Source organism: Streptomyces sp. UC4497 (genome assembly GCF_054871485.1).
The window spans coordinates 55,263-98,765 of sequence record NZ_JBTYHB010000032.1 but is presented as its reverse complement, the minus strand read 5'-3'; the positions used below and the strand labels follow the sequence as shown (position 1 = coordinate 98,765).

Below are 43,503 nucleotides of genomic sequence, written 5' to 3'. Positions count from 1 at the left end.
GGGAGGGCGTTTCTGTACACCCCGCCCCCGCCGCCGCCGCACCCGGGCGCCTGGCCCCGGCCGGCGGGGGGGGGGCCGCGCCCCGGGGGGGGGGGTTGGGGGGGGGGGGGGGGGGGGCGGCGGGCCCCGCCCCCCCCCCGACCGGGAGACGCTACTGCTGGTCGAGGACGCCGGGGGTGTCGTGCAGGACGACGCTCTGCCCAAGCTCGACGCGTCCCATGTGGAAGCCGTTCACCGGTGCGGTCATGTCGGCCGTACCGAAGGAGATCCCGAACAGCAGCTTGAGCTCCTTGGGTACGTCCAGGAACTCGCGGACGGTGTCGGCGTACTGACCGAGCATGGTCTGCGGAATGCCGCCGAGGCGCCGGGCCGTCAGGGAGAGCAGGAAGTTCTGGGCGTACATGCCGATGTCACCGCCCACCCGGACCCCGTCACCGAACTCCGGCATGAAGAGGAAAGCGGCGTGCGGGGCGCCGAAGAACTCCAGGTTCTCGCGGGCGTGCGCCTGCCTTGCCGGCTGGTCCGAGCGGGATATTCCCACGGTCTGGTAGACGGTCGCGGCGTGCTCGTGTGCGCGGTCGATGTAGGCGCCCTCGCCGAAGTCGGCGTAGCTGAAGGAGAAGTCGGGGGAGAACCGCTCCTCCTCGTCGGCCTTGAGCAGTTCCTTGCTCAGCGCGTCGCGCGCCGCACCCGAGACGACGTGCACCGTCCACGGCTGGGTGTTGCAGTTCGACGGTGCGGCCTGGGCGTCTTCCAGAATGCCGCGGATCTCCGACGGGGAGATCGGGGTGGGCAGGAACTTCCGGACGGAGTACCGGGAGCGCAGGACGTCGGTGATGGGCGAAGGTGTGGCGGTGGCGGGCAAAGCAATTCCTTTCCGGTGTGGTCCGTGGCGGTGACCACACGTGAGTCTCACGGGGCGTTTGCAGGGGAGGGGGAGGGCGGGAGAGGGGACCGGATGCGGGCCGCACCGTTTGCTTTCACGGGGGTACGCCCCGTGCCCCGGGGCGTCGGCATCGGCGCCCTGACGGTTTGTCGCTTGGACCCGTGTGAGGAGAGCGCCGCCGCGGAAACGTCCGGCGGCGCAGGCGGGCGACTGCGGGGGAGAGGTGGCCGGCGGCGGCCTACCCCTCGTTGCCGTCCTGTTCGCGGTACCCGCTTTCGATGAGCGCGCGCAGGCGGTCGAGCGCCTGTTCATCGGCAGCGCCGTTGCCCTTGATCCAGGCGACGGAGACGGCCGAGAGGAACAGGTCGTAGCCCTTCACCGACGGGCGTGCGTGCCCCACGCGCTGCGCCGCCCGTACGTACTCATCGGTGGTGGTGATGAGGTCGTCACAGGGAAGGGTGAGCGGGTTGCCCGGCTCCTGCTCCCGGGCCGCGGCCATGAGAGGTTCCGGCAGCCCGCTGAAGGCGCTGAAGTACTCCTCCATCGCCCGCAGCCACTGCCGCAATGCCTCGGAGGCGTCGTCGAGTTGCGCGATGTCCGCACGGCGCGCCACCAGTTCCTCGGAACGCGTCAGCAGCACGGCCGCGAGCAGTGCCTCGCGGGTCGGGAAGTGCCGATACAGCGTGGCGGGCCCGACCCCGGCCTCCTTGGCCACCCCCTCCAGTGAGGCGCCGACACCGTCCCTCAGGAAGTGACGCTGCGCCGCCTCCAGCAGGGCCGCCCGGTTGCGCTGGACGTCCGCGCGGGGTTTGCGACCTTGCTGTCCCTCGACGCCCATACGTCCTCCTGCCTCATGCGATCCTGCGGCCCTACGGCGAAACGGAGGGTGACTCCGTTGAGACCGAGCCTAAAACGGAGGCGGCATCCGGTCAACTCCGTCGCAGGGTGGGGTCCGCGATCTCGGATGGGGCGTTGACGGAACCCGGGGTGCTTCGAGGCGGTCATGCGGGCTGCCGGATGACGGCCCGGATGCGGTGTCGGCAGAGATGCGCGCGGATCGCGCCCGGTCGGCGAGGACGAGTGCCGGTCGAGTCCGCGGCCTCCCAAGTCCCGTGATCAACTCTTGCAGTACCGCGGGTAGTTGGCCCGGTCGCGGCTTGGGCGGTGGTCTCGGCGGCGCCGGTGAGTAGACCCGTCTGGTCGACGATGCGGCGGCCGGACCCGCCCACTGTGAACGCCAGGGGCCGTACGCTGTAGCCGGTCACGACCACCGCGGTCACGGCTTGAGGCGGATCGTCCTGGCCGCTCTTCAAGGAGACGGCACTGAGGAGAATCATCGTGCGGCGGTCCCTACGGTCCACCCTGTCGGCGCTCGCCCGGACCGCGTTCCGCTGGTGTGCTGTCGACAAGGGCTCGGCGCTTGCCGCTTCTTTCGAAGAGAGCTGGGCCGGAACGCCGGATGTGGCGGAGATGCGCACCACCAAGAACAACACGCTGCCGTTCCTTGGCACGTCCACCGGCACTCTGACTGTCGAGGAAGGCACGTCGGCCGAGCGCGTGGCGCAGTTGGCAGGTGAGCTGCGGAAGTACCTCGTTCGGCGCGGCAAGGTCACCGGCCGGATCACGGCGAACGACATCACCTTCACCGTCGTCGCGGACGAGGGGCGCACGGGCGAGGTCCTGGCGCTCTGGCGGTCGCTGACGGCCGATGAGCAGGTGAAGCGCGCCGACATCCATGATGCGCCGTGGAGAGAGGCCACCGTCCGTTGGCGGATCGAGGTCACCGTGGTCGATGCCACCGGGGCGTTGACGGTGTTCAAGGACATGTTGACCGAGGGCGGCCGGCACCGGCCGCTCACCGGTGTGACGGTCTTGAGGGTCACCGGGCCGGGACTCTTTGTGGAGACCGACTTCCACGACGCCTTCCCTGCCGAGGCGATCGCCGCGTACGAGGCGGTTCTCGCTCAGCACTCCGTCGCCGGCGCGGCCCTGCGACGCGACGCCGTGTCCGGATCCGCCGCGACCATCGTCGTGGCAGACAGCGCTGACGTGGCCCATGCCGGAGAACTCGCCAGGAGCGCGGCGCCGAACCTCGGTGCCGCGGTCGAGGTGAGGGGCAGCACCCGTACATGAACGCGTCGGCCCGCAGGTGCGGGGGAGATTGTCAGTGGCGTGCCGTACAACGGTTCATATGGACAGGGAACTCGAAGCTCGCATCAACGAGATAGTGGGGCTGACCGGCGTCGACGCCGAAGGCGGCCCGAGCGTTGCGGAGCAGGCGGTGGTTCAAGAACGTACGCGTAGAACGCGGGTGCGCGCCTGCCAGGGCAAGAGCGAGTTTCTTGACCGTGAGAGTGCTGAGCTGCGGTTGAAGGAGATCCGTGAGCGTCCGAGGCACTCTGACGGGGTTCCGCAGCGGGTGTACGAATGCCCGCAGTGCGGGCGTTGGCACCTCTCCTCGCGCGCGGAGTGGACGGCGAAGCCGCCGAAGAAGCCGGCGCCCGAGCAGTCGGCCCCGTCGAAGGCCTCGTACCGCAAGCGCCGCGCTCGGGCCTTGCTGCGCGGTCGGGAGGCGCTCGTGGCGGCGCACATCGCGGAGGCCAGGGAGCAGCACGGAAGAGGCCCGTCGTGGGGCTACCTGCGTGAGCGCTTCGACTGGACCGCGGCGGAGCTCGCCGGTGTTCTCGAGTACCTCGCCCAACGCGGGGTGGTCACCTACACCGATACTCCGTACAGCCTGGAGCTCGGTGCTACGCCGTCGGAGGATTTGCCGCCCACGTCGACCGGCCTGTCCGCGCAAGATCAGCGGGAGGCTGTCGCCTGGGTCTCCACGTACGACCGGCGTGCCGGCGCGAACCCGACTGCTCGTCAGCTGCGGAGTGCCTTCCACTGGAGCGACGAAGAGTACCTGGGGCACCTGAGGAGCCTGGTCGATCTTGGCCTGCTGCGGTACGTCCCCGCGGACGGGACCGTGCATGTCGGGCAGGCCGCTCCTCGCGCATGGGCCGAGCGGTCGGACGGGTGAGCGGGCGATCCCGCCTACAGGTCGTCATCGGTGGGCGATCAGGGTGGGCCGAGCCGGTGGTCGAGCGCGGCACCGACGACGGGGCAGTTCTTGCGGATGACGTCGAGGAAGGCGTTCAGTGCCGGTGACTTGTCCCGGGCGCTGAAGGACAGGACCAGGTCGGGCAGCGGCGTGCGCGGGGTCACCTCGCAGAACCACGTGCCCCGCCGCGCGGCCGTCAGCATGCGAGAGGGGCCGAGGCCGACGCCCACCCCGCAGGCGGCGAGGCCGATGATGGTGTGGATGTCCCTCGCGACGGTCGCGCCTTCGAGCGCCGGGGAGTCCTTGCCCAACAGAGTCCGCAGCCCCCTGGCGACGGCGGGCTCGTCCTCTCCCGGTGCCACGATCAGCGGCTGACGCCGCAGCCGGTCCACGTCCACCGACGACTGGCCCGCGTACGGGTGCGTGCTGCTCACGACCGCGACCAGGTGGTCCTGCCCGATCGGGACCGACACCAACTGCTCGGCCCCGACGCCCGCTGGCCGGCCGAGGCCGATCGCCACGTCCAGTTCGCCGGCGACGAGCGCGGCTGTGCTGCGCCTGGTCGCCATCTCGTGCAGTTCCAGCCGCACGTCGGGCCGTTCGCGGCCGAACCGGCCGAGGACGTCCGGCAGGGGTTCGAGCAGAGCCGAGGCGATGAACCCCAGGCGCAGTCGTCCGGTCTCGCCGCGCGCTGCCCTGGCCGCGTCGACCGTGGCCGCTGTGATCTCGTCGAGCGCCTTGCGCGCCCGGGAGAGGAAGGCCGCGCCCGCGGCCGTCGGGAACACGCCCTGTCGGGTGCGATCGAACAGGCGGGCGCCCACTTCGCGTTCGAGGTCGGCGATCTGTTTGGACAGCGGAGGCTGCGCGATGCCCAGCGCACCGGCCGCCCGGCCGAAGTGTGCGTGCTCGGCGAGGGTCAGTGCGTACCGCAGGTGCCGCGCCTCCACGTCAGCCTCCCGGCCATATCTCGCATGTATCGTCGGCCAGCTTGTCAGATCTTTCGCTGGATGATCGGATCTGGGCCGCGTGGAATGCGCTCATGATTGCTTCTTCCTCCACCGACACCGACACCCGCACCGGTGCTGGCACCGTCTTCGTCTTCGTGCACGGCGCCTGGCACAGCTCCGGACAGTGGGCGGCGACGCAGCGCGCACTCGCCGGACACGGTGCCGCGAGCATGGCCGTCGACCTGCCGGGGCACGGCTTCGACGCGCCACTGCCCAGTGGATACCTCAAGGCGGGGCAGCCGGGCCTGCTGACCGAGAAGTCCGCGCTCGCCGGTGTGACGATGGAGGACTGCGCCAAGGCCGTACTGGACACGCTGCGCCAGGCCCGCCGCTACCGTCGTGTCGTGCTCGTCGCGCACAGCGCGGGCGGCGGCCCCGCGTCACTGGCCGCCGAGCGGGCACCTGAACTCGTCGACGAGATCGTCTACCTCTCGGCCTTCGTGCCGGCCGGGCGGCCGCGGTTCTTCGACTATCTCGGCTCGCCCGAGAACGCCACGGCGCGGGGCCAGAGTCTCAACCTCGGCGACCCCGGGGAACTGGGCGCCGTGCGGATCAACCCGCTCTCCCAGGACCCCACTTACGTCGAGGAACTGCGGCAGGCCCACTACCACGACACACCCCTGGACCGCTTCGACCGCTGGCGCTCGGCACTGAGCCCCGACCTGCCGCTGGCGATCCCCTCCACACCGGTCGCGGTGACAGCGCAACGTTGGGGGCGCATCCCGCGGACCTTCCTGCGTTGCGCGGACGACCGCGGGCTGCCGACGGCCACACAGGACCTGATGATCGCGGAAGCCGACCGGGCCATGCCCGGCAACCCGTTCACTGTGCGCACCCTCCCGGGCAGCCACAGCCCGTTCGCCGCCCGCCCCCGCGAACTCGCCGCGGCTCTGCTGCCGTGAGCGGCGAACGCCTCGTCCTGCCGGTGGTCCTCAGCGCCACCTTCGTACAGCTGCTCAACGCCGCGAGAACCTGTGGCCCGGCATGAGCCCGTTCCGCCCGGGCCCCGGCACGGCCGTGGCTGTGGGACACACCTCTCAGCCACGTCGAGGTCAGCTGGTGAGGCGGATGGCGCGCAGGGCTTCCTGAGGATCCAGGAAGGCGAGCACCCGGCCCGCGGCCACCGGGGGCGCTCTTGCGGATGCTCGCCGTGAATTCGCCCTTCCACACCGTGCGGCCGTCGGCGGAACGCAGGACGCGGACCGTTTGCCGGTGCTGGAACAGTCGGGCGGTGCGGGTGTGCCGGACCATCGTGTAGGCGCCTGCGGAGGCGATGTCGAGGTCCGCACCGCCCTCGGTCCGCCAGCGTTCCGTACCGTCGTCGGCGTCGAGACAGACGACGCCGTCGGGTGTGGGAAGGACGAAGCCGTCGGGCGTGGACACAGGGTCCGGATCGCGGTCCGCGGAGGCGGTGGCACCCTTGAAGGTCCACTTCTGTTTGCCGGTGCGGACGTCGACGACCGTGGGTCTGCTGCGCTCGCCCTTGAAGCGGGGGAGCAGGAGGGTGGTGCCGGCGAGCGGGGCCGCCGGGGGATCCTCCTCCTCGAGGCCGTCGCTGCCGGGGACGGTCGTGACCTTGGACAGGGGGATGCGCCACTTTTCCCGTCCCGTGCGGGCACCGAGCAGGACGAGATCGATGCGCTTCTTCTCGACCTTGTCGTGGAAAAGGACGGCATCACCCGTGCGCCGCGGTGCGCTGATGTGCTGCCCCAGCTCGGTGTACAGGTTCATGCCGGGCCGGTCCCACAACTGCTTTCCGGTCGGCCCGTCGAGTGCCGTCGAGCCCACCAGGGCCAGGTCTCCGATCGCCGTGATGGGGCCCGAATCGTCCACCTCTTGGGCCCAGCGTTCCTTGCCCGTACGTGTGTCGAAGGCGGTGACCGTCTGCCGGTCGGGGTCGCCGCTGCCGAAGAGCACCAGTCCGCTGCGGTCGAGGACGTGCAGGTCGTAGTCGTCCTTGTCGTACAGTTCCCGCTTCCAGCGGGGCCTGCCGGTGGCACCGTCGAGGACATACAGCATCGCGATCCGGTCCCGGGGCAGCTGCACCAACGCGAGCACGGTGTCGCCGTCGTCGACCGCGGCCGCCTGCGAGGCTCCGGCCAGGGGCCACTCGAGGCCCAGGTCCCGCTTCCACAGATGCTTGCCGCCTACGAGGTCGAACGCCTGGATCGCCGCGCCGTCGTGGGCTGGAACGAAGCAGCGGGTGCCGGACCGGATGGGCTGGTCCCAGCCCCCTCGGCGCGAGCCGAGGCCGTGCGACCAGGCGAACGCGTCGTGTCCGGGGTCGGCGGTGAGATAGACGCCCGCCGAAATGCCGACCGTGGCCACCGCGGCGAATCCGGCACCGCCCAGCAGAAGCCCACGGCGGCTCAACTCCGGGCGGCCGCTCGCCGCCGGGGTGCTGAGCCGCGTGGCCGTGACGGTGGCGGCGGCCTCAAGGGGTATGGCGGCGGGTCCGGCCTCCGGCTCGACCACGGTGGGCGGGTGTCCGGGGCGCGGGGCCGGCAGCGGTGTCGCGGGCGCGGCCTGCCCCTCGAGTTCGCGCAGCACGTCGCCGAGTTCGGTGGCCGAGCCGTACCGGCCCCCGGGGTCCTTCGCCAGCAGGCGCAGAATCAACGAGTCCCAGGCGGGGGAGAGGTCCGGCGCGACGCTGCTGGGCACCGGCGGCGCGTCATGGAGGTGCGCCGTCAGCAATCCGAGGGCGTCGGGTGCGGTGAACGGCAGCCTGCCGGTGCGCAGTTCGAACAGGACGCAGCCCAGCGCGTACAGGTCGCTGCTCTGCTCCGGGTAGCCGCGGGCCTGTTCGGGCGCCATGTAGGCGGCCGTCCCGATGACCAGTCCCGTGCGGGTCAGCCGGCCGTCGGTGGCCGAGGCGTCGGCGGCCCGGGCGATCCCGAAGTCGAGGACCTTGACCCGGCCCGATGCCGTGACGAAGAGATTGGCGGGCTTGATGTCACGGTGGAGCACACCGGCGGCGTGCGCCTCCGCGAGCGCCTCGCAGACCTGCGCGCCCCACCGTGCCGCCTGCGCCCCGCCGACCGGGCCCCGGCTGACGGCGGCCTCCAGGCCCTCGCCCCGCAGCAGCTCCATGACCAGGAACGGTGTGCTGCCCTCGGCAGTGACGGCCGTGCCGACGTCGTGCACGGTCACGATGTGCGGATGCTGCAGCGCGGCGGTGATCCGCGCCTCGCGCAGAAACCGGGCGCGCGCCTCGTCGGCGGTACTGCCGCCACCCGCGAGCATCGAGATCACCTTGACGGCGACCGGACGCCCCAGGACCTCGTCGCGGGCCTCCCACACTTCCCCCATCCCGCCCTGGCCCAGAGGCCCGACGAGCCGGTACCGGCCGGCCAGCATGCGATCCGCCACGCCTCAAGTCCCCCAGATTGCACCGCGGTTCCAGCAAAGTGATCGCAGCGTAGCCCCCTGGCGCGGGGCGTGTGTACGGCCAGGTGCAGTGCTCACCTCGGCACCTGCGCATCAGCGCGGCCCCGGGGCTCCTCACCGCGGGTATCTGGTCACGGATGGAACTTCCACCCGCCTTCTGAAATGACGTCCACCTTGCCGTCCCTGACGAGGACGGCCGTCTCGTCGTCGATGAAGTAGATCGGGAAGTCCGCCCGCGCGGCGATGCGTTCCGCCCAGGCGTCGTCCCGATCCGGGAAGTCCGGTGAGTTCAGGTGGGGCTTGAGGTACCAGTCGAAAAGGCCGAACGGCGGCTCCACGGTCGTCGCGCCGAGTGCGTGGAGGTCCGCGGTGTCCCCGATGACGTCGGCGGAGTGCCCGGTGAGATGACGGCTGAAGATCATTGATCCGGCGCTGAACCCCACATAGACCCGGCTCTCCAGCGCCTCCAGGAAGGCGTCGGCCAGGCCGTTGCCCGTGATGCTGCGCGCGAGGTGGTAATGGTTGCCGCCCGCAACGTAGATGACGTCGGCGTGGAGCAGCCGGTCGAGCACCAGCTGCCGGGGCAGGCCGTTCAGCTCCAGGATGTCGAACTCCTGCCAGCCGAGGGCGTACAGCCGGTTCAGGTCCGCGACGGACCACCCGTGGTCCCCGGACTCGGCGACGGACGCCGTGGGAACGTACACGACGTTCGCCGTTCCGAACGGCTTGCCCAGCATGTCCCGCAGCGCTTCCCGCTGCGTCTCGTTACGCAGGCCTGCCGCCGTCAACAGAAGGTTCATCGGGCGAGCCAAGCACGGCTCACGCGGACGGCGCAACGAAGGTCCTGTTCGCTTCCGGGGCGGTGGCGGAGGAGGATGGAGAGGACGGAGCCGGCCGGTGAGAAGCCAGACCTGACCGACGGGCCGAGTGAGAGAGGAGGTGTGACGTCATGTCGCAGTTCATGGACGTCCACCACGGAATGAAGGGCCTCACGGCCGACGATCTGATGAAGGCGCACCAGGCGGATCTCGCGATCGAAAAGGAAGAAGGCGTCCACTTCGAGAAGGCTTGGGCGGACCCGGATTCCGGCACGGTCTACTGCCTGTCCGAGGCTCCCTCGGCGGAGGCGGTCCAGCGCATCCACGAGCGGGCCGGCCACAAGGCCGACGAGATCCACGCGGTCCCGCTGACCGCGTGATCCCACGGGGCGCGGACGGGGTGCGCACACCTATCCGCGTGTTGCGTCCCTGGTCGCGAAGGCGGCCGGGGTGAGGCCGGTGCGGTCGCGGAAGAAACGGCCGAAGTTCGCGGCATCGGAGAATCCGAGGTGGGCGGCCACGGTCCGGGCGTCCCACCGCCGATTTTGTCGACTTCGGGGCAAGGATGGTGTGTGCCGCCGCGACCACCCCGTGAGGAGGACGACGCCCCATGACCATGAACAGACCGACCGTGCACAAGAGCGCCGTCGACTGCGCCGAGGCGCTCGGGGAACTCGTCACCGATTCCTACCGGCTGGTCGTCGCCCGGCTGCCCAGGGTCGAGCGGCCCGTCGGCCCGCACACCTACGGCATCACCGCGTACGGCATCCCCGCGCGGGCGGCCTCGTGAGCGCGGCGGGTGACCGGCTCCAGGACGCCGCCCGCCGGGCGGCCCTGGCCCTGCCCGGCGTCAGCCACGGATACCCCTTCACACCCGCACTGGACGTGTACAAGGTCGCGGGCAAGGTGTTCCTCATCGTCACCGACGACCCGGACGAGCAGATCGTCACGGTCAAGTGCGAACCGGAGCGCGCCCGCGCGCACGTGCACGCCCACGCGTCGATCGCACCGGGCCGCTACCTCGACAAACGCCACTGGATCTCGGTCGGTCCCGGCCCCGGCATCACCGAGCGACTGGTCACGGAGACGGTCGAGGACTCCTATGACCTGGTCGTCGAGCGGCTGCCGGGGCGCGACCGCCCCCGTGCCCGATGAGCACCGCGAGCGCGCCCGCGGGCTGCTGAGCCCGCGGCTGTCAGTGCCGCGTGCAAGGCTTGTTATGCCCGCCCGTACTCCTCCGCCCGCAACCCGAGAGACCGATGGAACCGACCCTGCCGCTGTTCGACGAGGAGCCCACCCGGCCGCTCGCCGACCGCCTGCGCCCCACCCGGCTGGACGAGGTCGTCGGACAGGACCACCTCCTGGCCCCGGACGCCCCACTGGGCCGCATGGTCGCCCAGCAGCGTCTCGGCTCCGCCATCCTGTGGGGGCCGCCCGGCGTCGGGAAGACGACCATCGCCCGGCTCCTCGCGGACGCCGCCAACCTGGCCTTCGAGCCGGTGTCGGCCACCTTCTCCGGCGTCGCCGAGCTGCGGAAGGTCTTCGCCGCGGCGCGCAGCCGGCGCACCATCGGCCAGAGCACCCTGCTGTTCGTCGACGAGATCCACCGCTTCAACCGCGCCCAGCAGGACAGTTTCCTGCCCTACGTCGAGGACGGCACGGTTGTCCTGATCGGTGCCACCACGGAGAACCCCAGCTTCGAACTCAACGGCGCCCTCCTCTCCCGGACCCAGGTCCTCGTCCTCAAACGCCTCGACGAAGCCGCACTGTCCACGCTCCTCGACCGCGCCGAGCACCTCACCGGCCACCGACTGCCCCTGGACGACGATGCCCGCCACGCCCTGATCGCCATGGCCGACGGCGACGGCCGCTACCTCCTCAACATGGCCGAACAGCTCCACGCCCTCCCCGAGACCGAGACCGGGACCGGGACCGAGGCCGGGACTTTGCTGGACACCGCCGCGCTCGCCCACCACATCCAGCAGCGCGCCCCGCTGTACGACAAGGCGCAGGAGGGCCACTACAACCTGATCTCCGCGCTGCACAAGTCGATGCGCGGCTCCGACCCGGACGCGGCCCTGTACTGGCTCGCCCGCATGCTCGACGGCGGCGAGGACCCCCTGTTCGTGGCCCGCCGCCTGGTCCGCTTCGCAAGCGAGGACATCGGTATCGCCGATCCGCACGCCCTCCAGCAGACGCTCGCCGCCTGGGACGTGTACGAGCGACTCGGTTCCCCCGAGGGCGAGTTGGCGATCGCCCAGGCCGTCGTCTACCTCGCCACCGCCCCCAAGTCCATCGCCGTCTACCGCGGCTTCAACGCCGCACACCGCGCCGCCCGGCGCACCGGTTCCCTCATGCCGCCCGCCCACATCCTCAACGCCCCGACCCGGCTGATGAAGAACCTCGGCTACGGCAAGGGCTACCAGTACGACCCCGACACCACGGACGGCTTCTCCGGAGCCGACTACTTCCCCGACGACATGGACCGCGAGACGTACTACGAGCCCACCCGCAACGGCTACGAAGCCCAGATCAACGAACGCCTGCGCCACTGGGCCGCCCTGCGCAGCCAACGCCGAAACCCCGAAGGCTGACGCCCGTTTCCACTCGTCGCCGCCGACCGCCGACACGCAGAGGCACGAAACGGACGGCTCTCGTCACACCGGTTCGGCGTCGGTCAGCGGGATGCTGGAGACCGTGAACGGCAGCACCTCCGGCGGCAGGCCCGCGATCCAGCGGTTGTACTGGCTGTTGACCACGATGATCCGGCCTCGGGCGATCGATGCCGAGCTGGGGTGGTGGAAGCCGCCGGGCGGGATGATGCGGGCGGTGTAGCGGCCCGCGGTCAGGTCGGCGGACATCTGGACGACGGCCACCTGCGGGGTGAGCCCCGGGGTGGCGTTGATGTTGCCCTGGACCACGTGCAGTTGGCCGTCACGCCAGACGAGTCCGTCGCCGTTGCGGAGCAGGTGACCACCGAGGTCGACTTCGCGTACGCCGCCGGTGTGGCGGTCGATGCGCCACAACTGGCCGGTGTTGCTGTTGACGGTCAGCAGATGGCGGCCCACGCAGACGATGCCGTTGAGATTGTGCTGCCCGTCGACCCAGTCGATGGGCGTGCGGGCGACATCGAGCCAGCGCTCCAGGCTCCAGCGGGCGCCGGAGCGGGTCACGCGGTAGATGACCGGGCGGAAGGAGTCGGTGGCGTAGGCGGTGCCGTCGGACGCGACGGTGATCTCGTTGACGAACCCGCCCTCCACGCCGTGCAGCAGGGCGAGCAGGGTGCCGCCGACCGTGTCGTACACGCGCAGCGTGCCGGTGTCCGCGCCTCCCACGAAGAGCCGGCCGGCGACGTCGACGGCCAGGCCGGAGGTGATGCTGCGGCCGTCGGTGCCATCGGGTGACCAGCGGCGCACCTGAGGCTTGGTGAGGTGGCCCCGGTAGAGGGTGCCGTCCTCGGCGCTGCCGACGTAGAGGTGACCGGTGCGTGGATCGGTGGTGCTGCCGGTGGGGAAGGCGCGGTCTCCAGGTACGACATAGCGGTCCGGGAGCACGGCGCCGCGGGCCGGACGCGCGGCGGCCGGTGAGGTCACGGCCAGGACCGCGGTGGCGGCCGTGGCGGCGGTGGCGGCCCCGGCGGACAGCACGGTCCGCCGGGACAGGGGCTGCTTCGTCATTCGCCCACTCCTCATGGGGATGCGCCGGTGGGCGCGGTGGTCGTGTGCCGCCATTGTCGGCAGGAGCGGGAGACGCTGTGGTCCCTCCGCTGTTCCCGGGTACGGACCTTCATGGGTACGGGCCTTCATGGGTACCGGCAGGGCCACCCTCACCGCGCCCGCTGGGGGAGAAGATGGCGCGATGAAGCGACGTACCGAGCTCGGAGAGTTCCTGCGTTCCCGCCGCGCCCGGCTGCGGCCCGAGGAGGTCGGCTTGGCCCCCGGCGGTGGCATCCGGCGGGTGCCCGGACTGCGCCGTGAGGAATTGGCCTACCTGGCCGGAATCAGCGTCGAGTACTACGTACGCCTTGAGCAGGGCCGCAATCCCGGTGTCTCCGATGCCGTACTGGACTCCGTCGCCCGGGTGTTGGGGCTGGACGAGGACGAGCGCAGCCACCTGCACCGCCTGGCCCGGCAGCCGGCCGGCGGGCCGCGCCAGGACCGGCCGCAGCAGGCCAGGCCGGGCCTGCGGCAGCTGCTGTACACCATCGGCGACGCGCCCGCGTTCGTCTTCGGGCGGCGCATGGACATCCTCGCCTGGAATCAGCTCGCGTGCGCGCTGATCACCGACTTCGGGGCACTGGCTCCGCATGAGCGCAACCTCGCCCGGCTGGTGCTTCTCGACGAGAGCGTGCTCCGGCTCTACCCGGACCGGGAGTTCGTCGTCAAGGACACGGTGGGCCACCTGCGCCTCGACGCCGGACGACACCCCGACGACCCGCAACTGGCCGCGCTCGTCGGTGAGTTGTCGCTCAAGAGTGAAGAGTTCCGCAAGCACTGGTCGATGCACACGGTCAAGAGCAAGTCGCACGGCTACAAGCGCTTCGAGCACCCGGTGGCGGGCGCGCTGACACTCCAGTACGAGACCCTGCACCTGCCCGACGACCGCGAGCAGTACCTGACCGTCTACACCGCGCGGCCGGGCACGGCGGACGCGGAGAGCCTGCGCATCCTGTCCAGTTGGTACGGCGACGGCACGCCTCGCGACCGCAGTTTGGAGCCCGGCCAGGTCCGGGCCCCCGGCACGGGCCAAGAGCGGGCGCAGGACACCGGCACCCGCTCCACCGGATCTGCCGAGTCCTGACTGCGCGAATTCGCTCCACCGCGTCGTTCCGTACCGAGAACCTGCCAGGTCATCGCCTCGTACTGAGTTCACGGGACGACGGTGGCGTGAAGTCCTCCGGTCCGCTCTGCGACAGCTCAGTTGAGGGCTTTCGCATGCGATCGTGCAGGCGGCGCAGCGGGCCCGGGGCCCACCAGTTGGCGCGGCCGGCCAGGCGCATGGTGACCGGGAGGAGGACGACGCGGATCAGCGTGGCGTCGACCAGGATCGTCAGGGCGGTGCCGATGCCGAGCTCCTTGAGGAAGAGCACGCCGCCCGACGCGTACGAGAGGAAGGACAGGGCGAGGATGCCGGCGGCCGCGGTGATCAGCGGGGCGGTCCGGCGGATGCCCTCCGCGACGGCCGGGCGGGTGCTGCCCGTGCGGTCGTACTCCTCCTTGATACGGGAGAGCAGGAACACCTCGTAGTCCATCGACAGGCCGTAGGCCACGCAGAACATCAGGACCGGGATGCTCGGTTCGATCGAGCCGGTCGCGGTGAAGCCGAGCAGGCCGGAGAGGTGGCCGTCCTGGAACACCCACACCAGGCAGCCGAACATGACGGACAGGCTGAGGAGGTTGAGGATCGTCGCCTTCAGCGGCAGCAGGATGCTCCCCGTCATCGCGAACAGCAGGAGGTACGTCGCTCCGAGGACGATTCCGGCGGCGAGCGGCAGTCGGTCCAGGAGGGTGGCGCGGAAGTCGGTGGTCTCGGCCGGGTAGCCGCCGACCAGGACGGACATGGTGGGTGGCTCCGTGGTGCGGATGCGGTCGACGAAGGACGGGACGTTGCCGTACATGGCCTGTTGGGTGGGGATCAGTGCGATGCGGGCGCGACCGTCGGGGGAGGTCAGGCCGGACTGGCCGGGTGCGCCGGTACGTTGCCCCTCGCGGTAGGAGCCGGTGGGGGCGTCCACCTGGAACGTGCCCGGGATGCGGGAGAGTTCGGCGGCGTACGAGGCGATGGCTTCGGGCTCGGGTGCGGCGCCCCGCAGGACGAGGTGGACGGTGTCGGTGGGCTCGGCCGGGAACGTGCGGTGGATGACCTCGGAGGTGGTGCGCGAGGAGGCGCCCTCCGGGAGGGTGCGCTCGTCGGGGAGACCGAAGCGCAGGCCGAGCAGGGGTGCGCCGGCGAGGAGCAGGATCGCCAGGACGCCGATCCCGGACGCCACCGGGCGGCGCATCGCGCCGAGCGCGGTGCGGTGCCACAGGCCGGAGTGGCGTACGGGGGAGCGGCGTTCGACCTTGTCGCCCCAGCGGGAGAGCGCGGCCGGCAGCAGGATCACGGCCCCGGCCAGCGCCGTCAGCACGACCAGCGCGCCCGCGTAGGCGAAGGAGCGCAGGAAGAAGAACGGGAAGACGAGCAGGGTGCTGAGCGAAGCGGCCACCGTGACGCCGCTGAACAGGACGGTACGGCCGGCCGTCACCGTCGCCCGCGCCACCGCCTCCTGTTGTGCGTGGCCGCCCGCCCGTTCCTCCCGGTAGCGGCTGATGACGAACAGGCTGTAATCGACGCCGAGTCCGAGGCCGAGCACGAGCGCGAGGTTGGCGGCGAACGTCGACACCTCGGTGAACTGGGCGATCACCCGCAGCCCGGCGAGCGTTCCGACCACCGCGAGGAGGCCGACGGCGACCGTGAGGAGGGCCGCCACCGTGCGCCGGTAGAGCAGGATCAGGAGCAGGGTGATCGCGGGCAGCGCGAACAGTTCGGCGCGCAGGAAGTCCGTCCGCGCCTGCTCGCCGACCTGCCGCGAGATCTCCTCCTGGCCGCCCACGCGGACGTCGACGGCGGAACCGGCTGTACGGGTCAACTGAGGTGACAGCTCGGCCAGTTGGTCGCGGGTGTCGGTGGCGCTGCCCTCCAGGCGGACGAGCAGCAGGCCGCGGCGGCCGTCGCTGTCGCGCAGGGCGGGGCTGTCCGCCTGCCAGTAGGAAGTGGTGTCGGTGACGTTCGGGACCTTCTCGACCTCGCGTTGCAGCTGGTTCGCCGCCCGGCGGGTCGCGGCGCTGTCGACGTCGCCGTCGCGGGCGGTGACGAGCAGGGCGACGTTGGGGTTCCCGGTGCCGAACTCCTCGCGCAGCACCTCCCCGGCCCGGACGGACTCGGTCCCCGGTGAGTTCCACCGCGACAGATCGAGCTCCGCGAGCCCGCCCGCGCCGTACCCGGCAAGCCCCAGGAAGGCCAGCAGCGAGACGACGAGGACGGTGCGGGCTCGGTGTACGGCAAGCCGGGCCAGAGCGGTGAGCATGGTGAACTGCCTTTCCCAGGGCGGGTGTTCCGTGACCGTCAGGCTCGACGTCACCGCTGACCGAGCGCTGGAACGCCCGCTGGAACAACCGCTGGAACGCCGCCCGGGCTACGCTCGCCCCATGGGTGAGGGGGCGGACGTGAAGGTCGAGCGGGTGTTGAGGTTCGAAATGCTGGGCCCGGTAAGGGTGTTGGGGGCGGACGGGCAGGAGGTGTCGCTGGGCCCGCCGCAACAGCGGGCCGTCCTGGCCGTCCTGCTCCTCCAGGAAGGGCGCTCGATCTCGTACGACGCTCTGGTCGACGCCGTCTGGGGCAGTCAACCACCGCGCCACGTACGGAACTTGGTGCAGAAGTACGTATCCGGACTGCGCCGCTGCCTCGGCGATGCGGTCGACCTGGCCTGGACCGGCGGGGGATACCGGCTGACCGGCGCGCGCATCGACGATCTGGGCGAGCGACGCTCCCTGGTGGACCGGGCCATCGCGGCCCGGGACGCCGGCGACCTGCCTACGGCCGCCGAACTCATCCAGCACGCCGAGGAGTTGTGGCGTGGCGACTTCGCCGAGGGCCTGCGCGCTCCTTACCTGGAGGCCGAACGCCAGCGCTGGGCGGAGAAGCGCGTGACCGTACAGGAAGAACGACTGGCCGGCGAGATCGCCCACGGCCGCTCCTTCGAGCAGGTCCACGAACTGATCCGGCTCATCGCCGCGCACCCGCTGCGCGAGCGCCCGGTGGAACTGCTGATGCTCGCCCTCTACCGCACCGGCCGCTCCTCCGAAGCCCTCGCCGCCTACGAGTCGACCCGACACCGCCTCGCCGAAGCCCTGGGCGCGGACCCGGGCCCGACACTGCGCGCCCTGCACGCGCGCATCCTGCGACAGGACGAGGATCTGCTGGCGGGGGTCGGCGTGCGGTGAGTCGCTGAGCCCTTGACGTTCGTGCCGCCGGAGCCGATCTCGCCGCTGCCAGGGCCGAGCTCACCGACCTCACCGGAGCGGGGTACCCGCTCGATCCACGCGTGGCCCACGCGGTCCGCGAGTGCACCAGCACCGATCCTCGCGCCGACATCGAGGCCATTGCCGCCGATGTCGGGCTTTCGCCGCCCCGCATGCGAGCCCTCGTCCGTGCGTCCGTCGGAATCCCGCTCGTGCGGCTGCGCCAGTGGTCACGACTGCGTGCGGCCATCGCCGGCCTGCCTGGTGAATCGGTGGCCGCAGCCGCGGCCTCCGCGGGCTTCTCCGACCAGGCTCACCTGGCCCGCACAGCGCGAAGGCTCATCGGGCGCGCACCTGCCTCCATCGCGCGGACGGGCGGCAGCGCAGGCATGACGATCTGGCCGAGCTTCCCCGGCCCCGCCGCGGGGACGCCGTGACGTACACCGTCACCGTCCACGTACCACCGGTCATACGACGCCATCATCTACGGCCTGCACGCCCTGCCCGTGACCTGGTGACGGGCCGAGCGGCCTGCCGGCGGATGCCGCCCTGTCCGCAATTGCGTTGAGTCCGCACCCTGCCATCGTGTTGGCTTGTGGCACTGAACCGTCAGTACCGCAGGTGTTCGCTTGGCCGTAGCGGGGAGTTGAACGTGCACGACATGGGTGTCGACCCCGTGGCCCACAATCGGGCCGCCTGGGACAAGTGTGTCCAGGACGGCAACGAGTGGTCGAGGCCGGTGAGTGCTGAGGATGTCGAGCGCGCCCGCACCGGGGACTGGTCGATTGTTCTCATCGGACGTGAGCCGGTCGACCGCTCCTGGCTGCCGACCGACCTGACCGGCAAGGACGTGTTGTGCCTGGCCTCCGGTGGCGGTCAGCAGGGTCCGATCCTCGCCGCCGCAGGGGCGCGGGTCACCGTATTCGACAACTCGCCCCGCCAGCTCGGCCAGGACCGGATGGTGGCGGCGCGCGACGGGCTCGAACTGCGTACCGTCCTGGGCGACATGAGCGACCTCGGCGCCTTCGGCGACGCGACGTTCGACGTCGTGTTCCATCCGGTCTCCAACCTGTTCGTACCGGACCTGGCACCGGTGTGGCGTGAGTGCTTCCGCGTCCTGCGGCCGGGTGGAAGCCTGCTCGTGGGCTTCCTCAACCCTGATGCGTACTTGTTCGACCATGAGGCGCTCGACGAGCGCGGCGAGCTGATCGTCGTACACAAGCTGCCCTACAGCGACGTCACGCAGTACTCCGCCGAGGAGCGCGCCACGAAGTTCGGCGCGGACGCACCTCTTGAGTACAGCCACACCCTCGCCGACCAGATCGGCGGGCAACTCGCCGCGGGGTTCGTCGTCACCGGCTTCGCGGAAGCGCCGCACCAATCCAACGCGTCCGCCCAGTACATGTCGAACTATTTCGCGACGCTGGCGGTCAAGCCGGGCTGAGCCGGCCGTCAGCGACCCGCCCCATCCTTGTCTTCACCCACCGCTGCTTGCCTCCGCTCGCCCATGCCTCGGCTCACCCTTGTCCACGCCCACCCATTCCGATACCGTATTTATTAAAGCCGGTTTCCATAAAGAGGATGGGGGATGGGCGCCGCGATGGACACTGCACGGGAGGCCGTTCAGGCGGAGCGGGCGGCGAACCAGGTCGCGTGTCTGGGAGTGTTGGCCGAGGCCGACGAGGCGTGCACGATCGGCGTGATCAGTGAGGCCACCGGCCTGTCGCGGCCGACGGTGGGTGCCGTTCTCGACGACCTCGTCGATCTCGGGAACGTCGAGGGCGTCAGCGCCGCGACGGCGGGGCCCGGCCGACCGGCCCGTGCCTTCCGGTTCGCGCGTGAGGGCGGTCTTGTCGCCGGAGTCGACCTGGGGCCCCGAGGGGCGCGCGCGATCATCTGTGACCTGTCCGGCCGCCGGGCGGGCTACGCGGAAGCGGCTCCCGACGAGCACGCCGATCTCGCGTTGATTTCGCGCGCGCTCGACGCCGCGGCCGGTTCGCTCGACCTCGCACGGCTGCGCGCGGTCGGTGTCGCACTGCCCGGTGTCGTCGAGACGGACGGGCGGCTGCGTGCCAGTCTCGCGATGCCCGACCTGGTCGGTCTGCCGGTCGCGGAGTTGCTGGCGAAGGACCTCGGCCGGCCCGTGGTCGTGGACAACGACATCAAGCTGGCCGGCCTCGCGGAGCAGCGCGGGGGCGCGGGACGCGGGTACTCCGATGTCGTCTATCTGCAGATCGGTCACCGGCTGTCCGTGTCGATCGTGCTGGACGGTTCGATCCGGCAGGGCAGCCATCGCCTCGCGGGCGAACTCGGCGCGCAGCGCGGCATGCGCTGGACGCGGAACGCGCGGCGCGGGCAGTTGGTCTGGTCGTCGCGCCCGACGAGCGCGCAGGTGCTGAGCGCCGCCGCCGCGGGCGACGCCGACGCACAGGCCGAGGTCGAGGACTTCTGCGCGCAGATCGCCGCGCGGGTCGCGACCGTGCTGCTGGTGGTCGACCCCGAGGTCGTGGTCGTACGGGGCGGCGCGGCGAAGGACGTCGGAGCGCTGCTGCGGCCGCTCGAGGCCGCCATCGAGAAGGAGTTGGTCTTTCCCGAGCGGCCGTCGTTCGTCGCGTCCGGCCTGGGGCGCGAGGCGGTGGTGCTCGGTGCCGTGGGCAACGCGTTCGACCAGTGCGGTTCGGAGATCTACGGAGTCCACGGCTATCCCAGCCCGTGGGCCCGCATCACACACGACGTGGAGGGGATCACCAAGTGAAGCTCGGAGTCAGTTCGTACTGCTTCCGCCAGCTCCTGGGCAGCGGCGAGATGGACCTGATCGGCGTGCTGGACTGGGTCGCGGCCTCGCGGGCCGGGCACATCGAGATCGCCGCCACGGACGGGGCGTACTACCTGGAGAACGAACGCGTCGTACGTGACACGGCGAAGCACGCCGAGGAAGTCGGCGTACCGATCGTCAATTACCTGGTGAGTGGCGATCTGAGGGAGGGAGACGGCGAGGAAGTCGACCGGCTGCGGCGGCAGTTGGACGTCGCGCAGCGCTTCGGCGCCGGGATCTTCCGGCACGACGTCGCGCCGTGGGCATGGCGCGAGCGGGACCCGGGGGAGTTCGAGTCGACCTTCGAGAAGGTCGTCGAGGGCTGCCGCGCGGTCGCCGACCATGCGGCGGAGCTCGGCATGGTGTCGACCATCGAGAACCACGGCTTTTTCATGAACGGCAGCGACCGTCTTGCCCGGCTCGTGCACGCCGTGGACCGTCCGAACTTCCGCGTCACGCTCGACCTCGGCAACGGCCTGTGCGTCGGCGAGGTGCCGGGGAAGACCGCCGCCGGCCTGATCGACGTGGCGGCGTCCATCGGCGTGAAGGACTTCCACATCCGCCGCTCCGCGGGGGAGGGCTGGCTGAAGACGCTCGCCGACGACTACCTCCTCGGCACCGTCTCGGGCCACGGCGACGTCGATCTGCCCGGCCTGCTTGCCCTGGTCGCCACGAAGCCCGACGTGCCGGTGAGCCTGGAGTTCGAGGGCATGGAAGCGCCACTGCCCGCCATCGAGCACTCCCTTGCGAACATTCTTCGACTGACGGAAGGCGTGGCCTGACATGACGACCCGTATCGCTGTGATCGGCCTCGGGGCCATCGCCACCGAGCACTTGAGCGCCTACCAGAAGAACGACCAGGCCGAGCTGGTCGCCGTGTGCGACATCGACCCGGAGCGGGCCAAGGCCAGGGCCGAGCAGTTCGACGTGGAGCGGGCCACGACCGACGTCACGGAGATCCTCTCCGACCCGGACGTGGACGCCGTGAGCGTCTGCGTGCCCAACACCCTGCATGCCCCCATCGCCGAGGCGGCGCTGCAGGCCGGGAAGAACGTACTGGTCGAGAAGCCGATGACGGTCACCGTCGCCGAGGCCGAGTCACTGGTCCGGGCCGTCGAGGAGACCGGGCAGGCGCTGCAGATCGGCTACGTACGGCGGTTCGCGCCCAACGCGCTGGTGGCGAAGCGGTTCCTGGACGCGGGCGAGTTCGGTGACATCTACGCCGCCCGAGCCACGCTGCTGCGGGCCGCCGGGAACCCGGGTGGGTGGTTCGGCGATGTGGAGGTGTCGGGCGGCGGTCCGTTGATCGACCTGGGCGTCCACATCATCGACCTGTGTTGGTACCTGATGGGCGGGCCGAAGGCGGTGTCCGCGTCCGGTGTCACGTTTGCGCCGCTGGGGGCGCGGGACAACATCCAGAACCTCCGCAGGTACCGTGCCGCATCGGCGGCCCGGCCCAACACCGTGGAGGACTACGTCACCGCGCAGATCCGCTTCGAGGACGGTCAGGTGCTCGATGTGGACACGTCGTACTCGCTGCACGCGCGCAACGAGATCAGTGTGCGCATCCACGGTGACAAGGGCGGCGCGGAGATCGAGCCCGAACTGCTGATGGTCACCGAGCGGCACGACACCCTCCTGCATGTGCAGCCGCAGATCGACTCGCTCGGTTTTGACTTCAAGATGGGGTTCGCGAACCAGATCGACCACTTCCTGCGGATCTGCCGGGGCGAGATACCGGCCGACGCCACCGCGGAACAGGGCCTGGAAATGGCCCGCATGCTGAGTGCCATCTACGCGTCGGCGAAGAGCGGCGCCGAGGTGAAGATCGAGCGCTGACCCGGCCGGTTCAGTTGCCCGGGATCGGACCGTCCCGGGCAACTGGCATGCCGTCGCCGCTCCTTCGCCGTTCCTTGGCCGCCGCCCGGAACCGACCCCACCACTTGTACCTGCTGCACGGTCTGCAACGCGGATCACAGTTCAGTCGCCACTTCCAAAAGGGTCTAGACCTCCTGATGAGAACGTGGTGAGAATCTGCGTGCTCACGGGCAACATCACTTCCCTGCTGTACTGCTGTAAGAGGAGCCACCACCCATGAACCGACGCGTCATCCCAGCCACCAGCACCGCCCTGGCACTCGGGCTCACCGCCACCGCCTGTGGAGGGGGCGGCTCGGAGGCCGACGGCGGGACCGACGGCAAGGGCAAGACGCTCACCGTGTGGGTCATGGAGGGGACCAACCCCGACGCGAAGCCCTTCTTCAAGGAGGCCGCCGCCGCCTTCGAGGAGAAGACCGGCGCCAAGATCAAGGTCGAGTACCAGCAATGGGCCAGCGCCCAGCGGAAGTTCACCACCGCGATCGAGGGCGGTGCCGACCAGGTGCCCGACGTCGCGGAGGTCGGCACCACCTGGGTTCCCGGCTTCGCCGACAAGGGCGCGCTCGTCGACGTCTCCAAGGAGGTCGAGAAGGCCGGCCTGACCGACGACCTCGTTCCCGCCCTCAAGGACGCGGGCACCCTGGACGGCAAGCAGTACGGCATGCCCTGGTACGCGGGAGTCCGCTCGGTCGTCTACCGCAAGGACATCTTCGCGAAGCACGACATCAAGCCCCCGACCAACTGGAAGGAGCTGCGCTCGGCCGCCAAGACCCTGAAGAAGGACGAACCGAAGATGCTCGCCTTCCCCGTCGCCGGCGGCGCGGAGATGTTCGCAACTCCCTTCATCTGGGGCGCGGGTGGCCGGCTCGCCGTGGAGAAGGGCGGCAAGTGGCAGTCGGCCATCAACTCGAAGAAGGCCGTCGAGGGCATCACCGCCTACACCGACCTCGCCCTCAAGGACAAGGTGTCCCCGGCCAAGGTCAACACCTGGACCGAGAAGGAGGTCGGCGACGCCTGGAACAAGGGCGAGGTCGCGATGTCCCTCTCCGGCAACTGGACCCCGAAGGCCTTCGCCGAGGCCAACCCCGACCTCAAGGGCAAGCTCGGCGCCATCCCGATCCCCGGCCAGAACGGTGGCATGGCCCCGTCGTTCCTCGGTGGCTCCTACCTCTCCGCGTTCAAGACGGACAAGCAGGCGCTGTCGTGGGAGTTCATCAAGCTCCTCACCACCGGCAAGTTCGCCAAGAAGTGGGCCGAGCAGAGCAGTTACCTGCCGCCCACCAACACCGACCTCGACAAGATGCCCGACAAGGACAGCGAGCTGGTCAAGCCGTTCGTCAAGCAGTTCAAGGACGGCGGCGCGAGCGTGCCCAAGGCCAAGTCGTACACCGAGATCCAGGCCACCCAGGTCATCCCGAAGATGGTCCAGTCGATCCTGGCCGGCAAGGCCACGCCGCAGCAGGCGGCCGACAAGGCGGCCAAGGAAATGGACGCCATCTTCGCGCAGAGCGAGTGACACTCACGGTCGTACGGCCGAGCGGTGAGTCACTCCGGCGCCGTACTCCTCAAGCCTCCCCGCACATCCGACCATTGAGAGCTCCATGAACCGCACTCTCGTCACCGGGACCGTGGATGCCCCGGAGCGCCAGGGCAGCCGGCCGTCCGTGCCCTCGCCCGAGTCCGAACGTCTGCTGAGGCGCAAGCGCCGGACCGCCCTCACCCGGCCCTGGCTGCTGCTCGCCCCCTCCCTCGTCGTCCTCGCGGGACTGCTGCTCTGGCCGATGATCCAGGTCGGGATCCTGTCGCTGCAGGACTACGAGGTGAAGTTCGGCGGCGGCGTCGCCACCTTCACCGGCTTCGACCACTACGTCGAACTCCTCAGCGGCGATCTGCTCTGGAAGACGGTGCTGCCCAACACCGCGTTCTTCGCGGTGGCCTGTGTCGGCCTGACGGTGGTGCTCGGCACCGCGATCGCGCTGCTCCTGAACAGGCTCGGCCCGGTCTGGCGGACCATCTGCTCCACCGCGATCATGGCTGCCTGGGCGATGCCCGCGGTGACCGGTACCTATGTGTGGATCTGGCTCTTCCAGCCGGGCGACGGCCTGTTCAGCGCTCTGGTGGGCGGCTCCGACTCCAGCAACTGGTTCACCGACCGCCTCTCCTTCTACGCCATCGGGACCCTCAACGTGGTCCACCACGGCTTCCCGTTCGTCGCGATCACCGTCTTCGCCGGACTCCTGACCATCCCCAAGGAGCTCTACGAAGCGGCGATGCTGGACGGCGCGAACGCCTGGCAGCGGTTCTGGAAGGTCACCGTCCCCGCCATCAAGCCGGTGTTCCTCGTGGTGACGATCCTGTCGACCATCTGGGACTTCAAGGTCTTCACGCAGATCTTCCTGATGCCCGGAGGCCAGGGCCAGAACGAGCAGGTCGAGAACCTCGGCGTCTACTCGTACCTCGAAGCCTTCGCCAAGGAGGACTATGGGATGGGCGCCGCCGCGGCGGTCCTGCTCACCCTCCTGCTTCTCGTGATCACCATCATCTACATCCGCACCCTGTTCAGGCAGGGGGAGGAGGACCTGTGAGCACCACCGACATGCCCGCCACGACACGGTCCTCCCTCGGCTCCAAGGTCGGTCTGCCGGCGGCCGTCGCGGCGCTCCTGATCTTCACCCTCTTCCCGGTCTACTGGATGGTCTCGACGGCTCTGGACCCCAGCGCCCAGAGCCGCGGAGCGAACCTCCTCCCCAGCGGCTTCACCTTCGAAAACTTCAGTACGGTCTTCGAGCGCGGCAACTTCGGTACGTACTTGCTGAATTCGGCCGTCGTCGGCCTGGGCACGGTCGTGGTCTCGGCGGCCCTCGCGCTGTTCGCGGCTGTCGCGGTCGCCCGCTTCAAGTTCAAGTTCCGCACATCCGTGCTGGTCATGGTCCTGATCGTGCAGATGGTGCCGCTCGAGGCGCTCGTCATCCCGCTGTTCATCCAGATGCGCGACTACGACCTGCTCAACAGCCTCCTCGGCCTGACCATCGTCTACACCGCGCTGTCGCTGCCCTTCGCCATCTGGACCCTGCGCGGCTTCGTGCAGACCGTGCCGAAGGACATCGAAGAGGCGGCGTACATCGACGGCTGCTCCTGGTGGCGGATGTTCCGCTCCGTACTGCTTCCGCTGGTCGCGCCCGGGCTCGTCGCCACGTCGATCTTCGCATTCATCACCGCGTGGAACGAGTTCGTCTTCGCGTACACGTTCATGAAGAGCAGCGACAAGTACACCGCCGCGGTCGGCATCTTCCAGTTCTTCGGCGAGAACACCACCAGCTGGGGCCCGGTCATGGCCAGCTCCACGCTGGTCACGGTGCCGGTCCTGATCTTCTTCGTGGCGGTCCAGCACCGACTCGCCTCCGGGCTCGCGGCGGGAGCGGTCAAGGGCTGACCCGGTCGTCGGCGCCGGGGCCGGCCGAAGCTCTCGGCCGGCCCCGGCGGTTGTGCGGGTGCGGATACTCAGATGCGGCCCTTGCCGTAGTAGGTGCCGATCTCGTCGTGATACCCGGCGTCTCCGACGTGCTTGTCCTTGTCGAATTCGGGGGCGTCCTTGATCTGTGCCTTCGTGCGGTCGACGTGAATCGTCTTGTTCTTGGTGTCGATCCGGGACACGGTGCCTGCGGGAAGCAGGACATGCTTGCCGAAGATCCACACACCGGTGTCGACGACGAGGTAGGCGGAGCCGACCTCGTCCGAGTGCTTGTCGACCTTGCCGATGCTGCCGTCGGTGGCCTCCACCTTGAAGCCGATCAGATCGACTCCCTGGGTGTGGCCGCTCGTCGGCGGATAGCCCCACATGTTCTCGTTCACGTTCGGCTCCTTCATCGACGATGTACGGCGTGGAGCGCCCTGTTCAGCGATCCCGGCGCTCCTCGGTTCGGCGGGTGCCCCCGCCCCGGGGATGAACACAGATGACCATGGACCAACCGACTTTGCGGTGCTGCGGGCCAACTCCATCCAGCCAGACGTCCCGTGCGGCGCGCGGCATGCGTTCGTGCAGCCACTCGACGTACGGCCCAGGCGGGGATGAGCAGCTATGCGGCGACGGTGTCCGTGGCCGCGGGGTCGTCGTCGAAGGTCATCTCCGGTGCGGGCCGGCGGAAGCCCTTGGTCAGGAAGGCCAGGTAGACGACGCCGATCGCCAGCCAGACGCCGCCGATCCGGAGTGCGACGTCATCGAGCCTCGTGAGCAGGTAGACGGAGACGGCGGTGCCGATGACCGGCATCACCAGGTAGGAGAAGAGGTTGGGGGTGCGGCCTTGTCGGCGTTCGCGGACCAAGTGGGCGATCACGCAGACGTTCACCAGGGCGAAGCCGAGGAAGGCGCCGAAGTTGATGAACGAGGTGGCCGTGGTCAGGTCGAGTTTCATGGCGATGACACCGGCGGCCGCGGTCAGCAGCAGGTTCGGCACGGGCGTGCCGGTCTTCCGCGACAGCTTGCCGAAGACGGCCTTGGGCAGTGCGCCGTCGCGTCCCATGACGTACATGAGGCGGGCGGCGGAGGCTTGCAGGGCGATACAGGAGGCGATGGATCCGGCGATGGTGACGAAGTTGATGATCTCGGCGTACGTCTCGCCGCCGACCTGGACCTTCAGGTGGTACGCGGCCGCGTCGACATCGGTGAACTTCGCCCCGGGATGGACCAGTTGCATCACGAAGGACAGCACGATGAAGATCGCCCCGGCGGCGATGACACAGCCGATGATGCCGCGGCCGATCGTCCTCGCCCCGCCCCTGGCCTCCTCGCCCAGCGTGGAGACGGCGTCGAAGCCCAGGAAGGAGTACGCCGCGATGGCGGCGGCCGCGGTGACCGCGCCGATCGACGTGCCGGAGTTCCACACGGCGTCCGTGGCGGGGGCGGCGGAGCCGTGCTTGCCGAGGAAGACGACGCACAGGGTGGCGAAGAGGACCAGCGACCCCAAAGCGATGAACATCAGGACCTTGTTGACGCGGTCCGCGAGCTTCATGCCGAAGACGTTGACGGCGGTGGTGAGGCCCACCGAGACGATCAGCCAGACCCACTTGGGTACGTCGGGGAACTGGGCGTTGAAGTAGATCGCCGTGATCAGCCAGCCGACCATCGGGATGAAGAAGTAGTCGAGCAGCATCGCCCAGCCGGACAGGAAACCGATGCGGCTGTCGAGCATCCTGCGGGCGTAGGTGTACACCGACCCCGCGCCGGGCACGGCGCGCGCCATCTTCGCGTAACTCAGCCCGGTGAGCAGCATCGCGAGGGTGGCGACGGCGAACGCGGTCGGAGCCGCGCCGCCGCTGGTGGCGGCGACCACGCCGAAGATCGTGACGACGATGCCGGGGGAGATGTAGGCCAGGCCGAACAGGACGACGGAGAACAGGCTCAGGTCGCCCTTCAGTCTCATGGTGTCCCCAGTGTTCCCTGTGGTCTCGCTGCTCATCGTGGTGGCTCCTCGGTGGTGTGGGCGGGGTTCCAGGTGGCGGGGTCGATGCGGCCCCCGTACAGCGGGAGTTCGAGGGCCGGGTCGTCGGGGCGGAACTGGTCCCAGACCCGGTTGAGACCGGCGGTGCCGTAGCGCCGGACGTTGGTGACCTCGTCGAGGTCGATCACGTCGGTGAGGGTGGTGTCGCCGGCATCGACGGTTTCGGCGCGCACCGTGCCCTGTGGATCGATGACGAGGCTGCGGCCGATCCCGGACGGGGCGGCGGCGTTGACGCTGGCGACGAAGACCTGGTTGGTGATGGCGTTGGCGCGGTTGAGGACGACTTCCTGCGCGCGGTCGCTCGTCGGCGTGCGGACCACGTTGACGATCAACTCAGCTCCCATCCAGGCCAGTTGGCGGGAGATCTCCGGGAACCAGGTGTCGTAGCAGATGGAAAGGCCGATGCGGCCGACCCCGGGGAGGTCCACGACCTCGAACCGGTCGCCGGGTGCGGTCGTCTCGTACGGGCGCCACGGGCAGATCTTGCGGTACGCGGCGAGGCGCTCGCCCCGGGGTGAGTAGACCGGTGCCGTGTTGTGGACGAGGTCGCCGGTGCCTCGCTCGTAGACGCTGCCGGGTACCAGCCAGATGCCCAGGTCTCCCGCGAGCTCGGCGAAGGCGGCATCGCGTTTGCCGTCGAGCGGCTCGGCCGCCTCCTGCGGGGCGGCGGGGACACCGGGGGCGCTCTCGCCGAGGTGCAGTTCGGGGTAGACGACGAGGGAGCCGGGTGCGCGCAGTTTCACGCGCCGCTCCACGTCGGCGGCAAAGCCCGCGAGGTCGTCGGCCGGGCGGCCGGGCGCCTGGGCGAGGATCAGGGGCAGGGGGCGGGCCATGCGGGAACACCAGCCAATCGAAGGGACCGCTTGAGGAGAAGGCGGGACTGTTTGAGGAGCGGCCGGAACTGTTCGAGGAGAAGTCGACGGAGGTTCGGGCGCCGATCACCAGAAGTTCCGGTGCGACAAGAATGCGGCCGACCACCCATAGCCTCAAATACTTGATAGGGCTGATTAGCATGCCTGCGAGGCATGCAGGTGTCATGCCTCCTCCGTCTCCATCTCCATCTCCGTCTCCGCCTCCCGAAGGGCCACCGCCATGGAACTCAGAGTGCTTCGCTACTTCCTGACCGTCGTGGAGACGGGTTCCGTCACCAGGGCCGCCGAGGTGGTACACGTCGCCCAGCCCTCCCTGTCACGCCAACTGCGCGGCCTGGAAGGGACGTTGGGGATGACGCTCTTCGACCGCGACGGCAAACAGATGGTCCTGACAGCGGCCGGCCGGCGCTTCCTTCCCCTGGCCCGCGACCTGGTCGCCCGCGCGGACAGCGCCGAGGCCGCGGTCGGTGCGCTGGCCGCCGGTCGCGCCATGCGGATCACCGTGGCGGCGCCGCCCACCACCATCACCGACGTGATCGCACCGTTCCTGGCCACCTGGGGGCCGGAGGATCCGCTCGTCACCGTGCAGGCGGAGAGTCCGGCACGTGCGTACCAGGCACTCGCACGGGGCGCCGACGTGGCCATCTCCTCGTCACCTCCGAGGCGCCGTTTCGCCGGGCTGCCGGTGGCCCGTCTGCCGCTGTGGGCCTACGTCCGTGCCGACCATGCCTTGGCGGACCGGGACCGAGTCACCATCGACGAACTCGCCGCGGAGCCCCTCATCGTCCTCACCCCGGCACACGGCACCCGCCGCATCCTGGACCACGCCGTGCAGGACGCGGACGCCTCGTACGACATCGTGCTCGAATGCGACACCCCGCACGTCGCCCAGGCCATGGCGGCTTCGGGCCATGGTGTCGCGGTGGTCTCCGACGATCCACGCTTCGACCTGCACCCGCTGCTGATCCTCGACAGCACGGGCGAACCGCTGCAGATCCACCTGCACGCGGCGTGGGACGCCGGCCACTACGCGCCGCGCAGCATCGAGGCATTCGCGGCCGGGTTGTCACGCTTCTGTGTCGAGCGGTACGGGCCACAGGTCGCCGACCGCATGTGAACCGCGGCGGCGACTACGTGGAGGTATGCCTGGCAGGCAGCTTGATCAGACCGGGCAGGCATTGGACGGCGGCCCCGGCGCGCCCGACGATGCGGCGATGTTCCGCATCAGCCACCAGCCACCAGCCCGGGAGGCCTCGCCCATGCCAAGACCGTTCTCTGCGCGGCGGCTACGCCGTGCCGCCGCCACCGCCGCCGTACTCGCGGGGTTGCTGGCCTTCCCGCCTCCGACGGTGGCCGCACCCGCCATCTCAAGCGCCGCACCCGTACCGGGTGATCCGCTCGCCGGAAGCGGTGCGGTGAACCGGACCCAACTCACCGCCGCCCAACTCACCGGGGCCAGCGCCCAGGACACCGTGCCCGACAGCGCCTTCGCCCTGCCGACGCAAGCCGCGCCACCCACCCACAGCTTCGAAGGCACCCTCACCCTCGACGGCCTCGCCACCGCCGGCGGCTTCCGCGCGCTGAAGGACCCGGACGGATACGCAGACGCGGCCGCGACCCGGCACCTGCCAACGGTCGACATCGCGCTCGTGCAGAACGGCAGCCACCTCGTCCCGGCGAAGCGCGGATTGCAGTACACGAGGAACGCGGCGTGGAACCTGGCGGTGGGGCCCGGCCGCGCGTGGAACGAGGACGGCGACGGCCAACGCACCCGCGCCTCCTTGCCGTTCGCGCTGATCGAACGCAACGCCAACTGCGTGCACAACGGCGCCTTGACGTTCCTCTTCGACGGCACATCGGTCTCCGAGGTCCGCTACCAGATCACCACGGAGACCTGCGAGTACTTCCAGTTCGACATGTGGGGCCAGGTACCGGCCCACTACCGGCCGGGCCCCGTCGAAGGCGCCGAGAAGCTGCGCGACGCGTACGCCTCCGAGGTCAAGGGCCGGCTTCCGACCAAGCCCCTCTCGGCGCTGGCCACCGACTACCCGGACAGCGGGGTGGATGTCTCGAAGTTCAGCTCCGGCATCACACCGTCCGCGCTGAGCACCTCCGGCCTCTACTTCCGCGGAGTCCACTACGTGGGCAACTGTCGGACCCGGCAAGGGAGTTACCCGTTCTGCGGCCAGATGCTGCTGCCTTCGTACTCGACCGCGAAGTCGGCGTTCGCGGGAACGGCCATGCTGCGTCTGGCGCAGCGCTACGGCCCGGCCGTGGCCCAGGAGAAGCTCGCCGACCGGATCCCCGAGGCTGCCGACAAGGCCGCCTGGAGCGGTGTCACCCTCGACCACACTCTCGACATGGCCACCGGGAACTACACCTCGCCCGGCTACGAGACGGACGAAGCGGGCCGCACCATGGCGGACTTCTTCGCGGCCGAGCCCTACGCCGACAAGATGCGGCTCGCCCTTTCCTTCCCGCGCAAGGCCCGCCCCGGAAGCCAGTGGGTCTACCACACCTCGGACACCTTCCTCGCCACCCGCGCAATGAACAACTACCTCCAGGACAAGGCCGGTTCGGGGGCCGACATCTTCGCCATGCTCCGCGACGACGTACTCAAGCCCATCGGTATCGGACCCGACTCCCTCGTCCCCTCCCGCACCGACAACAGCCCCGACGGGGCACCCTTCGGCGGCTACGGCATGTTCTGGACGCAGGACTCCGTCGCCCGGTTCGCGAAGTTCCTCAACAACGACCACGGTGCCGTGGGCGGCACGCAACTACTCGACCCGACACTGCTCGCGGCCACCATGCAACGCACACCGCAGGACCGGGGCATGACCACCACCGGCACCAAGCCCATGAGGTACCAGAACGGCTTCTGGGGCCGCGAGTTCACCTCCGCCGACAACCCCGCCTACACCAGCCCCTTCTACGTACCCTTCATGTCGGGATACGGAGGCATCACCGTCGCGATGATGCCGAACGGCGCCACCTACTACTACTTCAGCGACAACAACGAGTTCAGTTGGAACGCCGCCGTCGCCGAAGCCGACAAGCTGGCGCCGATGCCCGGTGTGTCAACTGCTGCGAGGTAGACACCATCGAACGCACCCCTGGTCACGGTTGGCTGGGGTGTGCCCGGTGCGACTGCTGGATGGTCTCGCGGGCTGCGTGGACGAGGGCGGCGTTGTCCGGGGCGGGGGTGCCGTCGGGCAGGTGGAGCGCGTCTTCCAGGCCGATTCGCGTGTCCAGGTGTCGGGTGGCCGCGAGGTGCAGGACGGGCCAGGCGGCGGTGTCTTCGCCATGCAGGAGGATCGGCGCGGGAGCTGGTTCGAGTTCGTCCAGCAGGTCCGCAGCGGCGTGGACCGCATCCTGCGGGGCGGTTTCGGTGATCTCGGCCAGGATGCGCAGGACGTGGTGGGATTGGGGCCAGTCCAGGAACCGCCGTGCCGCGGCAGTGCCGGAGTAGATGCCGGCCTCGATGCCGACCCCCCGCTCCAGCAGGGCCGCGGCCACATCGGTGGCACCGTCCTCATGCCAGTTGACGGACGCATGGTCGGGGAGCACGGTCCAGGCCCTCACCTGCGCGGCGCGGGCCCGAGGATCCGCCGTGGCCCACGCGCCGGTGGTGACCCCGACGGGGACGCCCGCCACGGCGGCCCGGACCGCGCCGACCGCGGCGGCGACGACGGCGGCGTCCAGCGTGTCCCGACCGTCGCGGTCCTTGGGGTGCAGATGGATGTCCTCGGCGCCGGCGGCGACAGCCCCGCGGGCCGCTGCCGCCAATTCGTCGGGGGTCACGGGCAGATGGGAACACTCGGCGCGGCTTCGAGCGCCGTTGAGACAGGCCTGCAGCATGGCGCCATCATCGCAGGTGAAACTCGCACATTGATGTCTCCTTGAGCTGGAGAGGCTGGGGGAGTGGTGCGGTTCTGCTGGGCGTCCGGGACCGTACGAGGGGCGGACGAGGGTCCGGCCGGGGCCCTACGAGGGGCATACGTCACCGTGGTCGGGGCTCAGCGTTCCCGGTGTCGCCTCGTGCTGGAGCAGTTCGAAGGCGGCTGCGGCCGCAACCGGCCAGGCGGGACCGCCGGGGTCGACGACGTCGAAGTGGTTCGCGCCCTCGAGGTGGGAGAGGCCGACCGTGTCACCGAGCCCTGTCGCACGCTCGGTGAAGTCACGGGCGTCCGAGATCAGGTAGCGCCTGCTGTCCGCGCTGCCGACGACGACCTCGAGCGGGACGCCGAGCGGGAGCATCTGCATCGGGGACGCCGCCCCGAGGCGCGCTTCGGCCGTCTCGACGCCGTCGGCGTCCGCGCCCAACAGCGTGCGGATCGTGGGCTCTTCGAGCCGGTAGGAGAGGTCGAGGGCACCGGCGAGCGAGACCGCTCCGCACACCGGCAGCGGATCGGGTGTGTACAGGGGGCTGTCATCGGGGATCCGGTGCCGGCCGGCGGCCCACAGGCCCAGATGCCCGCCGGAGGAGTGGCCGACCACCACGACGCGGTCGAGGTCCAGCTGGTGGGGGCCGGCCAGCGCACGGAGGTGGTCGAGGCCGGCGCCGACGTCGAGGAACGTTCCCGGCCACCCGCCGCCCTCGTGGCCCACCCGCCGGAACTCCAGGCTCCAGGTCGCCACTCCGGCCTCGGTGAGCGCGGCCACCAGTGGATCGCCGTAGTTCATGTTCCAGTTCGCGGACCAGCCGCCGCCGTGGACGAAGACGACGACCGGGTGGCCGCCCGGAGCGGTCCGGTCGGGCAGTCGTAGGTCACCGAACTGCAGCGGGTCGTCGCCGTAACGGACGCGGTGATCCGCGGGCTTCGGAGGCAGCCATTCCACGATGTCCTGCTCGGTGGGGTTGGCGTACTCGACCGCGCTGCGGCGCATGGACTTCTCCTCGTGCATGTCGACTCGTGGGCGCCGACTCCTGCATGTCGACGTGGGGTGGATGGATCACGCGATTCGGGTCCCCGAGCTGCGGCCGTGGGCCGGGGCGGTCGAAGAGAAGGACGGAACTGTGCATCAGGCCCACGCCGAGGAACGGTAGGCAGCATACGTCTCATGTTGTCTCTGTCAACGGGTTCGTACGGCGCCGTTCAGCAGGAGTTTTGGTTCACGTCCGGGCCTTGACGCTTGGGAGGTACGACGTATGCTGCCTATATGTTTCGGTCCTCGGCCGGGGCGGGACCGGGATGTCCCCGTCACGGGTCCGCCACTACGCATCCGGCACACACGGCAAGCTGGGAACGATGAACTCCAACGACACTTCCGGATCGGACGAGCCGGCCGACGACCGGCTCCTCGACGAGTTCGATCTCACGCAGAACATCTCCCACCTGCTGCGCCGGGCGCACTTCCGCGCGGAGGCGATCTTCAAGCAGGAGATGGCCGGCCATGAGCTCACCCCCCGGCAGAAGGCGCTGCTCCTCGCCGCTCGCCAGCGGCCCGGGGCGACCGTCAACGAGCTGGCCAAACAGATCGCCCTCGACCGCAACTCGACGGCCGAGATGCTCGGCCGGCTTGTTCAGCAGGGCTTACTGGAGAAGACGCCGGCTCCGACGGACAGGCGGGCCTCGGCCGTATACATCACCGAGGACGGTTCCGATCTCCTGCGCACGGTCATGAGGGACGACCAGCGCGTCGAGGACCGGATCGTCGAGCCGCTTCCCGAGGAATTCCGGCCGCTGTTCCGTAAGTGCCTGCGCATCATGAACGGCCTTGAAGAGTGACGTAAGGGTGCTCCATGCGCAATGACACCTACGACCGCACCAAAGTTCTGGACAAAGCAGTCCTGGTTCTCTTCAGCTTCACCGCCGAGGACCAGGCGGTTTCCTTCAGTGAACTGATGGAACGCACCGGATTTCCCCGGGCGACGCTGCACAGAACTCTCACCGATCTCGTCGCGGTGAATCTCGTCGAACGGACACCGGAACGCGGATATCGGCTCGGCCGTGATCTCTTCCAGCTCGGCATGAGGGCTTTCAACGAGCGGAATCTGCTCGAAGTGGCCACGCCGTTCATGGAGGACGTGTACGAGCGCACCCACCAGACCGTGCACCTCGGCATCATCGATCGCACGGAAGTGGTGTACATCGCCAAGATCGGCGGTCACCGCCAGGCCGTCACGCCCTCACGCGTGGGCGGCCGCATGCCCCTGCACTGCACCGCCGTCGGAAAGGCGCTGCTGGCCCACGCGCCCGACGAACTCCTGGTCCGTGTCCTGCGGGAAGGTCTGAAGCCGAGGACCGGCCGCACCATCGTCTCGGCCCACGTGCTGCGGCAGCAGCTGGCGACGGCTGCCGCCGCCGGTGTCGCCTACGAGTACGAGGAATCGGCCCAGGGCATCGCCTGCGTAGCCGCCCCCGTGCTCGATCAAGGAAATGCTCCGATAGCCGCGGTCAGCGTCACCGGGCCACTTCCCGGATTCCGTCCCGAGCGGCACAGCAGGGCAATCTCTGTCGCCGCCACCGGAATTGCGGCGGCGCTGCGGAGTTCGGAAAGCCGGCAGTGGAAAATCAAGGCCCCCAGTTCCAGTGGCCGGAACTCCGGGCTGGATTGACGCGGAAAGCTGCGCACATACTGGCCTTCACCCCGTGGTGAAGGCGCTGTTCAAAGAAGACCTTCGCCGTTTCATCTGGTTGCCGCGCGGCTCCGAAACCGCCCGGCAGCGACAGGGTGAGCAATGCATGGGCGGTCCCGCGGGACGTCGGCCCATTCTCGGAAACGAAAGGGATTCACCTTGCCTGCGACCTTGCCTGCGCATGAACCGGCCCTCAACGGGCCAGGCGACACCTCGGCCGCCTGGATCAGCAACTTCGTCGACGGGGAATTCGTCGAGCCCGACCCGGGACGCTCCTTCGACGCCGTCGACCCCGCCACCGGGAAGGTGTTCGCGCAGGTTCACGAGGCCGACGGCCCCCTGGTGGACCGTGCCGTCAACGCGGCGCGTCGCGCCCTCGACCAGGGGTGGGCCGACACCGCGGTCCAGGAGCGGGTGGCCCTGCTGCGCCGGGTCGCGGACGGCATCGAGCGCCGCTTCGAGGACTTCGTCACGGCCGAGGTACGTGACACCGGCAAGCCCGTCACCCAGGCACGCACCCTCGACGTCGCCCGCGCCGTGCAGAACTTCCGGGCCTTCGCGGACATCGTGGCCGCGGCCGGCGAGGAGTCGTATCTCAGTGAACTGGCCGGTGGCCGAAGGGCGTTGAACTACACCGTGCGCAAGCCGCTCGGCGTGGTGGCGGTCATCGTGCCCTGGAACCTCCCCCTGCTGCTTCTCACCTGGAAGGTCGCGCCCGCGCTCGCCTGCGGGAACGCGGTCGTCGTCAAGCCCAGTGAGGAGACACCCGGCACCGCGACCCTGCTCGCCGAGGTGCTGAGGGAGGCCGGAGCCCCGCAAGGTGTCTACAACGTGGTGCACGGCTTCGGTGGCGGTTCGGCGGGGCAGTTCCTGACCGAGCACGAGGGCATCGACGGTGTCACCTTCACCGGCTCGTCCGCGACCGGGGCCTCCGTCATGCGGGCCGTGGCGCCGCGGGTCCGCCCGGTGTCCTTCGAACTCGGCGGCAAGAACGCGGCGATCGTCTTCGACGACGTCGATGTGGACGAGGCCGTGGACGGTCTCGCCCGATCGGTGTTCACCAACACCGGCCAGGTCTGCCTGTGCACGGAGCGGGTGTACGTGCAGCGGCGGGTCTTCGACGAGATCGCCGACGGCCTGGTCCGCCGCGCCCAGGGACTGCGGATGGCCGACCCCTGGTCCGAGACCACCACCACCGGCCCGCTGATCTCGCAGAACCACCGCTCCAAGGTCTTCGACTACATGGCATCCGCGGAGCAGGCGGGCGCGACGGTGCTGACCGGCGGAGGCGTCCCGGCGATGGGTGATCTCTCCGGCGGCTCGTGGATCGAACCCACCCTGTGGACCGGCCTGACGAACAAGGACCGGGCGGTCCGCGAGGAGATCTTCGGCCCCGTGGCGGCACTGATCCCCTTCGACACCACCGAAGAGGCCGTCATGCTCGCCAACGACACCGAATACGGCCTCGCCGCCGCCGTGTGGACCAACGACCTGCGGCGCGGCCACGACGTCGCGCAGCGCATGCGGACCGGGATCTCCTGGGTCAACACCTGGTTCACCCGCGAACTGCGTTCGCCCTTCGGCGGGGCCGGCCTCTCCGGCATCGGCCGGGAGGGCGGAGAGCACTCCCTGCACTTCTACACCGAGCCCACGAATGTGTGTGTGCAACTGTGACGACACATGTGACCCCCACCGACGAGGCCCTGGACGCGGCGGCCCAGCGGCTGACCGAGGCGGCCGGCAGCGGCAAGCCCACCTCTCACGTACGGGATCTCCTCGGCCCGGACAACATCGACGCCGCCTACGCCGTACAGACCCGCGTCGTGAACGGACGAGTGGCCGCCGGCGCACGCGTCGTCGGCGCGAAGATCGGACTCACCGCGCCCACCGTGCAGCGCCAATTCGGCGTCGACCAGCCGGACTTCGGCGTCCTCCTGGACGAGGACACCTATGCGCACGCCGAGGAGGTCCCCCTGCGGCGCTTCCTCCAGCCACGGGCCGAAGGGGAGATCGCCCTCGTGCTCGGCAAGGACCTCGATCAGCCGAGGCCCACAGCGGCGGATGTGCTGCGCGCCGTCGACTTCGTCCTGCCCGCCATCGAGATCGCCGACTCACGCATCGCCGACTGGGACCTGACCATCACCGACACCATCGCCGACAATGCCTCGCTCGGCGCGGTCTTCCTCGGCACCACCCCGTACTCACTGCGGGACCTCGACCTCACCCGGATCGGCATGACCCTGGAGCAGGACGGCGAAGCCGTCTCCTTCGGTGCGGGCCACGCCTGCCTGGGGTCCCCTGTCGCGGCCGCCGTCCGGCTGGCCCGTGAACTCGCCGCACGCGAGGGCGGGTTGCACGCCGGAGACATCGTCATGACCGGCGCGCTGGGGCCCATGGTGCCCATCGGCGAACCCACCTCACTGCGGCTGCGCCTGTCCGGACTCGGCGAGGTCGACGCCGTCCTGACGGGAGACCAGTCGTGAGCGCGCCCCTCAGCCACGCCGCACACCAAGGTAAGGAGCTCCGATGAGCCTGCCGGAGACCACCCTCGAAGCCCTCGCGCAGCGCCTCGACGAGGCGGCCGTGAAGTGCGCCGACACCCCCAGCCTCGAAGACGACGTCGAGCTGGCCGTGGCAGACGCCTATGCGGTCCAAGAGCGCCTGCTGGCACGCCGGTTGGAGCGCGGGGAATCGTTCGTCGGTGTGAAGCTCGGCTTCACCAGCCGCGCCAAGATGATCCAGATGGGGGTCTCCGACGTCATCGTCGGGCGCCTGACGGACGCGATGGGGTCCACCGACGGTGACTCGGTGGACCTGTCCACCTTCATCCACCCGAAGGTCGAGCCGGAGGTCGCCTTCCGTCTCGCCGCGGATGTCGACCTCGACGGTCCTGACGCCGCCATCGAGTCCGCGGTCGACGCCGTCGCACCCGCCATGGAGATCATCGACTCCCGCTACCGCGACTTCCGGTTCACCTACGCCGACGTCATCGCCGACAACACGTCCGCGGCGGCCTTCGTCATCGGCGCCTGGCAGCCCCTCCAGGACGTCGACAACCGGGCGGTACGCCTCGAAACACCTACGACGACGGCGACGGGGAGCACCGCGGCGATCCTCGGCGCCCCCACCCGGGCCCTGCACGCGCTGCTCGACATGTGCCGCCGCCACCGCATCCCCCTGCGGGCCGGCGACATCGTCCTGGCGGGCGCGGCGACCGCGGCCGTCCCGTTCACCGAGGGGGTCACGCAGTGCGACGTGGCCGGACTCGGACGAGTAACTGTGCGAGGTACCAAGTGAGTTCAGCACGTGTGGTGGAGACGCTCGCCGTCCCGCGCGGCCGCTTCCCCCATGTCAAGACGGCCGGAGACTTCGTCTACATCTCGGGCACCAGCTCACGTCGCCCGGACAACACCATCGAGGGCGCCGACGCCGACGGGTTCGGCACGACATCGCTCGACATCCGCGTCCAGACGCGTGCCGTCGTCGAGACGATCCGGAAGATCCTCGCCGAGTTCGGCGGCGACCTGCACGACCTGGTGCAGGTGACGACCTACCTCGTCTCGATGAACGACTTCGGCGGCTACAACGAGGTCTACGCGGAGCTCTTCGACGAGTCGGGACCCACGCGCACCACGGTCGCGGTGCACCAACTCCCGCACCCCCACCTGCTCCTGGAAATGCAGGCGGTCGCCCACCTGCCGGGCGCCGCCAACCGATGAGCGCCCCTCGGCGCAGCGAAGTGGAAGGCAACACCATGTCACCAGGAAAGATTGTCGCGGGGTACCTCGCCCCGCATCCGCCGCACCAGGTCTACGGTGAGAACCCACCGCAGAACGAGCCGCGCTCCACGGGCGGCTGGGAGCAGCTGCGTTGGGCCTACGACCGGGCCCGCGCCACGCTGGAGGCACACCGCCCCGACGTGCTCCTCGTGCACTCGCCGCACTGGGAGACCCAGGTCGGCCACCACGTCCTCGGTGTGCCCAACCTCAAGGGCAAGTCCGTCGACCCGATCTTCCCGCACCTGTTCCGCTACCACTTCGACCTGAACGTCGACGTGGAGCTGGCCGAGGCCTGTTACGAGGAGGCGCGGTCCATCGGCCTCACCTCGAAGCTGATGACCAACCCGGACTTCCGGGTGGACTACGGGACCATCACCACGCTGCACATGATGCGTCCTCAGTGGGACATCCCCGTCGTCGGGTTCAGCGCCAACAACTCGCCGTACTACCTCAAGACGGAGGAAGGCCTGGAGGAGATGGACCTCCTGGGCAGGGCGACCGCCAAGGCGATCGAACGCACCGGTCGCCGCGCGGTGGTGCTCGCCTCCAACACGCTCTCGCACTTCCACTTCAGTGAGGAGCCCGAGCTGCCGGAGGACATGAGCCGCGAGTATCCCAAGACCGATGAGGGATACCGCTGGGACATGAGGATGATCGACCTCCTGCGGCGCGGCGAGACCAAGGAAGCCGTCGCCCTGCTGCCGCAGTTCATCGAGGAGGCCGCCGCCGAGGTCAAGTCCGGGGGCTTCACCTGGATGCTCGCGGCTCTCGGGTACCCGCAGATCCCCGCCGAGTTCCACGGCTACGGAACCGTCATCGGCACCGGCAACGCGATCATGGAATGGGACGTGGAGAACGCCTCCACCGCACTCACAGGAGCGGCACGGTCATGAGCGTCGACATCAAGTCCGCCTATCTCATCCCCGGCAGCCCCCTCCCGCTGCTCCAGCCGGAGGCCGCCGGCCTGCGGCCCATCGTCGAGGGCCTGCAAAAGGCCCGCCGCTCTCTGGAGCAGCACGCACCGGACACCCTGATCGTCTACTCGGCCGGCTGGATGGCCGTCGTGGACCAGATGTGGCTGACCCGGCCCCACATGACGGGCCGGTTCGTCGACCACACGTGGCACGAGTTCGGCCACATCGACTGGGAGCTCGACGTCGACGTGCCGGTGGCCGAGACCGCGCTCGCCTCCACGCAGGCCTTCGGCGTCCGCTCCCGGGGCTGCGACTACGACGAGTTCCCCATCGACGCCGGCACCATCGTGCTCTCCCAGACCCTCAACGCCGAGGCCTCGGTCCCGGCGGTGGTCACCACGAACAACCTGTACCACGACTGGGAGACCACGAAGCGGCTCGGCGCCGCCGCCATCGAGGCCGCGGACCGGCACGGACGCTCCGTGTCGGTCGTCGGCATCGGCGGCCTGTCGGGCTCGCTCCACCGCCACGGCGTCGACTTCGACGAGGACCACATCGCCTCGCCCGAGGAGGACCAGGCGAACCGCCGCCTGCTCGACCTGATCACGAAGGCCGACACGGGCGCGCTGGAGCAGTACGTGCCCGAGTACGCGACCGTCGCCCGCGCCGACATGGGCATGAAGCACCTCGCCTTCGTCCTCGGCGCACTGGGAGACACCTACAGCAGCGCCGAAGTGCACGGATACGGCCCGCTGTGCGGGGCCGGCGGCGCGGTCGTGGAGTTCACCCGGTAACTCGGGCCCGCTGGTCCACGACAAGGGGAAGGGTTCGTCGCTCCGCCGACGAGCCCTTCCCTGCCATGCAACCGCCCCGCCCGTCCCGCTCCGTCCGAACGAAGGAACACGATGACCGCCATCGACACGGCGGGCCGCCTGCCCGCGACCGTATCCGCGAAAGAAGTGCGCCGGGTGGTCCTGTCGAGCTATCTCGGCAGCGTCCTGGAGTACTACGACTTCCTCCTGTACGGCATGGCCGCCGCGCTCGTCTTCGGCCCGGTGTTCTTCTCCGACCTCTCCCCGTCCGTCGCGACGATCGCCTCCCTCGGCACCTTCGCGGCCGGCTACGTGGCCCGCCCGCTCGGCGGCGTGGTGTTCGGACACTTCGGCGACCGCATTGGGCGCAAGTCGATGCTCGTGCTCTCGATGACGGTGATGGGTGTCGCCTCCTTCCTCATCGGGCTGATACCGCCCGCGTCGGCGATCGGTTCGTGGGGCGCGGTCATCCTCGTCACGCTCCGGGTCATGCAGGGCATCGCGGTGGGCGGTGAGTGGGGTGGCGCCACGCTGATGGCGCTGGAACACGCCGAGCCCAAGAAGCGCGGCCTCATGGCGGCGTTCACCAACGCCGGCGCACCCAGCGGCGGCGTGCTTGGCACCCTGATACTCATGGCGTTCTCGACCCTGCCCGAGGATCAATTCCTGGCGTGGGGCTGGCGGGTGCCGTTCCTGCTGTCGGCCGTGATGCTGGGCATCGGCCTGTTCGTACGGTCCCGCGTCTCGGAAAGCCCCCTGTTCCAGGCCGCCGTCGAAGAAGCGGGCGAGAAACGCGACACCGCCCCGCCGCTCCTGGCGGTCCTGAAGAAGCCCAAGGTCGTCCTGCTGACCGCGTTCGCGTGTCTGACGAGCTTCGCCCTGCAATCGGCCATCACCGCCTTCGGCGTGACCTACGCGGTCGACCAGGGCACGCCCCGCTCCCAGGTCCTGCTCGGCTTCGCCGTCGGAAACTTCTGCGCCATCTTCGGCGTCCTCGCCTACGCACGGCTGTCCGACCGCGTCGGCCGCCGCCCCGTCATGCTCTTCGGCTACCTCGCCGCGATCGCGCTCATCTACCCCATGTTCCAACTCCTCGCCTGGGGCGGCTTCGTGGGCGCGATGCTGGCCTTCCTCCTCTTCAACCTCTTCCAGAACGCCGTCTTCGGCCCGATGGCGGCGTTCATCTCGGAACAGTTCGGCACCGGCAGCCGCTACACGGGCGCCTCACTGGGCTTCCAGCTGGCCACCCTGCTCGGCGGCGGCTTCACCCCGATGATCCTCGCCTCACTGTCCGGTTCATCCGGGTCGATCACCTCGGCGTGCGTCTTCCTCGCGGCCCTCGCGGCGATCAGCATCTGCTGCCTGCTCGCCGTCGGAGAGACGAAGAACAACGACCTCGCGGCGGGCTGAGGTCAGCTCTGCTGCTCACGCGGGGGGCCTGCCCTGCTTTTCTCGGAGAGGCCGCGCCGAACAGAATGCCGTCATGACAACGATCTCGACCGGCGCCGAGCAGGTCGCCGCTGCAATCGATGCCCGAAGTCGCGACGGGTTCGCCTTGGTCGCGCTCGACGGCATGGGCGGATCCGGCAAATCAACCCTGGCGGCGGCCCTTGTCGAGTTGCGTGGCGCCGTGGTCGTGCACGGAGACGATTTCTACCGCCCGATGGACGGGGAGGAGCGTGCTCGGCTGGATCCTGTGCAGGGCTACCACCGCTACTTCGACTGGCAGCGACTGCGCGCAGAGGTACTGTCCCCGCTCGCCGGCGGTCGCGATGCCGGCTATCGGCGCTACGACTGGGGGACCGGGGCCCTGGCGCCGGACGAGATCCACGCAGTCTCCCGCTCCGGAACAGTCGTCGTCGAGGGTGTGTACACCGCCCGACCCGAACTCGCCCCGTACTACGACCTGGTGGTCTACGTCGACACCCCGCGCGAGGAATCCCTCCGCCGGCTTCGCGAACGCGGCCACGACCACGGCCCGATCGACTGGGAGTCCCGCTGGCGTAAGGCAGAAGAGCACTACCTGGCCGTGGAGCGCCCCCAGGAACGGGCCCACATGGTGGTTCCCGGGCACTGAACTGCCCCCGTACCGGCCCCTGCTGCCAGGCGGCCGTCAGGTGGACTGAAGCTCGCCGATGAGCTGCGCGGCATGCTTCCGCGCCGGCTCCAATCGCGGGTCGGCCTCATGAGCGTGCGGCCCCGTGACCTTCGCGCAGAAGAACAGTGCCATCAGGCGGCCGGACCTGCTCTCCAGGTCCGGCCGCCGCTCACGCCGGACGCGCTCCGCGAGGGCGGGGACCGCGAGCGCGTTGCCCCACCTCAAGTCGGTGTGTGCTGGCACCCATTGGGGGATGGTGAGGTCGACCGCTACCGGGAAGACCTGCCGGTTCGTCGTCTCCACAAGGTCCTGAGTGATCGATTCGGTGTCCGGCGTCGAGAGACGAGTAGTGTCGTGCGCGGCGAGCGCAGGCACCGACGTGGTCACCAGAGGCCATGCGCTGGGTTCCGCGGAGGTGCCAGGTTTTACACAGACACTGGACGACCCGCACAAGCGGGCGGTGGTCTGCCAGGTGTTGACGGCTACAGCGTCACAACACCCAGCCGATCTTGACGACTTCCGGGACTTTCTGCGCACCGTTCGTCCGTACTCCACTGCCACTTGGTAAACAGGCAGCAGCTGATCTTGCACCGCCAATCCGATGCCTCCAAGGTTGGCGTCATGGGACTCTTCGACAAACTGACCGGAACCAAGCGCCCCGCCGAGGGAGTGGCTCCACGATCCGCCACCGAGGTGCACGAGGCTCTGCTCGGTCTGAACCGTCCCGACGTCCCGTATGTCATCCGGAACGGTCGTGATGAGGGTGCGGACCTGGTCGCTGAGTGGCGCATCACGGACCCGGCCTGGCAGACCTTCTTCGTGCGCACCGAGGTGAGCCGAGTCTTTCAGGTGCGCATGCGGTTGGTTCCGGAGAAGAGTGAAGTACGTTCCCTCGACCAGCAGTACGAGGTTGTGTGGGCCGGCGGTGTCCCCACGCTGGCGATCTCGGCGGAGAGTCAGCGCGGTCAGGTGCAGACGACGTCGAAGCGCTGGACGCTGGGCAGGGGCGCGGACGGTGGTCTCGAGGCGACGGAGACGTTCAGTTTTGACACTTCCGACTTGAAGGATCCCCTGCAGAAGATTGTGCTGGGAGCGGGGTGGGCCTGGCGGG

The 43,503-nt window shown here is 69.6% G+C and carries 43 protein-coding genes and 1 pseudogene (1 of these 44 cut by a window edge); 30 read left to right on the top strand and 14 right to left on the bottom strand.

Annotation, left to right across the window (positions count from 1 at the left end; translation table 11 throughout):
• Positions 1-151: 151 nt before the first annotated feature.
• Both ACYSUO_RS32680 and ACYSUO_RS32675 read right to left on the bottom strand, forming a co-directional pair.
• A complete protein-coding gene (locus ACYSUO_RS32680) occupies positions 152-865 on the bottom strand; it encodes a nitroreductase (RefSeq protein WP_461779826.1) in 714 nt (237 codons plus the stop codon).
• A 259-nt stretch (positions 866-1,124) separates the two neighbouring features.
• Positions 1,125-1,724: a TetR/AcrR family transcriptional regulator gene (locus tag ACYSUO_RS32675; protein WP_461779825.1), complete on the bottom strand. Its 600-nt coding sequence runs from the start codon at positions 1,722-1,724 to the stop codon at positions 1,125-1,127.
• Between the two features lie 500 nt (positions 1,725-2,224).
• Here ACYSUO_RS32675 and ACYSUO_RS32670 point away from each other — a divergent pair, with 500 nt between their 5' ends.
• Together ACYSUO_RS32670 and ACYSUO_RS32665 are read left to right on the top strand one after the other, a co-directional pair.
• Positions 2,225-3,019 (top strand): hypothetical protein, encoded by a 795-nt coding sequence (locus ACYSUO_RS32670; protein WP_461779824.1) that lies wholly within the window; start codon positions 2,225-2,227, stop codon positions 3,017-3,019.
• A gap of 58 nt (positions 3,020-3,077) precedes the next feature.
• The gene (locus ACYSUO_RS32665) at positions 3,078-3,911 is read left to right on the top strand and encodes a hypothetical protein (protein ID WP_461779823.1); all 834 of its coding nucleotides are present in this window, start codon (positions 3,078-3,080) and stop codon (positions 3,909-3,911) included.
• Positions 3,912-3,949: 38 nt separating this feature from the next.
• Here ACYSUO_RS32665 and ACYSUO_RS32660 read toward each other — a convergent pair whose 3' ends face one another.
• On the bottom strand, positions 3,950-4,879 hold the full coding sequence (locus ACYSUO_RS32660; RefSeq protein WP_461779822.1) for a LysR family transcriptional regulator: 930 nt from the start codon (positions 4,877-4,879) through the stop codon (positions 3,950-3,952).
• A 92-nt stretch (positions 4,880-4,971) separates the two neighbouring features.
• On the opposite strand from ACYSUO_RS32660, the gene ACYSUO_RS32655 reads away from it, so the two are divergent.
• Complete coding sequence (locus ACYSUO_RS32655) at positions 4,972-5,841, top strand: alpha/beta fold hydrolase (RefSeq protein WP_461779821.1); 870 nt, start codon at positions 4,972-4,974, stop codon at positions 5,839-5,841.
• Here ACYSUO_RS32655 and ACYSUO_RS32650 read toward each other — a convergent pair.
• Positions 5,762-8,308, bottom strand: coding sequence for a protein kinase domain-containing protein (locus ACYSUO_RS32650; protein WP_461779820.1), 2,547 nt, complete (start codon positions 8,306-8,308; stop codon positions 5,762-5,764). The two genes, ACYSUO_RS32655 and ACYSUO_RS32650, sit on opposite strands and share 80 nt — an antisense overlap.
• Before the next feature lie 149 nt (positions 8,309-8,457).
• Complete coding sequence (locus ACYSUO_RS32645; protein ID WP_461779819.1) at positions 8,458-9,126, bottom strand: Type 1 glutamine amidotransferase-like domain-containing protein; 669 nt, start codon at positions 9,124-9,126, stop codon at positions 8,458-8,460.
• A 149-nt stretch (positions 9,127-9,275) separates the two neighbouring features.
• Here ACYSUO_RS32645 and ACYSUO_RS32640 point away from each other — a divergent pair, with 149 nt between their 5' ends.
• Positions 9,276-9,524, top strand: coding sequence for an SCO4226 family nickel-binding protein (locus ACYSUO_RS32640; protein ID WP_461779818.1), 249 nt, complete (start codon positions 9,276-9,278; stop codon positions 9,522-9,524).
• Between the two features lie 30 nt (positions 9,525-9,554).
• On the opposite strand, the pseudogene ACYSUO_RS32635 reads toward ACYSUO_RS32640, so the two are convergent.
• Positions 9,555-9,683 (bottom strand): annotated as a pseudogene (locus ACYSUO_RS32635) (helix-turn-helix domain-containing protein); the annotation flags it as partial.
• A 71-nt stretch (positions 9,684-9,754) separates the two neighbouring features.
• Between ACYSUO_RS32635 and ACYSUO_RS32630 the strand changes: the two are divergent.
• From ACYSUO_RS32630 to ACYSUO_RS32620, 3 genes are all read left to right on the top strand, one after another.
• Positions 9,755-9,934 carry a hypothetical protein gene (locus ACYSUO_RS32630; protein ID WP_461779817.1) on the top strand — a complete coding sequence of 60 codons (180 nt, stop codon included), beginning with the start codon at positions 9,755-9,757 and terminating at the stop codon, positions 9,932-9,934.
• On the top strand, positions 9,931-10,299 hold the full coding sequence (locus ACYSUO_RS32625) for an MmcQ/YjbR family DNA-binding protein (RefSeq protein WP_461779816.1): 369 nt from the start codon (positions 9,931-9,933) through the stop codon (positions 10,297-10,299). The genes ACYSUO_RS32630 and ACYSUO_RS32625 overlap by 4 nt, the downstream gene beginning before the upstream one ends.
• Before the next feature lie 104 nt (positions 10,300-10,403).
• A complete protein-coding gene (locus ACYSUO_RS32620; protein ID WP_461779815.1) occupies positions 10,404-11,738 on the top strand; it encodes a replication-associated recombination protein A in 1,335 nt (444 codons plus the stop codon).
• Positions 11,739-11,801: 63 nt separating this feature from the next.
• On the opposite strand, the gene ACYSUO_RS32615 is transcribed toward ACYSUO_RS32620, so the two are convergent.
• On the bottom strand, positions 11,802-12,821 hold the full coding sequence (locus ACYSUO_RS32615) for an SMP-30/gluconolactonase/LRE family protein (RefSeq protein WP_461779814.1): 1,020 nt from the start codon (positions 12,819-12,821) through the stop codon (positions 11,802-11,804).
• 181 nt (positions 12,822-13,002) lie between these two features.
• Between ACYSUO_RS32615 and ACYSUO_RS32610 the strand changes: the two genes are divergently transcribed.
• Positions 13,003-13,944 carry a helix-turn-helix transcriptional regulator gene (locus ACYSUO_RS32610; protein WP_461779813.1) on the top strand — a complete coding sequence of 314 codons (942 nt, stop codon included), beginning with the start codon at positions 13,003-13,005 and terminating at the stop codon, positions 13,942-13,944.
• A gap of 49 nt (positions 13,945-13,993) precedes the next feature.
• Here the strand turns inward: ACYSUO_RS32610 and ACYSUO_RS32605 are convergent, their stop codons facing one another.
• Positions 13,994-16,210, bottom strand: a complete 2,217-nt coding sequence (locus ACYSUO_RS32605; RefSeq protein WP_461779812.1) for an MMPL family transporter — start codon at positions 16,208-16,210, stop codon at positions 13,994-13,996.
• Positions 16,211-16,331: 121 nt separating this feature from the next.
• Between ACYSUO_RS32605 and ACYSUO_RS32600 the strand changes: the two genes are divergently transcribed.
• From ACYSUO_RS32600 to ACYSUO_RS32560, 9 genes are all read left to right on the top strand, one after another.
• Positions 16,332-17,126, top strand: coding sequence for an AfsR/SARP family transcriptional regulator (locus ACYSUO_RS32600; RefSeq protein WP_461779811.1), 795 nt, complete (start codon positions 16,332-16,334; stop codon positions 17,124-17,126).
• Between the two features lie 101 nt (positions 17,127-17,227).
• The gene (locus ACYSUO_RS32595) at positions 17,228-17,581 is read left to right on the top strand and encodes a helix-turn-helix domain-containing protein (RefSeq protein WP_461779810.1); all 354 of its coding nucleotides are present in this window, start codon (positions 17,228-17,230) and stop codon (positions 17,579-17,581) included.
• Positions 17,582-17,796: 215 nt separating this feature from the next.
• Positions 17,797-18,588, top strand: a complete 792-nt coding sequence (locus ACYSUO_RS32590) for a class I SAM-dependent methyltransferase (protein WP_461779809.1) — start codon at positions 17,797-17,799, stop codon at positions 18,586-18,588.
• A gap of 156 nt (positions 18,589-18,744) precedes the next feature.
• On the top strand, positions 18,745-19,899 hold the full coding sequence (locus ACYSUO_RS32585) for an ROK family transcriptional regulator (RefSeq protein ID WP_461779808.1): 1,155 nt from the start codon (positions 18,745-18,747) through the stop codon (positions 19,897-19,899).
• The gene (locus tag ACYSUO_RS32580; RefSeq protein WP_461779807.1) at positions 19,896-20,741 is read left to right on the top strand and encodes a sugar phosphate isomerase/epimerase family protein; all 846 of its coding nucleotides are present in this window, start codon (positions 19,896-19,898) and stop codon (positions 20,739-20,741) included. Before ACYSUO_RS32585 ends, ACYSUO_RS32580 begins: the two co-directional genes overlap by 4 nt.
• A gap of 1 nt (position 20,742) precedes the next feature.
• Positions 20,743-21,798 carry a Gfo/Idh/MocA family protein gene (locus ACYSUO_RS32575; protein ID WP_461779806.1) on the top strand — a complete coding sequence of 352 codons (1,056 nt, stop codon included), beginning with the start codon at positions 20,743-20,745 and terminating at the stop codon, positions 21,796-21,798.
• A 255-nt stretch (positions 21,799-22,053) separates the two neighbouring features.
• Entirely contained in the window at positions 22,054-23,352 is a 1,299-nt protein-coding gene (locus tag ACYSUO_RS32570) for a sugar ABC transporter substrate-binding protein (RefSeq protein WP_461779805.1), read from the top strand.
• An 85-nt stretch (positions 23,353-23,437) separates the two neighbouring features.
• Positions 23,438-24,421: a carbohydrate ABC transporter permease gene (locus ACYSUO_RS32565; protein ID WP_461779804.1), complete on the top strand. Its 984-nt coding sequence runs from the start codon at positions 23,438-23,440 to the stop codon at positions 24,419-24,421.
• 11 nt (positions 24,422-24,432) lie between these two features.
• Positions 24,433-25,269, top strand: a complete 837-nt coding sequence (locus ACYSUO_RS32560) for a carbohydrate ABC transporter permease (RefSeq protein ID WP_461779829.1) — start codon at positions 24,433-24,435, stop codon at positions 25,267-25,269.
• Between the two features lie 68 nt (positions 25,270-25,337).
• Here the strand turns inward: ACYSUO_RS32560 and ACYSUO_RS32555 are convergent, their stop codons facing one another.
• The 3 genes from ACYSUO_RS32555 to ACYSUO_RS32545 form a co-directional block, all read right to left on the bottom strand.
• A complete protein-coding gene (locus tag ACYSUO_RS32555; RefSeq protein WP_461779803.1) occupies positions 25,338-25,688 on the bottom strand; it encodes a PRC-barrel domain-containing protein in 351 nt (116 codons plus the stop codon).
• 224 nt (positions 25,689-25,912) lie between these two features.
• Complete coding sequence (locus tag ACYSUO_RS32550) at positions 25,913-27,292, bottom strand: APC family permease (RefSeq protein ID WP_461779802.1); 1,380 nt, start codon at positions 27,290-27,292, stop codon at positions 25,913-25,915.
• Positions 27,289-28,167 (bottom strand): carbon-nitrogen hydrolase family protein, encoded by an 879-nt coding sequence (locus tag ACYSUO_RS32545; RefSeq protein WP_461779801.1) that lies wholly within the window; start codon positions 28,165-28,167, stop codon positions 27,289-27,291. Before ACYSUO_RS32545 ends, ACYSUO_RS32550 begins: the two co-directional genes overlap by 4 nt.
• 259 nt (positions 28,168-28,426) lie before the next feature.
• Here ACYSUO_RS32545 and ACYSUO_RS32540 point away from each other — a divergent pair, with 259 nt between their 5' ends.
• Both ACYSUO_RS32540 and ACYSUO_RS32535 read left to right on the top strand, forming a co-directional pair.
• Positions 28,427-29,323, top strand: coding sequence for a LysR family transcriptional regulator (locus tag ACYSUO_RS32540; RefSeq protein WP_461779800.1), 897 nt, complete (start codon positions 28,427-28,429; stop codon positions 29,321-29,323).
• Positions 29,324-29,465: 142 nt separating this feature from the next.
• Positions 29,466-31,304, top strand: a complete 1,839-nt coding sequence (locus tag ACYSUO_RS32535) for a serine hydrolase domain-containing protein (RefSeq protein ID WP_461779799.1) — start codon at positions 29,466-29,468, stop codon at positions 31,302-31,304.
• 22 nt (positions 31,305-31,326) lie between these two features.
• On the opposite strand, the gene ACYSUO_RS32530 is transcribed toward ACYSUO_RS32535, so the two are convergent.
• Entirely contained in the window at positions 31,327-32,067 is a 741-nt protein-coding gene (locus tag ACYSUO_RS32530) for a 3-keto-5-aminohexanoate cleavage protein (protein ID WP_461779798.1), read from the bottom strand.
• Between the two features lie 126 nt (positions 32,068-32,193).
• Positions 32,194-33,096: an alpha/beta hydrolase gene (locus tag ACYSUO_RS32525; protein WP_461779797.1), complete on the bottom strand. Its 903-nt coding sequence runs from the start codon at positions 33,094-33,096 to the stop codon at positions 32,194-32,196.
• 362 nt (positions 33,097-33,458) lie between these two features.
• Between ACYSUO_RS32525 and ACYSUO_RS32520 the strand changes: the two genes are divergently transcribed.
• The 10 genes from ACYSUO_RS32520 (at position 33,459) to ACYSUO_RS32475 (ending at position 42,371) form a co-directional block, all read left to right on the top strand.
• Positions 33,459-33,938: a MarR family winged helix-turn-helix transcriptional regulator gene (locus ACYSUO_RS32520; protein WP_461779796.1), complete on the top strand. Its 480-nt coding sequence runs from the start codon at positions 33,459-33,461 to the stop codon at positions 33,936-33,938.
• A 14-nt stretch (positions 33,939-33,952) separates the two neighbouring features.
• Entirely contained in the window at positions 33,953-34,768 is an 816-nt protein-coding gene (locus tag ACYSUO_RS32515) for an IclR family transcriptional regulator (protein ID WP_461779795.1), read from the top strand.
• Between the two features lie 192 nt (positions 34,769-34,960).
• On the top strand, positions 34,961-36,463 hold the full coding sequence (locus tag ACYSUO_RS32510; protein ID WP_461779794.1) for a 2-hydroxymuconic semialdehyde dehydrogenase: 1,503 nt from the start codon (positions 34,961-34,963) through the stop codon (positions 36,461-36,463).
• Positions 36,460-37,272: a 2-keto-4-pentenoate hydratase gene (locus tag ACYSUO_RS32505; RefSeq protein WP_461779793.1), complete on the top strand. Its 813-nt coding sequence runs from the start codon at positions 36,460-36,462 to the stop codon at positions 37,270-37,272. The genes ACYSUO_RS32510 and ACYSUO_RS32505 overlap by 4 nt, the downstream gene beginning before the upstream one ends.
• A gap of 43 nt (positions 37,273-37,315) precedes the next feature.
• Positions 37,316-38,086: a 2-keto-4-pentenoate hydratase gene (locus ACYSUO_RS32500; protein ID WP_461779792.1), complete on the top strand. Its 771-nt coding sequence runs from the start codon at positions 37,316-37,318 to the stop codon at positions 38,084-38,086.
• Entirely contained in the window at positions 38,083-38,508 is a 426-nt protein-coding gene (locus ACYSUO_RS32495) for a RidA family protein (RefSeq protein WP_461779791.1), read from the top strand. The genes ACYSUO_RS32500 and ACYSUO_RS32495 overlap by 4 nt, the downstream gene beginning before the upstream one ends.
• A gap of 35 nt (positions 38,509-38,543) precedes the next feature.
• Positions 38,544-39,461, top strand: a complete 918-nt coding sequence (locus ACYSUO_RS32490) for a DODA-type extradiol aromatic ring-opening family dioxygenase (protein WP_461779790.1) — start codon at positions 38,544-38,546, stop codon at positions 39,459-39,461.
• A complete protein-coding gene (locus ACYSUO_RS32485) occupies positions 39,458-40,276 on the top strand; it encodes a DODA-type extradiol aromatic ring-opening family dioxygenase (protein ID WP_461779789.1) in 819 nt (272 codons plus the stop codon). The genes ACYSUO_RS32490 and ACYSUO_RS32485 overlap by 4 nt, the downstream gene beginning before the upstream one ends.
• A gap of 111 nt (positions 40,277-40,387) precedes the next feature.
• Positions 40,388-41,704, top strand: a complete 1,317-nt coding sequence (locus ACYSUO_RS32480; protein WP_461779788.1) for an MFS transporter — start codon at positions 40,388-40,390, stop codon at positions 41,702-41,704.
• Positions 41,705-41,777: 73 nt separating this feature from the next.
• Positions 41,778-42,371, top strand: coding sequence for a uridine kinase family protein (locus tag ACYSUO_RS32475; protein ID WP_461779787.1), 594 nt, complete (start codon positions 41,778-41,780; stop codon positions 42,369-42,371).
• A 36-nt stretch (positions 42,372-42,407) separates the two neighbouring features.
• Here the strand turns inward: ACYSUO_RS32475 and ACYSUO_RS32470 are convergent, their stop codons facing one another.
• A complete protein-coding gene (locus tag ACYSUO_RS32470) occupies positions 42,408-42,779 on the bottom strand; it encodes a hypothetical protein (RefSeq protein ID WP_461779786.1) in 372 nt (123 codons plus the stop codon).
• Between the two features lie 234 nt (positions 42,780-43,013).
• On the opposite strand from ACYSUO_RS32470, the gene ACYSUO_RS32465 reads away from it, so the two are divergent.
• On the top strand, positions 43,014-43,503 hold the 5' portion of the coding sequence (locus tag ACYSUO_RS32465; protein ID WP_461779828.1) for a hypothetical protein. Its footprint extends 23 nt past the window's final position; only the first 490 of its 513 coding nucleotides appear in the window; its start codon is at positions 43,014-43,016; the stop codon falls past the right edge of the window.

Bases quoted from the DNA above. Each gene is read 5' to 3' on its own strand.
- ACYSUO_RS32675 (WP_461779825.1), bottom strand. From the start codon at position 1,724: ATGGGCGTCGAGGGACAGCAAGGTCGCAAACCCCGCGCGGACGTCCAG.
- ACYSUO_RS32665 (WP_461779823.1), top strand. From the start codon at position 3,078: ATGGACAGGGAACTCGAAGCTCGCATCAACGAGATAGTGGGGCTGACC.
- ACYSUO_RS32655 (WP_461779821.1), top strand. From the start codon at position 4,972: ATGATTGCTTCTTCCTCCACCGACACCGACACCCGCACCGGTGCTGGC.
- ACYSUO_RS32645 (WP_461779819.1), bottom strand. From the start codon at position 9,126: ATGAACCTTCTGTTGACGGCGGCAGGCCTGCGTAACGAGACGCAGCGG.
- ACYSUO_RS32640 (WP_461779818.1), top strand. From the start codon at position 9,276: ATGTCGCAGTTCATGGACGTCCACCACGGAATGAAGGGCCTCACGGCC.
- ACYSUO_RS32630 (WP_461779817.1), top strand. From the start codon at position 9,755: ATGACCATGAACAGACCGACCGTGCACAAGAGCGCCGTCGACTGCGCC.
- ACYSUO_RS32620 (WP_461779815.1), top strand. From the start codon at position 10,404: ATGGAACCGACCCTGCCGCTGTTCGACGAGGAGCCCACCCGGCCGCTC.
- ACYSUO_RS32615 (WP_461779814.1), bottom strand. From the start codon at position 12,821: ATGACGAAGCAGCCCCTGTCCCGGCGGACCGTGCTGTCCGCCGGGGCC.
- ACYSUO_RS32610 (WP_461779813.1), top strand. From the start codon at position 13,003: ATGAAGCGACGTACCGAGCTCGGAGAGTTCCTGCGTTCCCGCCGCGCC.
- ACYSUO_RS32605 (WP_461779812.1), bottom strand. From the start codon at position 16,210: ATGCTCACCGCTCTGGCCCGGCTTGCCGTACACCGAGCCCGCACCGTC.
- ACYSUO_RS32600 (WP_461779811.1), top strand. From the start codon at position 16,332: ATGGGTGAGGGGGCGGACGTGAAGGTCGAGCGGGTGTTGAGGTTCGAA.
- ACYSUO_RS32585 (WP_461779808.1), top strand. From the start codon at position 18,745: ATGGACACTGCACGGGAGGCCGTTCAGGCGGAGCGGGCGGCGAACCAG.
- ACYSUO_RS32575 (WP_461779806.1), top strand. From the start codon at position 20,743: ATGACGACCCGTATCGCTGTGATCGGCCTCGGGGCCATCGCCACCGAG.
- ACYSUO_RS32570 (WP_461779805.1), top strand. From the start codon at position 22,054: ATGAACCGACGCGTCATCCCAGCCACCAGCACCGCCCTGGCACTCGGG.
- ACYSUO_RS32565 (WP_461779804.1), top strand. From the start codon at position 23,438: ATGAACCGCACTCTCGTCACCGGGACCGTGGATGCCCCGGAGCGCCAG.
- ACYSUO_RS32560 (WP_461779829.1), top strand. From the start codon at position 24,433: ATGCCCGCCACGACACGGTCCTCCCTCGGCTCCAAGGTCGGTCTGCCG.
- ACYSUO_RS32550 (WP_461779802.1), bottom strand. From the start codon at position 27,292: ATGAGCAGCGAGACCACAGGGAACACTGGGGACACCATGAGACTGAAG.
- ACYSUO_RS32545 (WP_461779801.1), bottom strand. From the start codon at position 28,167: ATGGCCCGCCCCCTGCCCCTGATCCTCGCCCAGGCGCCCGGCCGCCCG.
- ACYSUO_RS32540 (WP_461779800.1), top strand. From the start codon at position 28,427: ATGGAACTCAGAGTGCTTCGCTACTTCCTGACCGTCGTGGAGACGGGT.
- ACYSUO_RS32535 (WP_461779799.1), top strand. From the start codon at position 29,466: ATGCCAAGACCGTTCTCTGCGCGGCGGCTACGCCGTGCCGCCGCCACC.
- ACYSUO_RS32530 (WP_461779798.1), bottom strand. From the start codon at position 32,067: ATGCTGCAGGCCTGTCTCAACGGCGCTCGAAGCCGCGCCGAGTGTTCC.
- ACYSUO_RS32525 (WP_461779797.1), bottom strand. From the start codon at position 33,096: ATGCGCCGCAGCGCGGTCGAGTACGCCAACCCCACCGAGCAGGACATC.
- ACYSUO_RS32520 (WP_461779796.1), top strand. From the start codon at position 33,459: ATGAACTCCAACGACACTTCCGGATCGGACGAGCCGGCCGACGACCGG.
- ACYSUO_RS32515 (WP_461779795.1), top strand. From the start codon at position 33,953: ATGCGCAATGACACCTACGACCGCACCAAAGTTCTGGACAAAGCAGTC.
- ACYSUO_RS32500 (WP_461779792.1), top strand. From the start codon at position 37,316: ATGAGCCTGCCGGAGACCACCCTCGAAGCCCTCGCGCAGCGCCTCGAC.
- ACYSUO_RS32490 (WP_461779790.1), top strand. From the start codon at position 38,544: ATGTCACCAGGAAAGATTGTCGCGGGGTACCTCGCCCCGCATCCGCCG.
- ACYSUO_RS32485 (WP_461779789.1), top strand. From the start codon at position 39,458: ATGAGCGTCGACATCAAGTCCGCCTATCTCATCCCCGGCAGCCCCCTC.
- ACYSUO_RS32480 (WP_461779788.1), top strand. From the start codon at position 40,388: ATGACCGCCATCGACACGGCGGGCCGCCTGCCCGCGACCGTATCCGCG.
- ACYSUO_RS32475 (WP_461779787.1), top strand. From the start codon at position 41,778: ATGACAACGATCTCGACCGGCGCCGAGCAGGTCGCCGCTGCAATCGAT.